Source organism: Aliidongia sp. (assembly GCF_035943795.1).
In the GTDB taxonomy this organism is placed as follows: Bacteria; Pseudomonadota; Alphaproteobacteria; order ATCC43930; family CGMCC-115725; genus Aliidongia.
Map to the genome: position 1 here is coordinate 1 of NZ_DASZBY010000103.1, position 53,610 is coordinate 53,610.

Consider the following 53,610-nt stretch of genomic DNA (forward strand, 5'->3'; position numbering starts at 1 on the left):
GTCGAATGCGGCGAACGTTGTTCGGCGGCTAGAATGTCAGGCGGAATGTGGCGCCGGCGCCACAGGGCACCGGTTCGACCGAGCCGCCGTGAGCGACCATGATCTGGCGCACGATCGACAGGCCGATGCCCGACCCGGACGGCTTGGTCGTGAAGAACGGCACGAAGATCCGCTCCGCCTCGGATGGCGGCAAGCCCGGACCATTGTCCTCGACCGTGATCGCGACCCGGCCGCGCGTGTCGAGGACGGCCGCAAGGGCGACACGCGGCGCATCCCGTCCCGCCACGGCCTCGAACGCGTTCTTGACCAGGTTGATCAGCGCCTGTTCCAGCAGATCGGGATCGACTTCGACCGCGAGGCTTGGCGGCTCGACCGCGAGCACGAATTCGACACCGGCACCGGCCGGCGCCGCCTGCATCAGCGCGCGCACGCGGCCGAACGCCTCGGCCAACCCGACCGAGCGGCGCACCGGCTGGGGCGGCTCGGCAAAACGGCGATAGCCGTCGACGAAACGCATCAGGCCGGCGCTGCGCCGCGCGATCGCCGCCATCGCCTCGGCCAGCTCGTCGAGCGCCGGGTTCGCCGCATCGGGCGCGGTCTCCCGGATCTCGACCACCAGCCCCTCGGCCATGCCGGCGAGCGAGGCGACGGGCGTCAGCGAATTCATCATTTCATGGGCCAGCACGCGGACCAGATCGGACCAAGCGCGCAGCTCGCTCTGGGCCAACTCACCCTCGATGCTGAGCAGCGACGCGATCGCCTGGGCCCGGCCACCTGCCACGGTCTGGGAGGTCGCGACCAGCAGACGGGCGACACCGCCCGGCAACGGCACGTGGACCATGCGCCGGCCCGGCGGGGCTGCGAGCGCCGCGGCGAAATCATGGGACAGCGTTTCGGCCTGGTCGATCCGGTCGAGCGCGACGCCGTCGAAAAAGCGCCGGGCCGCCCGGTTCAACAGGGTGATGCGCCCGTCCTCGGCCAGCGCCAGTAGCGGCACCGGCGCATGCTCGACCTCCGCATTGAGCCGTGCCATCGCCGTCTCGCGGACGGCATTGCGCGCGCCCAGCTTCTCGACCGCGCGGCCCAGCTTGATCCCGAGCGGCCCCAACCGGCGCGGCAGCACCGGCATGAGCTCCCCGGCCGCGATCGCCTCGATCACCCGGGTCAGGTCGCGGCCGACCGCGTCGGCGTGGTGCGCCAGTTCGACCACGGCGCAGACCAGCAGGGTCGCCACGATCACGCCGGTCGCATAGAACGCTGTTTCGGCCAGCAGCAGGCCCAGCAGCGCCGCGAGAGCGACCACGAGGGCAACCCGCAGGCCGAGGCCCAGCGAGTAACGGCTAAAGCCCATGCTTTTCCATCCGGCGATAGAGCGCCGCCCGCGTCAGGCCGAGCGCCGAGGCGGCCCGGCTGATGTTGCCGGTATGGTCGGCGAGCGCGCGCGCAATGGTCCGCCGCTCCAGCGCGTCGAGATCGTAGAGATCGGGGCCCGGTTGCTCGGCGGGGGCGCCGCTCGGCGGGCCGGCACTCACGGGTGCCACCACCGCCGGGAAATCCAGGGGCTCGAACCGGTCGCCGGTGGCGAGAATGGTCGCCCGCTCGATCGCATGCTTCAACTCGCGCACATTGCCGGGCCAGCGATAGGATTCGAGCAGGGCCAGCGCCTCGCCCGACAGCCGCCGGCGGGCGACATTGTATTTGCGCGCATAGATCGCGATGAAATGTTCGGCCAGCGCCGCCGTATCCTCGCGCCGGTCGCGCAGCGGCGGCAGGGTCAGCTCGACCGTATTGACCCGGTAGAGCAGATCCTGGCGGAACACCTGCTCGCGCTGCAGCTCGGCCGTCGGCACGTTGGTCGCCGACACGACGCGGATATCGACCGACACCGGCCTGTCGCCGCCGACCGGCACGACCTCCTGCCGCTCCAGCACGGTCAGCAGCTTGCGCTGCAGGTAGAGCGGCAGGTTGCCGATTTCGTCGAGGAACAGGGTGCCGCCGCTGGCCGCGACGATGCGGCCCGGCCGGTCGTCGCGTGCGTCGGTGAACGCGCCCTTGCGATGGCCGAACAGCTCGCTTTCGAACAGGTTTTCCGAGACCGCGCCCAGGTCGATCGACACGAACGGGCCGTTGGCGCGCGACGACAGGCGGTGGATCTCGCGCGCCACGAGTTCCTTGCCGGTGCCGCTTTCGCCCAGCACCAGCACGTTGGCGTTGGTCGGCGCCGCCCGGCCGATCACCTCGAACACCCGGCGCATCGAGGTGGCACCACCGACGATAGTGGCGCCGTCGATCGCCGGTGAAGCCGACAGGGCCTGATGGCGTAAGCGAAGATCATCGGCCTCGCGCCGCGAGCGGGCGAGGCTGACGCCGGCCATCACCGTCGCGACCAGCCGCTCGTTGGACCAGGGCTTCAGCACGAAGTCGCTGGCGCCGCGCTTCATCGCCTCGACCGCGACGGCGACGGCGCCGAACGCGGTCATCAGCACGACCGAGACGGCGGGATCGGCGGCCTTCAACCGTTCGAGCCAGGCGAAGCCGTCGGCCCCGTCGGTGCGTCCCTGGGTCAGGTTCATGTCGAGCAGGACCACGTCCCACCGCTCGCTCGAAAGACGCTCCGCCAGCCCTTCGGCAGCGCGGGCGATGTCGATGGTGCCGACGCTGCGGCGCAGCAGCAGGCGGGCGGCGGTGAGAATGTCCGGATCGTCGTCGACGACCAGGATCCGCGCATCGGCGAGGCTATTGGGATTGTCCGGCATGTCCGATTTCGTACACCTTCTGTCCGGTTTCGTACAAGTCCGGGATGCTGTCTTATACTCAACATATTGATATCGCTATATTCTGCGTTCTGGCGTGGGCCTTGCTGCTCCCCATCGCATGAAACATGCCGAGACCCCTCTCTCCCCCCTGCGTGTCGCCCCGGGCCCGACGGCCCCGGGCACCGTTCCGGGCATGGACCGCAAGCGTCCGCGCCGGCGCTGGACGCGCAACCGCCTGCTGGGCGTCGCCGCCATTCTGCTGCTGGCCGCGGGCGTCGGCTTCGCGATGGTGAACCAGGGCACGCGCAGCCTGCGGCTCGATCGGCAGAAACTGACGATCGGCACCGTGACCCAGGACGTGTTCCACGATTCGATCCCGGTGCGCGGCGAGGTCCAGGCGCTGGAATCGGTCGTGCTGGACACGACCGAAGCGGGCCGGGTCGAAGAGATCCTGGTCGAGGCCGGCCAGACCGTGACGGAAGGCCAGCCGCTCGTGCGGCTCAGCAATACGAACCTGCAGCTCGAAACCATCGCCCGCGAGACGCAGATCATCGAGCAGATCAACAACCAGCGGAACGTGCAACTCGAGTTCGAACAGGCCAAGACCAACGACGCCAACTCGGTCGCCGGCGCGGAATACAATATCGTCAACCTGTCGCGGCAGATCCGCCGCCAGTCGCCGCTGACTGCCCACGGCTTCACCGCTCAGGAGACGCTCGACAACCTGACCGACCAGCTGGAATACCAGAAGCGGCTGAAGGAGATCGCGATCGACGGCCAGAAGCGCGACGCGACGCTCTATGCCGACGTGTCCGGCCAGGCGAACGAGATCGCGGCCCACCTGGTCGACAACCTGTCGATCGCGAAGAAATTGCTCGACAGCCTCGTCGTGCGGGCGCCGGTCACGGGCCAGTTGACCGCGCTGGACGTCAGGCTGGGCGAGCAGAAGGACCGCGGCCAGCGGCTGGGCCAGATCGACCGGCAGACCGGCTTCAAGGTCGTGGTCCAGGTCGACGAGTTCTATCTCTCGCGGGTCCGCACCGGCCAATCCGTGTCGCTCACCCGCAATGGCCGCAAGATGCCGCTGGTCATTGCCAAGGTGTTCCCGCAAGTGAAGAACGGCCGGTTCGAGGTCTGGCTGAATTTCGCCGGTTCCGCGGGCCCTGGCGACCTGCGGCCGGGCGAGGCGCTGCAAGGCAGCCTGCAGCTGGGCGACGACCAGCCGGCGCTGATCCTGCCGATCGGGCCGTTCATGGAGACGACCGGCGGCGGTTGGGCCTTCGTGCTCGACGCCGACGGCACCACCGCATCGCGCCGCCCGATCAAGACCGGTCGCCGCAACGGCACCCAGATCGAACTGCTGGACGGGTTGAAGCCCGGCGAGAAAGTCATCCTGTCCGACTATGCCGACCTGGACCGGATCGACCAGATCCACATCCAATGACGACGCCCTTTCCGACAAAGGAATACCGGCCCATGCTGAAACTCGCCCAATTGTCGAAGACCTATCTCGCCGACGAGATCGAAACCACGGCGCTCCGCGAGATCTCGCTGGAGATCGGCCGGGGCGAATTCCTCGCCATCATGGGTCCGTCCGGCTGCGGCAAGTCGACCCTGCTCAACATCCTGGGCCTGCTCGACAGCCCGAGCGGCGGCGAATTCTGGTTCCTGGACCAGGAGGTCTCGCGCTGGCCCGAGCGCAAGCTGACCCTGCTGCGGCGCCAGACCATCGGCTTCGTGTTCCAGAGCTTCAACCTGATCGACGACCTGACCGTGGCGGAAAATGTCGAGCTGGCGCTGCTCTACCAGGGCGTGGCACCGGCCGAGCGCAAGCGGCGGGTCGCAGAATCGCTGGAGCGGGTCAACGTCGCCCACCGCGCCAGCCATCGGCCGAAGCAATTGTCCGGCGGCCAGCAGCAGCGCGTCGCCGTCGCCCGCGCCCTGGTCGGCCAGCCGAAGCTGATCCTGGCCGACGAGCCGACCGGCAACCTCGACACGGCGAACGGCGACCAGGTGATGGGCCTGCTGACCGAGGTGGCCGCCGCCGGCACCACGGTCATCATGGTCACCCATTCGCCGTCGCACGCGGCCTATGCCCAGCGCCAGGTCCACATGCTCGACGGCCAGATCGTGGCCGCCACTCTGCTCGCCGCCTGACGCCCGGAAGGATCGCCCCATGCTCGGCAACTACCTGTCGGCGGCCCTCGGCAACCTGCTGCGCAACCGGCTGCATGCCGCGATCAATCTGTTCGGGTTGGCGCTGGGCCTGGCGACGGCGATTCTGATCGGCCTCTATATCCGCGACGAGGTGACGTTCGAGCGGTTCCTGCCGGACTATGGCGACGTCTATCGGGTGCAATCGGTCGATACCGATACCGACGGCAAGCCCTGGATCTTTCCGAGCACGCCGCACGGTCTGGCCGCGACCTTGCGCGAGAGCTTCCCGGAATTCGCCCAAGTGACGCGCATCATGGCCGCCAAATACGGTGTCCGGCACGGCCAGGTCGAGGCGTCGGAGGCGATGCAGGCCGTCGACCCCAATTTCTTCCAGACCCTGGGTTACCCGCTGATCGAGGGCGACCAGGCAACGGCGCTGGCCACCCCGGACTCGATCGCACTGTCGCGGGCCATGGCGCTCAAGTATTTCGGCACCGAGGATTGCCTGGGTCAGACGCTGGAGCTGGACCGCAAGGAGACCGTGCGGGTCGGCGCCGTGTTCGAGGACGTGCCGTCCAACAGCCATCTTTACGGCACTAAGTTTCTGCTTTCCTCGCTGGCGCCGATCAGCACGCTCGCAAAGGCGGACCGGCTGCCGCCGATCCCGGTCGGCGAATATGATACCGACACCGACACCTATGTGCGCCTGCGGCCCGGTACCTCCCCTAGCGCCATCGCCGACCGGCTGTCGGCCTTCGTCGCCCGGCAATATCCGGCCCCGCGGCCCGACGACCGGCCGCGCAGCGGTTTCCTGGCACCGATCGCGTCCATCCATCTGCATGGACGGGAGCTGGGCGACTATACGGCGGCCAGCGACCTCGCGACGGTCTACGCCATCTCGGCGACCGGTATCCTGGTGCTGATCGTGGCCGGCATCAATTTCGTCAACCTGGTGACGGCGCGGGCCACGCGGCGCGCCCTCGAGGTCGGCGTGCGCAAGGCGGCAGGTGCCACGCGGCGCCAGTTGATCGGCCAGTTCATGGGTGAGTCGGTCGCCTATGCGCTCGCGGCGCTGTTGCTGGGCGTGGCCCTGGTCGAGTTGATCCTGCCCAGTTTCAACAGCTTCCTCGACCGCACCATCGTGTTCGCCTATTGGCGCGATCCGATTCTGCTGCTGGGCCTGCCGGCGCTCGCGCTCGGCATCGGGCTGCTCGCGGGATTCTACCCGGCGCTGGTGCTGTCGAGCTTCCGCCCGGCGGCGGTGCTGAAGGGCGCCATCGCCGCCCAGGGCTCGGGCATGCTGCGCCAAGTGCTGGTCGTGCTGCAGTACGCCATCTCGATCACCCTGCTGATCGCCACCTTCGTGATCTATCGCCAGACCAGCTTCGCGACCGAGGACAGCCTGCGGTTCGACAAGGACCTGATCGTCGCCATTTCGCTGGGCGGCATTCCGGGCGCGGTCAGCGCCGACGGCAGCCATTACCAGTTCGACGGCGCGACCGTCGATCGGATGCGCGAGCGGCTCGAAGCCGTGCCGGGCGTGAAGGCGGCGGCGGATTCCTGGGTCGTGCCGGATGCCCGGTCCAGTTCGGCCACGACCTGGCACGTCGTCGATCACCCCACGGCCAAACCGATCATGGCCGGGCGCGTGATGCAGGGCTTCGGCTTCTTCGGGCTCTACGGCATCAGGCCGATCGCCGGCCGCGACTTCGGCCGCGAGCATGGCGACGATGCGACGCCCGAGGATCCCAAGATCGAGGGCACGGCGATCATCAACATGTCCGCCGTCCGCACCTTCGGCTTCGCCTCGCCCGAGGCCGCGATCGGCCACGAACTGGACATGGATCTGGAAGGCAACGACCGGATCCAGGCCCGCCGGATCGTCGGCGTCGTGCCCGATTTCCCGTTGGGCACGATCCGCACCAAGATTCCGCCGAACGTGTTCCTGATCGAACCCGAATGGTCGACCTACCTGAACGTCAAGCTGACCGGCGATCATGTGCCGGAAGCGCTGGCCGCGATCGACCGGATCTGGCGCGAGATGGTGCCGACCCGGCCGATCGAGCGGCAATTCATCGACGACCGGATCGAGCATCTGTACCGCGACGTCACGCGCCAGGGCCAGGTGTTCGCCGGCTTCGCGCTGGTCGCCGTCCTGATCGCCTGCCTGGGCCTGTTCGGCCTCGCCGCCTTCACGGCCGAGCGGCGGACCAAGGAGATCGGTATCCGCAAGGCCATGGGGGCGTCGACCACCGACATCCTGAAGCTGCTGGTCTGGGAATTCGCGAAACCCGTGCTGCTGGCCAACGCCATCGCCTGGCCGCTGGCCTATGGCGTCATGAACCACTGGCTCGACGGCTTCGCCTATCGCATCAGCCTCGACCCCCTGGTCTTCGTCGGCGCCGGCCTGATCGCGCTCGCGATCGCCAGCGGCACGACGCTCTACCATGCCCTGCAAGTCGCCCGCAGCCGGCCGGTCCTGGCCTTGCGCTACGAATAGACGGAAAGCGCCGCCCATGTTCAGCAACTACCTATCCTCGGCCCTCGGCAACCTGCTGCGCAACCGGCTGCATGCCGCGATCAACCTGTTCGGGCTGGCGCTGGGGCTCGCCACGGCGATCCTGATCGGCCTCTATATCCGCGACGAGGTGACGTTCGAACGCTTCCTGCCGGACTATCAGCAGACCTATCGCCTGCATTCGATCGGCTCGGGCGTCAATCGGCAGCCGGAGACCTACCCGCGCACGCCGCACGAAATCGCGGCACCCCTGCGCGACGAATTTCCGGAGGTCGCCGGCACCGTGCGATTGATGAGGATGTCGGTCGGCCTGCGCCATGACGCCTTCGCGGCCAACGAAGACATCATGAGCGTCGACCCGAATTTCTTCTCGGTGCTCGGCTACAGGCTGCTGCGCGGCGATCCGGCGACGGCGCTCGCCCGGCCGGACGCGCTGGTGCTGACCCGGGCGATGGCGCTCAAATATTTCGGCACCGTGGAGTGCGTCGGCAAGGCGTTGGAGATCGACCAGAAGGAGACCGTCCGCGTCACCGGCGTGATGGACGATCTGCCGTCGAACACGCATCTCTACGGCTTGCAATTCCTGCTATCCGGCCTGGCGCCGTTCAGCGAGCTCTATCTCGCCGACCATCGGCCGCCGCCCGGACCCGGCAGCTTCAACAACGACGTCGCGACCTATGTCCGCCTGAAGCCCGGCGCCTCGGCCGCGGCCGTCGATGCGCGACTGCCAGACTTCATGGCACGAATGCTGCCGACGACCGATCCGGAAGACGCCATCCGCTCGGCTATCCTGGTGCCGATCGACGCCATCCATCTGCATGGCAAGGAATATGGCGACTATTCCACCAACAGCGACCTGCCGACGATCTACGCGATCACGGCGACCGGCGTGCTGGTGCTGCTGGTCGCCGGCATCAACTTCGTCAACCTGGTCACGGCACGCGCGACGCGGCGCGCGGTCGAGGTCGGTGTGCGCAAGGCGGCGGGTGCGACCCAGCGGCAGCTGATCGCGCAATTCATGGGCGAGTCCGTGGCCTATGGCCTGGTGGCATTGATCCTGGCCGTGGCGCTGGTCGAGCTCGTGCTGCCCAGCTTCAACGGCTTCCTCGACCGGACGATCGGCTTCGCCTATTGGCGCGAACCCGCCCTTCTGGCGATCCTCGTGGGGTCGGCGGTGCTGATCGGGCTTGCCGCCGGCATCTATCCGGCGCTGGTGCTGTCGAGCTTCCGGCCAGCCGTGGTGCTGAAGGGTGCCGCCTCCGCCCAGGGCGCAGGCACGCTGCGCCAGGTGCTGGTCGTGCTGCAATATGCCATCTCGATCACCCTGCTGATCGCGACCGCCGTCATCCGGCACCAGACTGAATTCGCGACCTCCGGCTCCCTGCATTTCGACAAGGATCTGATCGTCGCCGTCGAACTGGGCGGCGTTCCCAGCACGCGCGGCACCTATGGCCGCAAGATCTACGACCCCGCGACGGTAGACCTGATGGCCCGGCGGATCGAGGCCGTGCCCGGGGTGAAGGTCGTCGGCGGATCCTGGGTCATTCCCGATGCCCGCGGTAGCACCACGACCGATTGGACGCCGCTCGACCAGCCGAACGGCAAGCCGCTGCTGATCGGACGGGTCATGCTCGATTTCGGCTTCTTCGAATCCTACGGGATCCAGCCGGTCGCCGGCCGCCTGTTCGGCCGCGACTACGGCATCGACAAGGTGCCGGTCGTGCCGAAAGAGGAGGGCTCGGCGATCCTGAATGAGTCGGCGGTCCGCGCCTTCGGGTTCGCCTCGCCCCAGGCGGCGCTGGGCCACGAGATCAAGTCCGACATGGACGACAGCGACGCATCCCAGCCGCGCCGCATCGTCGGCGTCGTCCCGGATTTCCCGCTGAACTCGATCCGCACGCGCATCCTGCCGACCGTCTATCTGGTCGCGCCGGACTGGTCGAGCTATCTCAACGTCAAGCTGACCGGCGAGAACGTGCCGGCAGCACTCGCCGCGATCGACCGCATCTGGCAGGAAATGGTGCCGAGCCGGCCGATCCAGCGGCAATTCATCGACGCCCGGGTCGAGCGGCTCTACCGCGACGTCACGCGCCAGGGCCAGGTGTTCACCGGCTTCGCGCTCGTCGCCGTCCTGATCGCCTGCCTGGGCTTGTTCGGCCTCGCCGCCTTCACGGCGGAGCGGCGCACCAAGGAGATCGGCATCCGCAAAGCCATGGGCGCCTCGACCGGCGATATCCTGAAACTGCTGCTGTGGGAGTTCGCCAAACCCGTGCTGCTGGCCAACGCAATCGCCTGGCCGGTCGCCTATGTCGCCATGAGCCGCTGGCTCGACGGCTTCGCCTACCGCATCGACCTTGACCCGCTGGTCTTCCTGGGCGCGGGCGTCGTGGCCCTGGTCATCGCCAGCGCCACGACGCTCTATCACGCCCTGCAAGTCGCCCGCAGCCGGCCGGTCCTGGCCTTGCGCTACGAGTAATCAGTCGCCGTTCGGTACCATGCGGCCCAGCGGCCGACCGCCGAAGATGTGGAAATGGAGATGCGGCACCTCCTGGTGCCCATCCCGGCCGATGTTCGACAGGACCCGGTAACCCGGCGCCGCGAGGCCGGCCTCGCGTGCGATCTGCCCCGTGGCGCGCACGAAAGCGGCGATCTCCTCGGCCGAGGCCTTGGTCGAGAAATCGTCGAACGAGACGTAGGCGCCCTTCGGGATCACCAGGATATGGGTCGGCGTCTGCGGGTTGATGTCGTGGAAGGCCAGGACGTGATCGTCCTCGAACACCTTCTTGCAGGGGATCTCGCCGCGCAGGATGCGGGCGAAGATGTTCGTCGGATCATAGGACAAGGCTGCATCCTCTCGCTCTTCAGATCGATCCGCTGGCGGGCTCAGGCCGGCTTGCGCGATGCCTTCTCGGCGATGCCGCTGATCCCGTCGCGCCGCGCCAGTTCGGCCCAGACCTCGTTCGGCGTGATGCCGGCCTCGGCCCAACACACCATCAGGTGGTAGAGCAGGTCGGCGCTCTCGCCGATCAGTGCCGGCTTGTCGCCGCGCATCAGTTCGATCACCGCCTCGACCGCTTCTTCGCCCAGCTTCTGGGCGATCTTGGGCCGGCCGCGCTGAAACAGCTTGGCGGTGTAGGACACCGTCGGATCGCCCCCGCGTGACGCCTCGATCTTGGCGAACAGCCGGTCGAGCGGGCTGCTCATCGCACCGGAATTCCGGCCTCGGCCAACCGCGCCTTGGCTTCGGCGATGGTGTGGGTGCCGAAATGGAAGATCGAGGCGGCAAGCACCGCCGTCGCATGACCCTCGCGGATGCCGTCGACCAGATCGTCGAGCGAGCCGACGCCGCCGGAGGCGATGACCGGCACGGTGATGGCATCGGCGACCGCGCGGGTGAGATCCAGGTCGAAGCCGGATTTCGTACCGTCCCGGTCCATCGAGGTCAGCAGGATCTCGCCGGCGCCGTAATCGGCCATGCGCCGCGCCCAGTCAATGGCGTCGAGCCCCGTCTCGCGCCGGCCGCCGTGGGTGAAGATGCCCCATCGGCCGGGACCGGTCGCCTTGGCGTCGACCGCGACGACGATGCATTGGGAACCGAACTTCTCCGCCGCCTCGCGCACGAACTCGGGCCGGGCGACCGCGGCCGTGTTGATCGACACCTTGTCGGCGCCCGCCAACAATAACTTGCGGATATCCTCGACCTTGCGCACGCCGCCGCCGACGGTCAACGGCATGAAGCATTGCTCGGCGGTCCTGCGCACCACGTCATAGAGCGTGTCGCGCTCCTCGGCGCTGGCCGCAATGTCGAGGAAACACAGCTCGTCGGCACCGGCCGCATCGTAGATCCGCGCCTGCTCGACCGGATCGCCGGCATCGCGCAGGCCCACGAAATTGACGCCCTTGACCACGCGCCCGTCCTTGACGTCGAGGCAGGGGATGACCCGCATCTTGAGCATCAGACCGGCTCCGTCAGCAACCGAAGCGCCGCGGATGGGTCGAGCCGGCCGTCATAGAGCGCCCGGCCGCAGATGACGCCCTCGACCCCGGTCTTCTCGACTTCCTTCAGGCTCTTCAGATCGGCGAGCGAGGCGACGCCGCCCGATGCGATGACAGGCGTGGTCAGCGCGAAGGCAAGATCGGCCGTCGCCTCGATATTGACGCCGCCGAGCGCTCCGTCGCGATCGATGTCGGTGTAGACGATCGCCGCCACACCGGCATCCTCGAAGCGCAGCGCCAGATCGAGCGCGCGCACTTCCGAGGTCCGGGCCCAGCCTTCGACCGCGACCATGCCGTCGCGTGCGTCGATGCCGACCACGATCCGGTCGGGGTGTCGCTTGCACGCCTCGCGCACCAGTTCCGGATCGGTCAGCGCCACGGTGCCGAGAATGACCCGCTTCACGCCGCGATCGAGCCAGAACTCGATGGTGGACAGGTCGCGGATGCCGCCGCCGAGCTGGACGGGCAACGCCACCGCGGCCAGGATCGCCTCGACCGCGTCGCCATTGACCGGACGGCCGGCGAAGGCGCCGTTGAGATCGACCAAGTGCAGCCATTCGAACCCGGCATCGGCGAATTGCCGTGCCTGGTCGGCCGGTGCCGCCGCGAACACCGTCGCGGCCGCCATGTCGCCGCGCAACAGCCGCACGCAACGGCCATCCTTCAAATCGATCGCCGGGTAGAGGATCACGGCGCGTCTCCAGGGTTCGTGAGCGCGGCTTCGTTGTCGGCTTCGGCCGCGGGGTCCAGGAACTTGTGATAGTAGAAGCCGCGGATCATACGCCCTTCCACCTTGGCATAGTGGGGATGGATGCCCCAGCGCGTGTAGCCCAATCCTTCGTAGAGCTGGATTGCGGCGATCTGGGTCTCGCGGATGTCGAGATTGATCATGCCGACCGCATTGTCGCGCGCCGCCTGTTCGACCGCGAGAGTGACGAGCTTGGCCAGGCCATGGCCGCGGGCCCAGGGGGCGACGAAATGGTGCATGAGCTGGGCCGAGAAGGCCTGGGCCTCGTTGTTGCGTGTCGGACGGACCAGCTGGGCGGAGGCCGCGATCGTGCCGTCGAGCCGACCGACGAACAAATGCCGCTCCGGGACCAGCAGCACACCCTTCCAATAGGATTCGAAGACATGGCGCGGCGGCGGCTTGACCCAGCCGAACCCGCCGCCGGCCTCGATCGCCGAATCCGCGGCGTCGCTGAGATCGCTGAGGTCGGTCCGCTCGAAACGGGTCAGGCGCTCGACCGAGATCGTCGGCGTGTGGGCCTTGGCGACGCCCATTACGGCCGCCACTGCAGGAAATTGCCGATCAATTTCAACCCTACCGCCTGGCTCTTTTCCGGGTGAAACTGGGTCCCGACCATGTTGTCGCGCCCGACGACGGCGGCAACCGGACCGTTGTACTCGACCGTGGCCAGGATTTCCGCCGGATCGGAAGCCGCGAACTTGAAGCTATGGACGAAATAGATATGGTCGCCGGTCGCGACGCCGTTCAGCACCGGATGCGCCATGCGGACCTCGATGTCGTTCCAGCCCATGTGCGGGATCTTCAGCCCCGGCGCCGGCGGGATCGTCACCACGTCGCCCTTGAGCCAGCCGAGGCCCGTGCTGGTCTCGAACTCGAGGCCCCGCTCGGCCATCAGCTGCATGCCGACGCAGATGCCTATGAACGGCACCGCATCGCGGATCACCCGCTGCTGCAGCGCCTCGACCAGGCCGTCGACCCCGTCGAGCCCGCGCCGGCAGTCGGCGAAGGCGCCGACGCCGGGCAGCACGATCCGATCGGCATGCTTCAGGGCCGCGGCCTGGTTCGCGACCTCGATTGCCATGTCCAGGCCGGCCTCGATGGCGGCGCGTTCGAAGGCCTTGGCGGCCGAGCGCAGATTGCCCGAGCCGTAATCGATGATGACGCAACGTTGCATGGGACGGTGCCTGACTTAGAGCGTGCCGCCGAGCGTACCCTTGGTCGAGGGAACGGCTTCGGCCTGGCGCGGATCGATCTCGATGGCGCCGCGCAGCGCGCGGGCGAGGGCCTTGAAGCAGCTCTCGACGATATGGTGGTTGTTCTCGCCGTAGAGGTTTTCGACGTGGAGCGTCACGCCGGCGGCCTGGGCGAAGGCCTGGAACCATTCCTTGAACAGTTCGGTGTCCATGTCGCCCAGTTTGTCGCGGGTGAAATCCACCTTCCAGATCAGGTAGGGCCGGTTCGACAGGTCGATCGCGACCCGGGTCAAGGTTTCGTCCATCGGGATCAGCGCGTCGGCATAGCGCCGGATGCCGCGCCGGTCGCCCAGCGCCTGGTTCACCGCCTGGCCGATCGCGATGCCGCTATCCTCGGTCGTGTGGTGGAAATCGATGTGCAGGTCGCCTTCGACCGTGAGCTCGAGGTCGATCAGGCTGTGGCGCGACAGCTGTTCCAGCATATGGTCGAGAAAGCCGACCCCGGTCGAAACCTGGTAATGGCCGGTCCCGTCCAGGCGCACCGTCGCCTTGATCCGGGTTTCCTTGGTATTCCGCTCGACCGTCGCTTCGCGCACCGGGCCGCACTCCTTCGAAAAGGCCTTGCCGTTCCGGGTTTCTAGCAAGTTCCCGGTTCCTGCGGAAGACCACTCCCGTCGGGTCTGCCCAGCAGCGATCGCCGCGAGGACAGAAGCGTCCAAAATTTGTGTGTTCTTTATTTGTTCTTTTCTGATTTTTGCGATACGGTTGCCGCCACCATCTGAGGTAGCGATACCGAATGACAGATCTCCTTAAAAACATCCATAGGCTCCACTCGCGCAGCCACGCCCACGCAGGCCTCGTCGTCGATGAGGACGGCGTGGCGTTCGGTCCGGGCTGCACGCTCGTGCGCCGGCTGCCAGACGGCACCTATCGAGCCCTCGACGACGACGAGCTCGCGTTCATTCCGCACATGGCAAAGGCGGGGATCGACGCCCGGCGGCTTTCGCGCATCGCCGAGGCGCTCGAGGGCGGCAATATGATGCGGGCGCAGTTGCTGGGCCTGCAGTTGCCGCTGGCCGCACAAGCGCCGCCCGACGCGAGCTTGTCGAAGAGCGGCTTCGATGAGAAGGAGCCACGGAAGCCCGATGGCGAATGGACCATCGGCAGCGTGCTCTCGACCATGGCGGAAGGCATGGGTCTCGCGGAAACCGCAGCCGAGGGATCGGTCGCCGCCGCTGCCCGGGCAGCCCTCGCGGGCGTTGCGCGTGCTGCCACTGGAGTGGCCGGCGTGGCTGCCGGCCTCGTCTATCCGACGGCCGAGTGGAACACGTTCCAGGGCACCCTGCCTGATCGCCCCGACGTCGATTATCGTTACGACGAAGGTGAGCTGGCCCTCTACAAGACCCTGCCGAACGGCAGCAGGACACAGCTCTATCGCGGTCGGGCCGATCGAGATCAGTTGTACCGGAACGCGGCCGGGGACATCGTCGGCATCGATCTGGGTCGCGGCTTCCAGGTCGACATCGACCGGATCGAGGCGCCGGCCGGCAGCGTCGCGCAGGTAAAGGCACGGTCGATCAGCACGACCGATGATCCCCAGGTCTGTCCCGACCCGGGCCCGGACGTTCCGCACAGTGCGAGCCCCCGGGCTCTCGCCTATCAATGGCAGATCACGAACCTTCCACCGATGCTGGCCGTCGCCCTCAACGGGCAGATCTACGATGGCTGCAACGAGTTCACTGGCCACATGCTCGAGGCGAAAGGCCCAGGCTACGAGCGGCTGATGCGCTATAAGTTCATCTGGGACAGAATTCAGAAAACCTTCGACAACCTGGCGCGACGGCAGTCCGATGCCGCAGGCGGAAGACGAGTCGAATGGCACTTCGCCGAAGAAAAAGTGGCCGACGAGGTTCGCAAGCACTTCAGCGAGATCGGCCTCGACAATATCGATGTCGTCTACACACCCGCAATCATCGTCATCACACCCATCCGTGACTAGCGAGGAACCATGACTCTTGCATCGTCGCCAGGGAGCGACCGGATCGTCGTCGCCTGGCCGGGACGGTCCGAAGACGCCGCCACCTCGGCTGCCCGCATGGTGCGGGCGATCGGGAATTTCGGCCGCTGCGACCCCCGCCTCGATCGATGGCGGGAAATCGGCTTTACCCAACGCGAGGCAAGCGTGCCGTTCTCGACCCTGCCGCCGCAGCTGGGGCCGATGGTCCGCCGGTTCGAGGCGGCGCGTTGTCGCGACGCAAAGGGGCATCCGCTTTCCGCTCCTGTCTTCCAGGTGAACGCGCGAAACACGGCGTTCGGATCGCCGCTCGAACTGTCGGCATCGGTCGGCAATCCGGGCGACCCGCGGGCCGCCCTGCCGAATCGGCTCGACCTGCTCGTGCCTCGCTCGACCCAGGGCGACTCCGATGCGACATCCTTGCTGAAGCCGACCCTGCTCGCCCTGATCGACGCCTGGGCACCAGTCGTCGGGCGGATCGATCCACCCGGCCTGGCAGGGCTGCGCACCGGGCGCGATCGACCGCGTGTCGAGGTAGGCTGGATCACCTATCTGGCGTCGCCGCTCGCGCGGCTCATCGCACCGCCGGCCGGCGCGACGGTCGAGCCGGTCACTGGCGGGGGGGTGTTGCTCAGCCTGGGCGAGCATCCGTTCGACATGGAAGACGAAGCGGCACTCGCCCTATGGCGATCTGTGCAGGACAGCCTGGCGGTGCTGGAGGCAACGACGTGGCCGCCGGAAGACGATGCTGCAACCTCCAACCGGGAGACCGACCGATGACGAGCCTGATCCCGAACCTGACGCTTGCCCCCATCCTGCTCGATGTCGCCTGGCCGGCACGGCGGGAAGATGCCGATGCGATTGCCCAACGGGTCGCCCGCATGTTCGAGAACCTTTCACGCTGCGACGCGCGCGTGCGGCGCTGGTATGAGGTGGGTTCGACGCCGGCCGAGGCCGCGGTGCCGCTGCCGCTGGCTCCGTCCAGCCTCGCCCGCCGTCTTGCGGGGAGCCGTCTGCCCCCGACCGAGGAAGAGCCGGAGGCGGATCAGGGCTTCGATCTCGTGGCCTGGAACGGCGAACAGGAAGCGGCCCATGCCAGCCTCGTCATCCAGGCCGGTTCGGATCGAAGCGGTCTCGAATGGGGCAACGACATGACGAACCATGTCGGCATCTGCTTCGAGCCGGCCGAGCCCGCCAATGCCGCCCTGCTGACTGCCGAGGTGCTGAAGTCGGTGCTGCTCGCGCTGATCGATGCCTGGGAGCCCATGACCGGCAATGTCCGGCCGCTGAAGCTTATCGACAGTTGGGCGGGCGATCCGCCCATGATCGAGCAACTGCGCTGCCACGGCGGCTGGATAACCTATGTGGCGGCTCCGGAATGCGACGAGATCGCGCCGCCGCCCGGAGCCATCGTCGAACAGACCCCGGACGGCGGGTTGCTGATGCTGGCGACGCCGAACACCGTCGATGCCGCCGATCCGGCACAGCTCGAAGCGGCCCTTGCGATCCATCTGGCGCTCGAACCGCTGTGGCAGCCCATGGACCTGCCGGACTTCTGAGGCAAGGCGGCAGGCGCTTGACCTGCCGCCTTGCCTCGCCCACATGGGAAACCTTCGGTGCCGGCGCTCAACGGGAGGCCGGCCAAGGTGAAGTGGAATTTCCATGTCTGAACGTGACGCCACTTGGCACGGCACGACGATCCTGTGCGTGCGCAAGGGCGACAAGGTCGTGCTGGCCGGCGACGGCCAGGTCTCGATGGGCCAGACCATCGTCAAATCCAATGCCCGCAAGGTCCGTCGCCTTGGCGACGGTTCGGTCATCGCCGGCTTTGCGGGTGCTACGGCCGATGCCATGACCCTGTTCGAGCGGCTGGAGGCGAAGCTCGAGCAGTACCAGGGCCAATTGACCCGCGCTGCGGTCGAGCTGGCCAAGGACTGGCGCACCGACCGTTATCTGCGCCGCCTGGAAGCGATGATGGCGGTGGCCGACAAGTCGGCGTCCCTGATCCTGAGCGGCACCGGCGACGTGCTGGAGCCCGAGGACGGCCTGATCGGCATTGGCTCCGGCGGTTCGTTCGCCCTGTCGGCCGCCCGCGCGCTGATCGACATCGACGGCATCGACGCCGAGGCGGTCGCGCGCAAGTCCATGGCAATCGCCGCCGGGATCTGCGTCTACACCAACACCAAAATCACTCTCGAAAGCCTGTCGATATGACCGCCGCCTTCAGTCCCCGGGAAATCGTCTCGGAACTCGACCGCTATATCATCGGTCAGAACGATGCCAAGCGCGCAGTCGCGATCGCGCTTCGGAACCGCTGGCGCCGCCAGCAGCTGCCGGAAAACCTGCGCGAGGAAGTTCTGCCCAAGAACATCCTGATGATCGGCCCGACCGGTGTCGGCAAGACCGAGATCGCGCGCCGCCTGGCCAAGCTGGCCCAGGCGCCGTTCATCAAGGTCGAGGCGACCAAGTTCACCGAGGTGGGCTATGTCGGGCGCGACGTGGAGCAGATCGTGCGCGACCTGGTCGAGGCGTCGATCGGCCTGACCCGCGAGCGGCTGCGCAAGGAGGTGGTGGCCAAGGCCGACGTTGCGGCCGAGGAACGGGTGCTGGATGCGCTGGTCGGCCCGACCGCCGGCGCCGACACTCGCTCCAAGTTCCGCAAGATGCTGCGCGAGGGCCAGCTCGACGACAAGGAGATCGAGGTCCAGGTCGCCGACAATTCGGGCCAGACCTTCGAGATCCCGGGCATGCCCGGGGCCCAGATGGGCATGATCAACCTGGGCGAGATGCTGGGCAAGATGGGCGCCCCGCGGACCAAGCCGCGCAAGATGACCGTCGCCGAAAGCCACAAAGTGCTGATCGCCGAGGAAAGCGACAAGCTGCTGGACGGTGAAGCGGTGACCCGCGAGGCGATCCTGGCGGTCGAACAGAACGGCATCGTGTTCCTGGACGAGATCGACAAGATCTGCGCCCGCTCGGAGCGGGGCGGCGCCGACGTCAGCCGCGAAGGCGTGCAGCGCGACCTGCTGCCGCTGATCGAGGGCACGACGGTCGCGACCAAGCACGGCCCGGTCAAGACCGACCATATCCTGTTCATCGCGTCGGGCGCCTTTCAAGTCGCAAAGCCGTCGGACCTGCTGCCGGAGCTGCAGGGCCGCCTGCCGATCCGGGTCGAGCTGAAGCCGCTCAGCCAGGACGATTTCCGCCGCATCCTGACCGAGACCGAGGCGAGCCTGATCAAGCAATATGTCGCTCTGCTGGCGACCGAGGGCGTCACGCTCGGCTTCGAGCCGGACTCGATCGACGAGCTGGCCCGGCTCGCGGTCGAGATCAACACCACGATCGAAAACATCGGCGCGCGCCGGCTGCATACGGTGCTGGAGCGGCTGTTGGAGGAGATCAGCTTCGAGGCGACCGACATGCCGCCGGACAGCGTGGTGACGATCGACCGCGCCTATGTGCGGACCCATGTGGCGGAACTGGCCAAGAACGCCGACTTGTCGAAGTTCATCCTGTAGGGCTTCAAACCTCAAGATCGTGGTGGCCGGGCTCGACCCGGCCACCACGATCTTGAGGAATTTCCCCCGCCAGGATCGACCATTGCGCCGAATTCCACCAGCGGCCGCAGGCGAACAGGTGGTCGCGCAGCACGCCTTCCCGGGTCATCCCGAGCCTGGCCATGACCCGTTCGGACGCGTCATTGCCGATCTCGCAGCGGGCGATCAGTCGGTGCAGCCGCAGATCGACGAAGCCAAAGCGGATGAGCGCCCGGCCGATCTCGGTCGCAATGCCGCGTCCCTGGTCCGGGCCGGCGACGGCCCAGCCGATTTCGCCCTGGCCGTTCGCTGCATCGAGGATCTTGAAGATCCCCTCGCCGATCAACCGGCCGGACGATCGTTCGATCGCGGCCAGGAAGAATCGATCGCGCGGCGGCATGGCCTGGCGCAGCAACACGCGATCGACCAGCGCCTGGACCTCGGCCCGGTCCATCGGGTCGAGCGGCAAATGGCGGACATAGGCCGGATCGGCCATGTAGTCATGGAAGCCATCGACGTCTTCGGCGACGACGTCGCGCAGGGTCAATCGGTCGGTCTCGATCCGGATCGGGGTTATTTCTTCATCCCCGGCACCCATTTGCGCACCTTGGGCGCGGCCGTGATCTGCTGATTGGGGCCGTTCTTCGCGAAGGCGGAGATGAATTCCTCGAAACGCCGGCGGATCTCCGCCCGCTGTTCCTTGGTCATCTGGTTGATCGTCAAGTTGGACAGGTCCGCCTGGCGCAGGTCATCGCCCATGACGTCGTGCCTCCTCAAGAGCTTTCGTTCGGGCAAAACGATACGGCGCAGCCATTAACAATCGGTTAGCCATGCTCACGCGCGCCGGCGGCGCGGGGCCGTCGCCTTGACGGTATCCAGCAGCCGCGCGAGCGTCGGGTCATCCAGGTCGCCGATCCGATCGGCCAGCAGGTTGGCAAATTCGGTCGCGAGCGGGCTCATGCCGCCGGTATCGAGCGTCACCTTGGGGCGCGAGCGCTTCGCCAGCGCCTGCAGCTCGTCCGCATCGTCCCAGATGATGCCGAAATAGCCGCAGATCTGCCGCACCAGGCCGGGGGTCGGGCGGGCGCGCTTGCCATGTTCCAGCGCCGAGAGATAGGCCGCGGACAGTCCCAGGTCGGCCGCCATCCGCGTCAGGGTCAGATGGCGCTCTTCGCGCAGGGCGCGCAGACGGGCGCCGAACGGCGTCATTCGCGGTGCCGCCGGATCAGCACATAGAGCGCACCCGACCCGCCATCGCGTGGCTGGGCCGCGGTGAAGGCCAGCACCCGCGCCCGGTTCGGCGCCTCGTTCAACCAGCGCGGCGTCTGCGTTTTCAGGATCCCGGGTTCGGGATCCCACAGGCCGGCCTCGCGGGCGCGAGGCTTCAATCCCTTGCCGGTGATGATCAGCACGGCGCGCAGGCCGCGGTCATGGGCGTGGGTGATGAAGCGGTCGAGCGCGTGCCGCGCCTGGTCCTGGGTCATGCCGTGCAGATCGAGCCGCCCCTCGATCGGCAATTGCCCGCGCTTCAGCCGTTCCGACGTGCGCCGATCCAGGCCCGGCGTGCGGGCATAGGTCAGGGTGGGCAGTTCCAGCGGCGTCGGCAGCGGCCGCCGGCGCGGGACGGGCTCGTGTTTCGGCGCGGGCGCCGGCTTTTCCGCGACGGGCTCGACCGCGACCGGCTTCGGTTCGGGCGGCAGGGCGTGGCCCGGCAAGGGCTCGACGTCGCGCATGGCATGGCGCCATAGCGCACGATCCACGCCGTTCATGGCGCGGGGGCGTCGGGCAGCCACCGGGGCGCCTCAGGCCGTCTTGGCGTCCGGTCCTTCGACCAGGACGATGTGGAGGCGGCGGGGACCGTGGGCGCCGAGCTGGATGCGTTGCTCGATATCGCCGGTGCGCGACGGGCCGGTGATGAAATTGACCGTGCGCGGCATGGCGTTGCCGACCTGCTCGCCCCGCAGCCTGGCCCAGGCGGTCTCGTAGGGACCCACGACCTGGTCGGCGCGCAGCACGACGACATGGGTGTCCGGCATCAGGTTAAGCGTGGTCGGCCGGTCGGCACCCGAGGTCAGCATCAAGGTGCCGGTCTCGGCGATGGCGGCGAACGCGCCGGTCACGCTCACCTGGTCCAGATCCTCGGCACGGCCACGCCGGATGCGCAGCAGAGGCCGCTCGACCCAGGGATAGGCATCGAGCGCCGGGTCGGGCGCCATGGTGATCTCGGCCGGCAGGTTGTGGTTCGCCAGATAGTCGGCGACCGCGCCCGGCACGGCGGCCGCGTCGGAAACGCGGGTCACCGTCGTCTGCACTTCCTCGGCCATCTGCACGAACAGGTCCCGCAGGCCCGCGGCATCGAGCGCGGTCGTCCGCGCGGGGATCAGGCCCGGCGCGTGGTGTGCCAGCCGGTTGGCCGGCACCGTCGCCGCCGACTCGCCCAGAGGGCCGCGCTTCAGCGACTTGCGGATGCCGTCGAGGATCTGGCTGCGCGCATCCATCATGCGGCCTCCCGCTGGCGGGCTTTCCATTGTTCCATGAAGCTCTTGCCTTCCGGAGCCGGCAGGTCGCGCCCGCCGGTCCAGCCGCCGGCCAACGGCAGGCTGGTGAAGCGCCCGCTATCGCGCCCCAGCCAGCCCAGCAGCCTGGCCGCAAGATTGGCGCCGAACCGATAGAGCGCCGGCCGCCGGGCGAAGAACGCCCACAGCTTCAGGCCGGCACGGAACGGCGCTGGCGACAGGTTCTGCTCGAACTCGCGTTCGCGCCAATGGCGCATCATCTTGGGCAGCGGAATGCGCATCGGGCAGACGCTCTCGCATTTGCCGCAGAAGGTCGAGGCGTTGGGCAGGTTGCCCGCCTCCTCGACGCCGATCAGGCTGGGCGTCAGGACCGAGCCCATCGGACCCGGATAGACCCAGCCGTAGGCATGGCCGCCGACCGACTGGTAGACCGGGCAATGGTTGAGGCAAGCCGAGCAGCGGATGCAGCGCAGCATGTCCTGGAACTCGGTGCCCAGCATGGCGCTGCGGCCATTGTCGAGCAGGACGACGTGGAACTCGCCCGGCCCGTCCAGGTCGTCCGGCCGGCGCGGCCCGGTCGAGAAGGTCGTATAGGTCGAGAACTCCTGCCCCGTAGCCGAGCGGGCCAGCAGGCGCAGGATGCTGGTCGCGTCTTCCAGCGTCGGCACGACCTTTTCCAGGCTGGCCAGCACCACATGGATCTTAGGCAGGGTCTGGGTCAGATCGCCGTTGCCCTCGTTCGTCACGATGACGGTCGAGCCGGTCTCGGCGATGAGGAAATTGGCGCCCGTGATGCCGACGTCGGCCTCGAGGAAGCGCTGGCGCAGCACCGAACGGGCTTCGTCGGTCAACTCGCGCGGCTCGCTCAGCGACCGGCCTTCCGGCAGGTCGGTATGGGTCGCGCGGAACGCCGCCTCGACCTGTTCCTTCACCAGATGGATGGCAGGCGCGATGATGTGGCTGGGCGCTTCGTGGCGCAGCTGGATGATGTATTCGCCGAGATCGGTCTCGACCGGGACCAGGCCCTGGGATTCGAGGAAATCGTTGAGCGCGATCTCTTCGGAGATCATCGACTTGCCCTTGGTCACCGTCTTGGCATCGACCGAGCGGCAGATGCCGAGGATGATCTGGCGGGCCTCTTCCGGCGTGCGTGCCCAATGCACCTTGCCGCCGGCGCCCGTCACGTTGCGCTCGAACGTCTCCAGATAGAAATCCAGGTTTTCCAGGACGTGGTTCTTGATGTCCCGGCCCTGGTCGCGCAGCGCCTCGAACTCGGGCAGCCGGTCGATCGCGGCCAGGCGCTTGGCCGGGAAGCCGCTCTTCATGTTGCCGAGCGCGCGCTGGAGCGTCTCGTCGTCGAGCGCCTCGCGGACGTTCGCCTTGAAGGCATGGCTGGTTGGCTGCATCGGGCTTCTCCTACCGCGGGCCGCAGATGGGTGCGGCCTCGTCGGTCAGGCCGGCCAGCACCTCGGCGACATGGCGCACGGCAACTTGTCGCCCATCGCGGCTCAGCTTGCCGGCCATGTTCATCAGGCAGCCCATGTCGCCGGCGAGCAGCGTGTCGGCGCCGGTCGCGACGATGTCGGCCGCCTTGTCCCCGACCATGCGGTTCGAAATGTCGGGATATTTGATGCAAAAGGTGCCGCCGAAACCACAGCAGACCTCGGCGCCCGGCAGCTCTTTAAGGCTGAGGCCCTCGACCGATCTTAACAGAGTGCGCGGCTGCTGCTTCACGCCCAGTTCGCGCAGGCCGGAACAGGAATCATGGTAGGTCGCCACGCCGCTGTAGGCAGCCGAAACGCCGGTCACGCCCAGCACGTCGACCAGGAAGGAAATGAGTTCGTGGGTGCGGTTGCCCAGGTGCTGGGCGCGCAGGAACATCTCCGGCTCGTCCTCGAACAGGCGGGCATAATGCTCGTGGATCATGCCGGCACAGGAGCCGGACGGCGCCACGACATAATCATAGCCTTCGAAGGCCTCGATCACGGCGCGGGCGATGTCCTTGGTGTCGGCCTTGTCGCCGGAATTATAGGCCGGCTGGCCGCAACAGGTCTGCGTCGGCGGCACCTCGACCAGGCAACCGGCATCTTCGAGCAGCTTGACGGCGGCGAAGCCGACGGTAGGTCGAAACAGATCGACCAGGCAGGTGACGAACAACGCGACCCGTGGCTTCGACGGCGCCATCTGGACAAACCCCGGCGGTTAAAACCGGCCTGTACCCTGTGTCAGCACCGAGACAATTGCAATTGCGGATATGCTCCGACTTATGTCCTGGGACCCTGCCGTGCGGCGGCGCCGGTCGGCAGCAGCAGCCAGGACGAGCCCTTGCCCTTCATCAGGCCGGCATGGTTCGCGGCATCGGGCCCATAGCCGAAGAACAGGTCGGCGCGGACCGGCCCGCGGATGGCGCCGCCCACGTCCTGCGCCACGAACAGGCGCTGCAGGCGGCCCGACGGATCGACCGGATCGCTGGTATCGATCCACAGCGGCAGGCCCAGGGGCACGAAGCCGCGATCGACCGCGGCGCTGCGGCCCGGCGTCAGCGCCACGCCCTGGGCGCCCATCGGTCCGTCGCCCTTCAGTTCGCGGAAAAAGATGTAGGACGGGTTCTTGTCCATCAGCGCCACGCCGTCCGGCCCGTGATCGGCGATCCAGCGTCGCAGGAACGGCATGGTGATCTGGTCGGCCGGCACACCCTGGCCGGCCAGCACGCGCCCGATCGTCACGTAGGGCTGGCCGTTCTCGCCGTCGTAGCCGACGCGCAGCGCCGTGCCGTCGGGCAGGATGACCCGGCCGGAGCCCTGGACCGCGAGGAAGAACGCGTCGACCGCATCGTCGACCCAGGCGAGTTCCAGCCCGCGACCGGCCAGCGCGCCCGCCTCGATTTCGGCCCGGGTCGCATAGGGCACCAGCTTGCCGTTCGCCACCTTGCCGGCGATGCGCTCGCCCTTGAGCGAGGGGCGGAACTGGCCGAGGTCGACCGAGACGAGATCGGTCGGCCGGCGATAGAGCGGTACGGTGAAGCGATCGCCGCGGGTCAGCGAACCGCGCAGCTCGGCCTCGTAATATCCGGTGAACAGCCCCTCGGTCTGATCGTTGTCGGCTGCGCGGAACGGCACGAAATCGCGCTCGAACAACGCCCGGGCGGCTGCATGGTCGCCCGGTGCCACCTGGGCTGCGTCGGCACAGGGCGCGCGCCAGTCGCCGACCTGGCCCGCGATGCCGACGGCCTGATCGTCCGGTCCTTTGAGCAGGACAGCACAGGATTTCAACAGGGCGGGCAGGGCGGCCGAGGGATCGTCGCGGCTCCAGCCCGGCAGGTCGCCGAACGCGGCGCGTGTCAGCACCAGCTTGTCGGCCGGAGGTTTCGAGGCGGTACAGGCCGCCAGGGCGCCGGCGACCAGCCCTGCGGCCAGAAAACGCCGCCAGGTCACTCGTGCGGGCCGGTCGAAACCAGAATCCAGTTCGGGTCGGATGCCCGGACATTGCGCGAGAAGGTCCAGAAATCGGTGTGCTCGACCGCGCGATCCGCGTCGCCGTCGACGATCTTGCCGTCGGCGGTGCGCGTGGCCGAGATCTGGCTCGACACGAACTTGATCGTGACCGACGCGGTCCGGCCCTCTAGCTTGGCTTCGACCGGCTCCGGATCGCGCATGGTGACGACCCGGGTCTCGACGGTTTCCTTGGTGGCCAGGCGATGGCGGATCGCCTCGGCGAAGACGTCGTAGACCTCGTCGCTCAGCAATGGCCGCAACGTCGCGGTGTCGCCGTCGGCGTAGGATTTGACGATCAGGTCGAACGCATGGCGGGCGCCGTCGATGAAGCCGTCGATACGGAAATGCGGATCGGCGGCCGTGATCTGGGCCAGACCCGCTTCGAGTGGGTTCGACGGACGGGCCGGTGCGACCGGGCGCGACCGGTCGGGCAGGGCCACGACATTGTCGGTCGCAGCGGTGCGCGGGGCCACGCTGCCGCCGATCGGGCGGGGCGGCTCGGCCGGCGTGCGCTCGTTGCCGGTCCGGCGACCCAGCACGCTCCACAGGCGGAATACGAGAAAGGCCGCGACCATGGCGAATAAAATGATATCGATGACCTGATCGCCCATGGAAGCATCCCGGAAGACGGATTATGGGGCTGCTTTGCCCCGGTATCGAACCGGGGAAGGACCCGCCCTAAGGGACAGATAGGCGGAAGCTCGCGAAAGGACAAGCATCGGCATGGGTTTTCTCCCTTTCCTGCTGGCATTGCCGCTGATCGAAATCGCCGGTTTCGTGCTTCTGGGCCCTTACCTGGGTGTGGGCGGCACCCTGGCGGAGATCATTTTGACCGGCATGATCGGCATGGCCGTGGTCCGTCGGCAAGGCTTCGAGACGCTGGTCCGCCTGCGCGCGGCCGCCCAGGCGGGCGAGACGCCGCTGCCGGTCGCGGTCGACGGGGGCGCCCAGGTGCTGGCCGGCGTGCTGCTGACCGTGCCGGGCTTCTTCACCGACGCGATCGGCCTGCTGCTGCTGGTTCCTCCGCTGCGCCAGATCGCCGTCACCGGGGCGCTGCGCTGGCTCGCGCGGAGCGCCCGGGTGCCTGCGACCCAGCCCGGCGCGGGACGCACCGTGATCGAGACCGACTATGAAATCGTCGAGCGCGAGGTCCCGCCCGATCGGCGGATCGATCGCGAATAGCACCTCTGCCGCAGCGGCGACACGGGTTGAGCGGTTGAGCCGCAGGCCGGTTCCGTGCTAGCCCACCGGCTCCATTCTTTCCCGGAGCCCGAGTTCCATGTCCGATACCGCCGCCAACGGCCAGACCGGCGAGGCCCAGCAGACGGCCTCGCTCGTGATCAATGCGCAATATCTGCGCGACCTGTCTTTCGAGAACCCCCGCGCGCCCGAGAGCCTGTTGCAGCAGTCAGGCCCGCCGGAAGTGGGCATCGACGTCGACGTCAAGGCGCGCCAGATCGGCGAGGATTCGTTCGAAGTCGTCCTGGTGCTGAAGGTCGAGGCGCGCGTTTCAGGCGAAGTGGCCTTCCTGGTCGAGCTGGAATATGGCGGCGTCGTTACCATCAAGGGCGTGGCACAGGACGTCATGGCGGCGCTGGTGCTGATCGAGACGCCGCGCCTGCTGTTCCCGTTCGCCCGGGCGATCGTGGCCGATGCCACGCGGGAAGGCGGCTTCCCGCCGCTGCTGATCAACCCGATCGACTTCACCGAGCTGCAGCGCCGCAAGGCCGCCGAGGCCGAGGCGGCCCAAGCGGCGGAGACCGTCGGCAACGCCTGACGCCGGCCTTTCGGTTTGGAACGACGGCGCCGACCTTCTGGGGCCGGCGCCGTTTTCATGTCAGGGTCAATGCAGCCAGACCGGCTCCTTGAGCGTCGCAACCATGGCTTGGTGGGCCGCCAGCTCCTCGGCCGTCGCATGGTGCGGCCGGGCGACGCGCGGCTCGCGGCGCGCGATCACGGCGGCGGCATTGGCCGCACTGTTGTCGACCGCCAGGACCAGACCGGGCTGCAGCCCGCCCATCAGTTCCAGATAAACCCGGGCCAGCAGCTTGGTGTCGATCAGCGCCCCATGTTTCGAGCGCTCGCTGAGGTCGATGCCGAACCGCCGGCACAGCGCGTCGAGGCTGGCGGGCGAACCCGGGAATTTCGTGCGCGCCAGCCGCAGCGTATCCTGGACTGCGCAGGTCAGCTTCGGCCGGCCCGCCAGCACCAGCTCCGCATTCAGGAACCGCACGTCGAAATCGGCGTTGTGGGCGACCAGGCGGGAATCCTGCATGAATTCCAGGAAGATCTCGACCTGGTCCGGGAACTTGGGCTTGCCGGTCAGGAACTCGCGGGTCAGGCCGTGGACCGCCTCGGCCTCGGCCGGCATGTCCCGTTCCGGGTCGAAATACAGATGCAGTTCGCGCCCGGTCGGCATCAGGTTGATCAGTTCGACGCAGGCCAGCTCGACCATGCGATGACCTTCCGACGGTTCGAACCCGGTGGTTTCCGTATCGAGCACGATTTCGCGCATGGATGTCCTCAAGCCTGATGATGCGCCATGCTGATCGATGGCCCGCGGTGCCGCAAGTCGATCGAACGCAGGGCTGTGCGCAGGCGATCGAGACTGAAGCGCCGTCCCATCCCGGTCTGAATGACGAAGGAGCTGCGTCGGCGCTTTTCCCGATCCGGCATCTGCTTCCCCAGGATCGCGCGGAATTTCGCCTTGCTCATGCCGGGCCGGGCGAGCACGCGCTGCCGCTGCAGGAAGGCCGGGGCGGAGACGACCAGGACCGCGTCGCACTCCCGCTCGCCACCCGTCTCGTAGAGCAGCGGCACATCGAGCACGACCATCGGCCGGCGATGGCGCGCCTGGGCCGCGAGGAATCGTCGTTTCGCCGCCCGGACACGCGGATGCAGGATCGCTTCGAGCCGCTTCAGCGCCGCGGCATCGCCGAACACCCGTGTGCCCAGCCGCTGGCGATTGATGCCGCCGGCCGGATCCGCCACGTCGGGGAACGCCGCCAGCACCGGCTGGACCGCCGCACCGCCCGGCGCCAGTAGCCGATGGACCGCGGCATCGGCATCATGGACCGGCAGGCCCAGGCGGCGCAGGGCTGCAGCGGCCGTCGATTTCCCCATGCCGATCGAGCCCGTGAGCCCGATCACGATCACGGGGGCATGCTCCCGAGCACGGCCTGGCGCAACGCCTCGTCGACCACCGGCTCGATGCCGAACCAGGCGGCGAAGCCGGCGCGCGCCTGGTGCAGCAGCATGCCGAGCCCATCGACGGCGATATGGCCGCGCCGCCGGGCGTCGGTCAGCAGTGCGGTCTCGAGTGGGGCATAGACGATGTCGTTGACCACGCCGTCCGGCGGCAGGAGGTCGAGCGGCAGGTCGAGTGCCGGCCAGCCGACCATGCCGAGCTGGGTGGTGTTGACCACGAGGCTGCAGTCGGCCAGCCCTTCGGTCCGCCGCGTCCAGGGCCAGGCGACGAGTGGCCGGCCGAACTCGGCCGCGAGCGCTTCGGCCCGCGCATCGGTGCGGTTCGCGACGCGGATCTCGCCCACCCCCATATCGGCAAGCGTGCCGACGATGGCGCGGCCGGCACCGCCGGCGCCCAGCACCAGCACCGGCCGGTCGGCGGCACGCCAGTCCGGCGCGCAAGCTTCGAGATGACGGAGGAAGCCTTCGCCGTCCGTGTTGCGGCCCTCGAGCGTGCCGTCGGGTCGCACCACGATGGTGTTGACGGCGCCGAGCCGGGCGGCCGACCGATCGACGTGATCGACCAGGCGAAAAGCCGCCTCCTTATGGGGCACGGTGACGTTGCAACCGGCGAAACCCAGGGCGGGGAGAGCGCGCAACGCCTGTTCGAGCCGTTCGGGCTGGACCGCGAGCGGCACGTAGGCGCCGGCGATGTCGTGACGCTTCAGCCAATGGCCGTGCAATGCCGGCGAGCGGGAATGGCCGATCGGCCAGCCCATGACGCCACTCAGGCGAAAACTCATGTCGGCAAGGCGCCATGGCCGCGCAGGAAGCCCAGGAGCGGCAGGAGCGGCAGCCCGAGGATGGTGAAGAAATCGCCCTCGATCCGGTTGAACAGCTGCGCCCCCAGGCCTTCCAGCTGGTAGGCGCCGACGGACGACAGCACGACGGGTCCCTGGCGCTCCAGATAGCCAGCGAGGAACGCGTCGGAAAACGGTCGCATGGTCAGCCGCGCGGTATCGATCGTGTGCCAGATGCGCGAGCCGTTCAGGGCGACCACCGCCGCCGTGACCAGGCGATGGGTCTGGCCCCGCAAGGCCTGAAGATGAGCGCGGGCGTGGTCGAGATCGGCCGGCTTGTCGAACCAGATACCGTTCAGATCGAGCATCTGGTCGGCCCCGATGACGAGGGCGCCCGGATGGCGCTGCGAGACGCGGACCGCCTTCAGTTCGGCCAAAGCTTCGGCACAGGCCTCGACCGGCGCGCGCTCGGCCTGGAACGACGCCTTCATTTCCTGTTCGTCGACCGCGGGCACCTGAACCTCGACGGAAAGCCCGGCCTGCTGCAACAGGCTCAGCCGGATCTTGCTGGCGGAGGCGAGGATGATCGGCGTACTCATGCGTCCTGGCCCTGGCGTTTCGCCACCAGCTTCAGGATCGCCGCCGCGGTTTCCTCGATCGAGCGGCGGGTCACGTCGATGACCGGCCATTTCTGTTCCTGGCACAGGCGGCGGGCGGCCACGACCTCGGACTGGACCGCTTCCAGATCGACGTAATCGATCTCCGGATCGCTCTGCAGGCTATTCAGCCGGTTGCGGCGGAGGGCCACCAGCCGTTCGGGATCGTTGGTCAATCCCACGATCAGCGGCTTGTCGGCCTGGAACAGTTCGGGCGGCAACGGCACGCCCGGCACCAGCGGCACGTTGGCCGCCTTGATGCCGCGGTTCGCCAGATAGATGCACGTCGGCGTCTTGGACGAACGCGACACGCCGACCAGCACGACATCCGCCTGGTTCAGACCCCAGGGCGCCTGGCCATCGTCGTGGGTCATGGCGAAGGTCATGGCGTCGATCCGCGCGAAATATTCGTGGTTGAGCGCATGCTGCTGGCCGGGCAGCGCCCGCGCCCGGCGGCCGAGGAACGAGCCGAACACGCCGATGACCGGATCCAGCACGGGAATTGCCGGCATGCCGAGCGCGCGGCAGCGATCCTGTAGCGGCTGGCGCAGATGCTCGTTCACGAGCGTGTAGAGCACGACGCCCGGATTGGCCTCGATGCCGGCCACGACGCGCTCGACCTGGGACTTGGTGCGGACCATCGACCAGATATGCTCGATCGGGTCGGCATCCTCGAACTGCACCAGGCACGCGCGAGCCAAGGCGTGGACCGTATCGCCGGTCGAGTCCGACACGAGGTGGAGGTGGAAACGATTGACCGTCACAAAAGTTCCTTCGTTTTTGTGGAGAACTTGCAGGTTAGTGGGGATAACTCGCTCGTTTTTCCCAATCGGCGAATTCGATCCCCGTAGCCTTCGCTTCCATGCGTCGAATCATGCCTCGTCTGATAGATCGTGCCGACCGGTCCGCAAGGTGGGGATATCGCTCGCGACCGGCGTTTCATCCCCATGACTCTCAACATCCCCACGGATGGTTGGCGCCAGACCCAGCCTGCGTTCCATTCGCGATCGCGAGGAACTATCCACAGGCAGCGCCGCCTGTCGAGCGGTCTATGGCCCGCCTGTGGATGATTTCATGGCGAGCGGTAATCCCCGTTGCCCACAGGCATCCACCACAACTACCCCCTTATTTCATCAAAACCCTTCACTCTGATGTATGGCAAGGTGGACAAACGCCCCGACCGGAGCCGACAATCGCCCGATCATGCGAACAGAAGAAAAATTGCTGCCGCGCGCGCTCCGGGGCGCCCCCACCGATCGCCATCCCCTCTGGCTCATGCGCCAAGCCGGCCGCTATCTGCCGGAATATCGCGAGTTGCGCGCCAAGGCCGGCGGCTTTCTCGATCTGTGCTTCTCGCCCGAACTCGCGACCGAAGTGACCTTGCAGCCGATCCGGCGGTTCGGTTTCGATGCGGCGATCCTGTTCTCGGACATCCTGGTCGTTCCGTGGGGGTTGCAGCAGAAGGTTGGCTTCCAGGAGGGAGAGGGCCCGAAGCTCGATCCCATCCGGAATGCCGCCGGTCTCGCGGCACTGTCGTTCGACGGTATGACCCAGCGGCTGGCACCGGTCTACGAGACTGTGGGCCGGCTGAAGCAGGACCTTCCTCCCGAAACCACGCTGATCGGGTTCGCCGGCGCGCCCTGGACCGTGGCCACCTACATGATCGAGGGCGGCAGCAGCCGGACTTTCGAGGCGAGCCGACGGTTCGCCAGCGAGGACAAGGCGGGCTTCGAGACGCTGATCGATCTGCTGACGGAGGCGACCATCGCCCATCTGGACGCCCAGGTCCGCGCCGGCGCCGAAGTCGTGCAGCTGTTCGACAGCTGGGCCAGCGCGCTCGAGGGCGAGGCGTTCGAGCGCTGGGTCACGGCACCGGCGAAACGGATCGTCGAGGCGCTGAAGGAAAAGCATCCCAAGCTGCCGATCATCGGCTTCCCGCGCGGTTCCGGCGCCCATTACCTGGGTTATGCCAAGGTGACCGGCGTCGATGCCGTGTCGATCGACCAGGACATGCCCCTGGGCTTCGCCCGCGACGTGCTGCAGCCCGCTGTCGCCGTCCAGGGCAACCTCGACCCGCTGGTGCTGGTCGCGGGCGGCCAGGCGCTCGAAACCCGGGTGCGCGCCATCACCGATGCGCTGGGCCGCGGCCGGTTCGTGTTCAACCTGGGCCACGGCATCGTTCCGCAGACGCCGCTCGACCACGTGGCAAAGCTGGTCGAGCTGGTGCGATCGATCAAGCCCGGTCGGACCTGACCCGCTTCGTGCCGCAAGGGACTGGATCGGTGGCGCGATCGCCCCATCTGTTGGGGCGATCATGAAAACCGCCATCATCCTGTTCAACCTCGGCGGACCGGACGGACCCGGTGCGGTCAAGCCGTTCCTGTTCAACCTGTTCAGCGACCCCGCCATCATCGGCCTGCCCCAGCCGTTGCGTTGGTTGGTGGCCAAGCTGATCGCCGGTCGCCGCGCGCCCGTCGCGCGCACCATCTACGATCATATGGGCGGCCGGTCGCCGATCCTGCCCAATACCGAGGACCAGGCCCGCGCGCTCGAGGCAGCGCTCGGCCCCGAATTCAAATGCTTCATCGCCATGCGCTACTGGCGCCCGCGCGCACGGGACCAGGTTGCCGCCGTCAAGGCGTGGCAGCCGGATCGGATCCTGCTGCTGCCGCTCTATCCGCAATTCTCGACGACCACGACCGGCTCGTCGGTACGCGAATGGCAACGCGAAGCCCGGCGCGCCGGACTGGATGCACCGACGACGACGCTATGCTGCTATCCGGCGAACGAGGGTTTCGTCGAAGCGGTGGTCGACGGGGTCAGGGCCGGTCTGGCCCGGATGGACCGGGCGCGGCCGCGTGTGCTGTTCTCGGCGCATGGCCTGCCGAAGAAGATCGTCTCGGCGGGCGATCCCTATCAGGGGCAGGTGGAGCAAAGCGTCGCGGCCGTGCTGGCGAGGCTCGCCCTGCCGGACCTGGACTGGGTGATCTGCTATCAAAGCCGCGTCGGGCCGCTCGAATGGATCGGGCCCTCGACCGAGGCGGAGGTCATTCGGGCCGGGGCGGACGGCGTGCCGCTGCTGGTGGTGCCGATCGCCTTCGTGTCGGATCATTCGGAAACTTTGGTCGAGCTCGACATCGAATATCGCGAGCTGGCCCGTCAGAAGGGCGTTCCCGACTATGTCCGGGCGCCGACCGTCGGGGCGACGCCGAGCTTCATCGCCGGCCTGGTCGATGAGGTGCGTCGGGCGATGGCATCCGGCCGGCCGATCGTCTCGGGCGAGGGGCCGCGCCTCTGCCCTGGCGACCGGGTCGGCTGCCCGTGTGGCGAAACGAGGTAGGGCATGGATTTTCTAACGGGCGCATATCCCTGGATCAAGGCCCTGCACATCATCAGCGTGATCGCCTGGATGGCCTCGATGCTGTATCTGCCGCGTCTGTTCGTCTATCACGCCGCTGCCGAAATCGGGTCGGTGCAGTCCGAGACGTTCAAGGTGATGGAGCGCCGCCTGGCGCGCGGCATCATGTTGCCGGCGATGATCCTGACCCTGGTGTTCGGGGGCATGCTGCTGTCGACGCCGGGCATCGTCGATTGGCACCAGGGCTGGATCCACGGTAAGCTGTGCCTGGTTTTCCTGATGCTGGTCCTGCAGCATTTCTTCGGCGGCTGGCGGCGCGCATTTGCCGAGGATCGAAATCGGCACACCCAGCGTTTCTTTCGCATGGTGAACGAGGTGCCGACCATTCTGATGATCGGGATCGTGATCCTGGTGGTCGTGAAGCCGTTTTGAGCGGCGATATGCCCATCGAACGGGCAGAGGTCTCGATAACGCATTTGACTTGGACCGTCGGCTCGCCTAAATAAGCAAAGCAGCCGGGTCTCCGGCGTCTTCTTTCCCGAAATTATCTCGCGTGTCCGGTTGCATCCCGGCGGGTCCGCCCTGCCCCCTTGCACGGTTCATGTCATCTCGGGCTTTCCCATTCCTTCTTCCGTACTGCGACCACATCGATGAATCTCCAGGAACTCAAGCGCAAGACTCCGGCCGAGCTCCTCGCCTTTGCCGAGGAACTGCAGATCGAGAACGCCTCATCCCTGCGCAAGCAGGACATGATGTTCGCGATCTTGAAGCAACTCGCCGAGAATGACGTCGCGATCTTCGGTGATGGCGTGCTCGAGATCCTGCAAGACGGTTTCGGCTTCCTGCGCTCGCCCGAAGCGAACTACCTGCCCGGTCCGGACGATATCTATGTCAGCCCGAGCCAAGTCCGACGGTTCGGCCTGCGCACCGGCGACACGGTCGAGGGCCAGATCCGGGCGCCCAAGGATGGTGAGCGGTATTTCGCGCTGCTGAAGCTCAACTCGATCAATTTCGACGAGCCGGATCGGGTCCGCCACCGCATCAATTTCGACAATCTGACGCCGCTCTATCCGGACGAGAAGCTGCGCCTGGAAAACCAGGATCCGACGCGCAAGGACATGACGACGCGGGTGATCGACCTGATCGCCCCGCTCGGCAAGGGCCAGCGCGCGATCATCGTGGCGCCGCCACGTACCGGCAAGACCGTGATGTTGCAGAACATCGCCCACGCGATCTCGCACAATCATCCGGAAGTCTATCTGATCGTCCTGCTGATCGACGAGCGGCCGGAGGAAGTGACCGACATGGCCCGCTCGGTGAAGGGCGAAGTGGTCAGCTCCACGTTCGACGAGCCGGCCTCGCGCCACGTCTCGGTCGCCGAAATGGTTATCGAAAAGGCGAAGCGCCTGGTCGAGCACAAGCGCGACGTGGTGATCCTGCTGGACTCGATCACCCGCCTGGCGCGTGCTTACAATACCGTGGTGCCGTCGTCCGGCAAGGTGCTGACCGGCGGTGTCGATGCGAACGCGCTGCAGCGCCCGAAGCGCTTCTTCGGTGCGGCCCGCAACATCGAAGAGGGCGGTTCGCTCACCATCATCTCGACCGCGCTGATCGATACCGGCTCGCGTATGGACGAAGTGATCTTCGAAGAGTTCAAGGGTACCGGCAACTCGGAAATCGTGCTCGACCGCAAGGTCGCCGACAAGCGCACTTTCCCGTCGCTCGACATCACCAAGTCGGGCACGCGCAAGGAAGAGCTGCTGGTCGAAAAGGGCACCCTATCCAAGATGTGGGTGCTGCGTCGCGTGCTGATGCCGATGGGCGTGGTCGATGGCATGGAATTCCTGCTCGAAAAGCTCAAGCAATCGAAGAGCAATGCCGATTTCTTCGACGCGATGAATACTTGATATAAAAGAGTTTGGCCAAGGAAAACGGCGGCACATTCGATTGTGCCGCCGTTTTTACTTAGTCAGTGTTACGAGGCATCAGACCGTCAGGACGGTCGACCCGGTGGTCTTGCGCGCCTCCAGATCACGATGGGCCTGCGTCGCGTCTTTCAACGCGTAGGTCTGGTTGACCGAGATCTTGACCTTGCCGCTGGCGACCACGGCGAACAGGTCTTCCGCCGTCGTCTTCAGGTCGGCGGCGCTGGCGATGAAGGTCTGCAGGGTCGGGCGGGTGATGTAGAGCGAGCCCTTCTGGGCGAGCAGGCCCAGGTCGACCGGCGGCACCGGGCCAGACGCCTGACCGAACAAGGCCAGCAGACCGCGCGGCCGCAGGCAATCGAGCGATTGGGCGAACGTGTCCTTGCCGATCGAATCATAGACGACCGGCAGCTTCCTGCCCTCGGTGATTTCGACCACGCGCTTTTGAAAATCCTCGCGGGTGTAGATGATCGGATGATGGCAGCCGTTCGCCTTGGCCAATTCGGCCTTTTCGTCGCTCGAGACCGTGCCGATCACCGTGGCGCCGAGCGCGTTGGCCCATTGGCACAGGATCAGCCCGACGCCGCCGGCCGCAGCATGGATCAGGATCGTGTCGCCGGCCTTGACCGGATAGACCTCGCGGATCAGATAACGGACCGTCATGCCCTGCAGCATCATGGCCGCAGCCTGGTGATCGGAAATGCCGGCCGGAATCTTGACGACGCGGTCGGCAGCGATCAGCCGTTCCTCGGCATAGCCACCGAGCGGGCCGGCATAGGCCACCCGGTCACCCGTCTGCAGGCTGGTGACGCCCGGGCCGATCGCCTCGACCACGCCCGCACCCTCCATGCCCGGGATCAGGGGTAGGGGTTGCGGGTAGAGGCCGGTGCGGTGGTAGACGTCGATATAGTTGAGACCGATGGCAGTATGGCGCAGCCGGATCTGGCCGGCACCAGGCGAACCGACCTCGATCTCGTCCCACTGCAGGACTTCCGGACCGCCGGGCTTGTGGATGCGGATGGCGTGGGTCATGGCTGTATATCCTGCTGTCAGGAGAGATGGCGTTTGAAGAACTCGTGGGTGAGCCCGTTGGCAATGAGCGCCTCGTCCGCATCGTAATGCGCCCCGCCAACACGTGCGAACGCGTGGTTGTTCGACGGAAAATCGTGGATCGTGATGTGCGGGTGCGCGTCGAGCGCCGCATGGACCTTGGCTTGTGCCGCCGGCGGCGTGAACTCGTCCCGGCCGGCGATGTGCAACATCAAGGGCTTACGGATCTGGCTCGCTTCGCTCAGCATATCCTGCAGACCGACGCCGTAGTAGCCGACGGCACAGTCAACGTCGGTCCGGGCCGCCATCAGGTAGGCGAGCTTGCCGCCCAGGCAATAGCCGACGGCACCGACCTTGCCGGTCACCGCCGAATGGGCGCGCAAGGCCGCGAGTGTGGCGCGGAGATCGCGCACGCCATGTTCCACGTGAAACGTTTTGAACAGATCGAACGCCCGGGCCCATTCGGCTTCGGTCTTGTCGCTGATGTCGATGCCGGGCTCGATCCGCCAGAACAGGTCGGGGCAGGCGACGACGTAGCCCTGGGTGGCGAGCCCGTCGGCCAGATCGCGCATGACCTCGTTGATGCCGAAGATTTCCTGGATCAGGACGATGCCGGGGCCATGCCCGCCGGGCGGTAGAGCCAAGTAGGCGTTCATCAGGCCGTCGCCGGTATCGATCGTAATGGTGCTCATCGAAAGCCTCTGTGACAGGTGCGGGAGTCAGATCCGGGCGAGCGCCTGGCGAAGGGCGCCGGCGTCGACCAGGGGTAGGGAACAGGTGGTACCGATACAAACGTAAGCCGTTGCGACATTCCCGAGGGCAGTTTTGCCTCTGGCCGGATGGCCGGAAGGCAACCCGTCCGCCGCACCGACGATCTGGGTGACCCGGTTCGGCAGGCTTACCGTGTTGAGCGCGTCCAGCAAGGCCCTGGTATCCGCACCATCACGCGATCCCAAGATTGTGATCTGGATGGGGCGGAGCGCGAAATCAATACCGTTCAGATAGGTGCCGAGGGGGTAGAAATTCCGCTCTATCTCGCCGGCGAACGCGCCGATCTGCGTTTCGAGCGCGGCGCGATCGCCGGCGCGGCCGGTGAGGGCCCATAACCGGGCGAAGACATGGACCAGCGATCCATTGCCGGCCGGCACCGCATTGTCACCGACGCTCTTGGTGCGGGTAATCAGCGCTTCCGTGTCGTCCGCCGTGAAGAAGTAGCCGCCGGCGGGGTCGCGGAAATGCCGCTCAAGCACAGCTATCCAACGATCGACCTGGTCGAGGAATGCGGTCTCGCCGGTTGCCTCGTGGAGGGCCAGGCCGGCCCGGGCCATGTCGGCATAGTCGTCGAGCGTGCCTGGATGATATCGACCGCCCCGCCAGGAATGATGAAGCCGATCACCGTCAGCCGTCATGCGCCCGGTGACGAATTTCCAGGCTTCGAGGGCGGCGGCGAGCCAATCCGGCCGTCCGAAGGCCTGGCTGGCTTCGGCCAGGGCCGCGATCATCATGCCGTTCCAATCGGCCAGAACCTTGTCGTCCAAGCCCGGCCGTACGCGCTGCTCGCGGACGTCGAACAGGGCGGCCCGGCAACGGGCGAGGGTGGCCTCGATTTCCGGATGGGCAAGCTCAGGCCGACCGCGCCGGTTGAGGATGGTCTTGCCTTCCCAATTCCCGGCGGCAGTCACGTCGTAGTGCGCCTTGAACAGGGCCGCGTCGGCGCCGAGCACCTGGTCAACCTCGGCTTCGGACCAGACCGTGAACTTGCCTTCTTCATGCTCCGCGTCGGCATCGATGGTCGAAGAAAAGCCGCCATCCGGCGCACGCATCTCGCGCAGGACCCAGCCGATCGTCTCGTCGATGCGGGCGGCATAGAGCGGCGACCGGGTTTCCTGCCACACCAGCACCAGCAGGCTGACCAGCTGAGCATTGTCGTACAGCATTTTTTCGAAATGCGGCGCCAGCCATTGCTCGTCGGTCGAATAGCGGGCGAAGCCACCGCCGATATGATCGTAGATGCCGCCCTGGCACATGGCATCGAGCGTCAGCAGTACCCGGTCGCGGCAGAGGTCCAGCCCGGACCGCTTCCAGCCGCGCCACAGCAGTTCGAGGTTGGAGGGGTTAGGGAATTTGGGGGCCTGGCCGAAGCCGCCGTGGATCGGATCGACGCTCTTGGCCAGTCGCTCGGCGATCTGGTCCAGCAGCTCCGGCGCGATCTCGCCCTCGGCGGCCTTGGCTTGGGATTGCTGGGCGAGGCCCTTGGCCAGCGCCGCCACATTGCCGGCGATCTTGTCCGGCTCCCTCTGGTAATGCGCCGCGACGCCGCGCAACACCTCGGGAAAACCGGGGCGCCCCCACCGCTGGGTCGGGGGAAAATAGGTCCCGCCCCAGAACGGCTCACCCTTGGGCGTCAGGAACATGGTCAGGGGCCAGCCGCCCTGCTCACCCATCAAGGCCAGGGCCTGCTGATAGATCGCGTCGATGTCCGGCCGTTCCTCCCGATCGACCTTGACCGGTATATAGAGCTCGTTCATCAGCGCCGCGATGCCGGGATTCCCGAAGCTCTCCGACGCCATGACATGGCACCAGTGGCAGGCCGCGTAGCCCACCGACAGCAGGATGGGTTTGCCGGACGACTGGGATTCGGCGAGGGCCGCGGCACCCCAGGCCCGCCAATGCACCGGGTTGTCCTTGTGCTGCAGCAGGTAGGGGCTGGTCTCGGCGGCAAGCTGGTTGGACGCCATGGCACCTCGAAGGGGCGGAAATGCCGCCATTGTTCCAAGCGCGTCATCCTATTAGGTTTTCCCGTATCAGGCCAAGACCGGCTTGCGCGTTCAGGAGCGACGATGGATACGGCCGAGCGACCCTATTTCGAAACCCACGTATTCTGTTGCACCAATGTCCGGCCGCCCGGGCACAAGCGCGGGTGCTGCGCCGAGGGCGGTTCGGAAAAGCTGAGGGACTACATGAAGGCGCGCGTCAAGGAGCTGGGACTGCCCAGCACCCGCGTCAACAGCGCCGGCTGCCTCGATCGCTGCGAGCTGGGGCCGGTCATGGTGATCTATCCGGAAGGCATCTGGTATGGCTACCGGACGCGGGACGACATAGATGAAATCCTCGAAACGCACCTGGTCGGCGGCGGACGGGTCGAGCGGTTGCGCCTGACGCCCGACCAGATCCCTCCGAAAGGCTGAGGTCGATGACCGCCAGTCGGACGATCTTCGCGCCGGCGACCGCCCGGGGGCGCGCCGGCGTGGCAGTGGTCCGTGTGTCCGGTCCGATGGCGGGCCTGAGCCTCGACATGATCTCCGGTGGGATTCCGGCCCCGCGGACGGCCCGTCTCGCCGCGCTGATGGATCCCGTGACCGGCGAGACGATCGACCGGGGACTGGTCCTGTGGTTTCCAGGTCCGGCAAGCTTCACTGGCGAGGATGTGGCGGAGTTTCACGTGCATGGCGGGCCGGCCGTGGTCGCTGCCTTGTTGGCTGCGCTCGGGGAGATCGAGGCTTGCCGCATGGCCGAGCCGGGCGAATTCACCCGTCGGGCCTTTCTCAACGGCAAGCTGGATCTGACCCAGGCAGAGGGGTTGGGCGACCTGATCGCGGCCGAGACCGCGGCACAGCGGCGCCAGGCACTGGGCCAGATGGACGGCGGGTTCGCCCGGATCGCCGAGGATTGGGCGCGACAGCTGACCCGCACCCTGGCCCATGTCGAGGCGGCGATCGACTTCCCGGACGACGATCTGCCCGACGATCTGCTGGGACCGGCGCGGATGATGGCCGAGCGCCTGGAGCGGGAGATCCGGGAGCGCTTGGCCGACGGGCGGCGCGGTGAAATCCTGCGCGACGGGCTGTCCGTGGCGCTGGTCGGTCCGCCCAATTCCGGCAAGTCGAGCCTGATGAACGCGCTGGCCGGGCGCGACGCCGCGATCGTCTCTGCCCAGGCCGGTACGACCCGCGACGTGATCGAGGTCCATCTCGACCTGGGCGGCTATCCGGTCATCCTGGCTGACACCGCCGGCATCCGCGACGGCGCCGATCCGATCGAGGCCGAGGGCATCCGACGGGCGCGGGCGCGGGCCGAGGCGGCGGATCTGCGCCTGCTCGTGCTGGACGCCGGCGCGCCGGACAGTCTCGAGGAGTTTTCCGCGTTGCGCGGCGCGGCGACCCTGGTGGTTTGGAACAAGGTCGATCTCAATCCCGAGGTGGGCGACGGCCTGGCGATCTCCGCCGCGACCGGGCAGGGACTGGGGCAGCTGATCGAGGCGCTGGCGGCGCGTGCCGAAACATTGCTCGCCGGTGACGCACCGATCGTGACCCGCCAACGCCATCGCGCGGCCCTGGAAGAATGTGCGGACTGTCTTGCCCGTGCCATCGCCGGCCACGACCCGGCGCTGGTCGGCGAAGATCTCCGCCTGGCCGTCAGGGCGCTTGGCCGCATCACCGGCCGGGTCGATGTCGAAGACCTGCTCGATGTGATCTTCAGGGATTTCTGCATCGGCAAGTAGCGGCTTTGACGAATCGAGCCCGCTCGGCGTAATGTCCGGCCGCCATGAATACACTGAATAAATTCGACGTCGTCATCGTGGGCGGCGGTCATGCCGGCTGCGAAGCCGCGGCTGCTTCGGCACGTCTCGGCGCCCGCACCGCGCTCGTCACCCACCAGCGTGCCACGATCGGCGAAATGTCCTGCAATCCAGCGATCGGCGGGCTGGGCAAGGGCCATATCGTACGCGAGATCGATGCGCTCGACGGCGTGATGGGCCGGGCGATCGACCGGGCCGGCATCCAGTTCCGCATGCTCAACCGGTCCAAGGGGCCGGCGGTGCGCGGTCCCCGGGCCCAGGCCGATCGCAAGCTGTACCGCCAGGCCATGACGGCGCTGCTGGCCGAATACGACATGTTGACGGTGATCGAGGGCGCCGTCGAGGATCTGCGTCTCGATCCCGCGGGGCGCGTGGCCGGCGTGGTGCTGGGCGATGGCCGGGAAATCGCGACCGGGCGCGTCGTGCTGACGACGGGGACATTTCTGCGCGGGCTCATCCATATCGGGCTGAAGCAGATCCCGGCGGGTCGGGTCGGCGAGGCGCCGTCGCTGGGCCTCAGCCAGACCCTGAGCCGGGCCGGTTTCGCGCTCGGCCGGCTCAAGACCGGTACGCCGGCGCGGCTCGACGGCCGCACGATTGCCTGGAGCGAGTTGGAGGCACAGCCGGGCGATGATCCACCGGAACCGTTCTCGTTCCTGACGGAGAAGATTACTACACCGCAGATCGCCTGCCACATCACCGGCACGACCGAGGCAACCCACGCGATCATCCGCGCCAACCTGCACCAGGCGCCGATCTATTCCGGTCAGATCGAGGGCACCGGCCCGCGCTACTGCCCTTCGATCGAGGACAAGGTCGTGCGGTTCAGCGCCCGCGACCGGCACCAGATCTTCCTGGAGCCGGAAGGATTGGACGACGACACCGTCTACCCGAACGGCATCTCGACCTCGCTGCCGGAAGACGTGCAACGCGCGATGCTGAAGACCATTCCCGGGCTCGAACGGGCGGCGATGATCCGTCCTGGCTACGCCATCGAATATGATTTCGTCGATCCCCGGGAATTGGCGGCGACTCTGGAAACGCGGCGAATTCCCGGCCTATACCTGGCCGGCCAGATCAACGGCACGACCGGCTATGAAGAGGCGGCGGGGCAGGGATTGGTTGCCGGGTTGAATGCGGCATTGGCCGCGGGGGCATCTGCCGCCTTCACGCTCGACCGCGCCGATGCCTTCATCGGCGTCATGATCGACGACCTGATCGGACGAGGGACGAGCGAGCCCTATCGCATGTTCACGTCCCGCGCCGAATATCGATTGCTGCAACGGGCGGACAACGCGGATCGCCGTCTGACCGATCTGGGCCTGGCCATCGGCTGCGTCGGCTCCGAGCGCCGGGAACATTGGACGGCGAAGAAGCTGGCCCTAGCCGCGGCACGCAACCTGGTCGATGGTTCGGCCATGACACCGCCGGCGTTGAAGCGCCACGGGATCATGGTCAATGAGGATGGCCAGATCCGCTCCGTCGCCCAATTGCTCGGGCATCCGGGCCTGGATCTCGAGCGCCTTGCCACGGCATGGCCGGCGCTGGCAGCGCTCCGGCCGGACGTCGCGGAGCAGATCGAGATCGACTGTCGGTATGCCGCCTATATCACCCGACAGGAAGCGGATATCGCGGCCTTCCGTCGCGACGAGACGCTCGAGCTCTCAGCGGATCTCGATTACGCTGACGTAGGCAGCCTGTCGAACGAGGTGCGCCAGAAGCTTGCCGCCGCGCGGCCGGCGACGCTGGGCGCGGCCGGCCGCATCCCCGGCGTCACGCCAGCGGCCCTAATGGCATTGCTGAAATATGTGCGGCGCGGCAAGCTGCGGCTCTCGGCGTAAAGATGGTCGGTCTAAACGACGCTAACGGTGTTTCACGTGAAACAACGCCAATCATGTCTACGCCCCAATGAGCGCCCCGCTGACCGAGGCCGAGTTCACTGCGCTTGTTAGTGTTTCACGTGAAACACGCGACCGCCTGGCGGCCTATGTCGCTGTGCTCGTCAAGTGGAACGCGAAAATCAATCTTGTCGGACCGGCAACGCTGTCGGACGTCTGGCGCCGGCATATCCTCGATTCGGCGCAAATTCACCTGGCGGTCGCGAACACCGGCGTGCTGGTCGACCTCGGCAGTGGGGCGGGGCTCCCCGGCCTGATCCTGGCGATCATGGGCGGGCCGCAGGTTCATCTCGTGGAATCCGACGCGCGCAAATGCGCCTTTCTGCATGAGGCGGCCCGGGTAACCGGAACCGCCGTGACGATCCACAACAAGCGTATCGACGCGGTTCCTTCTCTTCAGGCCGATATCGTCACGGCGCGGGCGCTTGCGCCGCTCGCCCAATTGCTGGACCATGCCATTCGCTTCCTGAAACCTGCAGGCAAGTGCGTATTTCTCAAAGGCGCGCGTCAGGCCGATGAATTGACCGAAGCCCGCAAATGCTGGCACATGAGGGTTACGGAGCGGCCAAGCCTGTCCGATCCTTCTGGCGTGATCCTTGAAGTGGAGTCTCCGGTCCGTGAGCGTTAAGAGCGAGGTGATCGGTATCGCCGGTGCCGGCAAGACCACCGCCAAGACCCCGCGCGTTTTCGCGGTGGTCAATCAAAAGGGCGGGGTCGGGAAGACGACGACCGCGATCAATCTGGCGACCGCTCTTGCGGCAGCGGAAAAGCGCGTGCTGCTGATCGACCTCGACCCGCAAGGCAATGCGTCGACCGGCCTGGGCATCACCCAGAAACAGCGTGTCATCACGACCTACGAAGTGTTGATGGGCATGGACGAGATCGGCGGCGCGCTGGTCTCGACCTCGGTGCCGGGGCTACAGCTGGTGCCGGCCTCAGTCGAGCTGGCCGGCGCCGAGATTGAGCTGGTGTCCGGCGCGCGCCGGGAATACCGCCTGAAAGATGCGATCGACCAACTCAAGGTCGTCTATGACTATGTCCTGGTCGATTGTCCGCCGTCGCTCGGGCTCCTGACCTTGAACGGGATGGTCGCGGCCAATGCCGTGCTGGTGCCGCTGCAGTGCGAGTTCTACGCCCTCGAAGGACTGAGCCATCTGGTACGCACCATCGACCGGGTCAAGAAGTCGCTCAATCCGGGCCTGGATCTGCAGGGCGTCGTGCTGACGATGTTCGACAAGCGCAACAACCTGTGCGATCTGGTCGCGTCCGACGTGCGCGGGTATTTCGGCGAGAAGGTCTACAACACGACCATTCCCCGTAACGTCCGCATTTCCGAGGCCCCCAGCCACGGCAAGCCGGTGCTGCTCTATGACTGGCGCTGTGCCGGGTCGCAGGCCTATATCCACCTGGCCAGCGAAGTGTTGTATCGCGAGCAGGACTACGCCCATTGAGCGAGATTGAAACGAGGTCCCGCGCCATGGCGGAAGAGGGTAAGCCGCGCAAACTGGGCCGCGGCCTGTCGGCATTGTTCGGCGAGGAAAGCGAGTCCGATGCGGAGGCGGCGCGCAAGCCGTCGCGCACCATCGCGATCGGCCAGATCCATCCCGGCCGCTATCAGCCGCGCCGGGTGTTCGACGACGAGAAGCTGGCCGGCCTGGTCGACTCGATCCGCGACAAGGGCATCCTGTCGCCGCTGCTGGTCCGGGTCCATCCGACGATCCAGAACGCCTATGAACTGATCGCCGGCGAGCGGCGCTGGCGCGCGGCGCAGAAGGCGCAGCTGCACGACGTGCCGGTCATCGTCCGCGACCTCAGCGACCGCGAGACGCTGGAGATCGCGCTCGTCGAGAATCTGCAGCGCGAGGATCTGAACGCGCTGGAAGAGGCCGAGGCCTATGCGCGCCTGTCGCAAGAATTCGGCCATACCCAGGAGGAGCTGGCGAAGGCGGTCGGCAAGAGCCGCAGCCATGTCGCCAACACGCTCCGCCTGCTGGGCCTGGGCGAGAAGGTGAGGGGGCTGCTGGCCGAGGGCAAACTCAGCGCCGGCCATGCCCGCGCGCTGATCGGTGTCGAGCGGGCGGACATGCTGGCCGACGAGATCGTCGAGCACGGCCTGAACGTGCGACAGGTCGAAGCGCTGGTGCAAAAGGGGCGCAAGCTGTCGTCGGGCCGGCCCCGCGCCGAGGCCGCACCCGATGCCGACACCCTGGCGCTGGAACGCGAACTGACCGGCTCGCTCGGCCTGGCGGTCAAGATCAAGACCCAGGGTTCGGGCGGTGAGGTCGTCATTCAGTACCGCACGCTGGACCAGCTGGATCATCTGTTGAAGCGGCTGCGGTAATGGCGCAAGAAGCCTGCTGGTGAAATATGAAACTCGCGCTTTCCCTGGCTGTCTTGTTCGTCGTTTTCCTGTTCGGCGCCGTTGCCGGATACTATTATTATTCTCTCTCGCACATGGGCATCGTAGGTCCAGCAGCCGCTAAAGCACATAACCCGCCCGGTGCGGAAACTTCGCTACCGGCACCGGTGCAGTAACGGATACGAAGGCGATACCCCGCCGTCAGCTCGCTCTGACCGTCGCCAGGAACTGGCTGACCTGGCGCTTCAGCGCTTCGGATTGTTCCGTAAGACCCTGAGCCGCGTCCAGCACGCGGCCGGCGGCGCCGCCGACCCGTTCGGACGTCTCGGTCACGGCACCGACGCCTTCGGACACCGACGAGGTATGGCGTGCCGCATCCTGCACGTTGGCGGAAATGTCCCGGGTGGCACCGCTCTGCTGGTCGATCGCGGCGGCGATGGCGCCGCCGATCTCGTTCATCTCGCGGATCGTTTCGGCGATGTCGCGGATCGAGCTCACCACTTCGGCGGTCGAGCTCTGGATCGCCTCGACCTGCTGCCGGATGTCGTCGGTTGCCTGGGCGGTCTGGTTGGCCAGGCTCTTGACCTCCGATGCCACGACGGCGAAGCCCTTGCCGGCTTCCCCGGCGCGCGCCGCCTCGATCGTCGCATTCAACGCCAGCAGGTTGGTCTGGCTGGCGATCGCCTGGATCAGTCCCACGACCTCGCCGATGCGCTGGGCGGCCCCGGCGAGGGCGCCGACCCGCTCGTCGGTCAAGGCCGTGGTGCTGACGGCCTTGCTGGCGATGGTGGCGCTCTGGCCGACCTGCCGGCCGATCTCCGCGATCGAGGCCGAGAGTTCCTCCGCGGCGGCGGCAACCGTCTGGACGTTGCCCTCGGCCTCCGATGCGCCCGACGCGATGCTGCGGGCCTCGTTGCTGGCGGCCTGGGCGCTGCTCGACAGGCTTTGCGCCTCGCGCTGCATCTCGCCGGCGGCGCGACCGACCGCATCGACGATGCCGCCGACCGTCGCCTCGAACGCACCGGCGAGCTTCAGGGTCTCCGCGCGGCGATGCTCGGCCGCCAGGCGCTCGTTCTCCTGCTGGGTAACCTGCAGCCGTTCGATCTCGAGCGCGTGCTCTTTGAAGATCTGCACGGCGGCCGCCATCCGGCCAATTTCGTCGCCGCGCGCGGCTTCGTCGATCGTGACGCTTAGGTCGCCCGCGGCCAGCGCACCCATCTTCCGTTCGAGCCGGTTGATCGAATTGGAAATATCGCGCGAGATGACGATGGCGGCGGCACAGAGGGCCGCCAGCAGAACCAGCGCCGCGAGGCCGATCTCGGTCATCATGGCGATGAAGTCGGCCTCGATGTCGTCGGTATAGACGCCGGAGCCGACGAAGATGTTCCAGGGAGCAAAGCGCTTGACGAAGGTCAGTTTGGGTAAGGGCTGCCCACCGCTCGCCCGGGGATACACATAGGTGGTGAAGCCTTCGTCCGCCTTGCTGAGCGTATCCACGAAATTGCCGACGATCGGCTTTCCGGTCGAATCCTTGACCCCCATGCGGTTGGTCCCGACCTGTGCCGGGTTGCCGCCATGGGCGAGGCTGAGCCCGTCCATCTGATAGGCGAAAACATATTCCTTGGTCGGCCGATAGCGCATGGCCTCGATGGTCTGGCGCAGGGATGCGACCGCCGCCTCGCGGGTCAGGTGACCGGCCTGGACCTCGGTGTCGAGCCTCTGGGCAACGCCGATGGCGGTCTCGACGATCGACCGCAGCTCGCCCTTGCGATCCTCGATCATCCGCTCCCGCGTATCATAGGCGCCGATCGCGACCAGGATTGCCGCGACGAGGACTGCCAACCCCGTGAGAAGGATCAGTTTCTTCCGAATCGTCAAGCGATCGAGCCAAGTCATGAGGTATTTCCGCCCTGCATTTTCCCGCATATGAAATGGTCATATGCCGCGCGCCAAGGGGGCACGCCGGAAGATACTATTGCGGCAGACAAGCTTAATTCGACGTAAAGCAATTCCGCACGCGCCGATCACATGGATGAGGCAACCACGCCGCCAGGTCGCTCAGCGCCGGATCGGACCGATGCGCGATAGATGGATCAGCAGATGCCGGCACAGGGTTTCGTCGGGATAGCCGGTCCGTTTCAGATCGAGTTCGGCCTGGGTCAGGCGCTTCAACAGCCGCTCGCAGCGCTCCTGCGGCCATTGCTCGGTCTGGCGTCGGAAGCGATCGGTGTATTTGAAGAAGATCGGCGGCCGCAGACTGCGCACTGCCAGGTCGAGCGGCTGGCCGCCGGCGACCTGCGCCGCGCAGAAATGCAGGCGCTGGGCATGGCGCATCACGGCCCGGACGATCGAGACCGGCGCCTGGCCTTCGAGGAACAGGCGGGTGAGGGCGCGGTCGATCGGTGCGGTGCGGCCGTCGAGCGCGTCGTAGATCACGTCCTCCAGCTCGAGCGCGCTCGAATCCCCGACCGAGGCGATGGCATCGGACAGCTCGATCCGGCCGCCGGCGCCGGCGTACAGCACCAGCTTTTCGATCTCCTGCCGGCTGATGCCGCGGTCGCTGCCCAGGTTGCCGATCAGGTATTCGACCGCATCGTCGTCGATCGCGATGCGCTGGGCCTGCAGCGTGTCGCGGATCAGACCCGCGACCTCGCGCGGGCCATCCGCATAGCACGCAATGGCCGCAGCTTTGTCGGCGGCCTCGCACAGCTTGCGCAGCGACGAGGATTTGCCGAGATCGCCGGCTTCTAGCACCAGCAGCGCGTCGCCGCGCCCGGCTTCCAGCACATGTTTCAGCGAGGCCGAGACGCCGTCCGTCGCATCGCGCACCCGGACGACCCGGCGGCCGCCCATCAGGCTCATGGCAGCGGCCTCGTCGGCCAGCAGGGCAGGGTCCTGCCGGATCTTGTCGGCGGTCAGCAGCGCCATGCGGAACGGATCGTCGACGCCATCGCCCAGCACGGAGCGCGCAAGCGCGTCGGCGCGCTCCCGGACCAGCCCTTCGTCGGGGCCGAACACGAGGGCGACGGTGACGGCACCATCCGGCCGCTTCAGGAAATTGGCGAGTTGGACACCGGTGAATTTCATGAAAGCCGGCCCGTCATCCGGTCATCCGCGTCGCGCGCCTCACGGCTTGCTGGCGACCTGCCGCAAGTAGAGGGCGACCCGTTCGTGGATCTGGTCGCCGACGTCGCGCACCGCCCGCAATTCCTCGGTCTGCTCGCCGATCGTATTGGCATATTGATTGTCGAGTACGTCGAGGCCGTTGTCGGAACGGACGGTGCCGGTGACGGCCGGCTTGCCGTCGGCGAGGCCGCGCAGCACGTAGCTGGCGCTGATGCGGACGGTGGTGTGGCTGGCCGTTCCGTCGGACCGCAGCGCCGAATCATATTCCTGCTTGGTGAGCGCCACTTCCAGCCGATAGCGGGCGGGAACGCCGGTCGACGTCGGGTTGAAGCCGTCGCGCAGCTGGTTGGTCAGCACCTGGCCCAGGCGGTCGTGGATCTGATCGACCTGCACCGACGCCAGGGCGGGATCGAGGCCATTGCGGTCGTGGGCCGCATACAGCGGATGGAAGCCGCAGCCGGCGAGGCCCAGCATCATGAGGCCCGTGCCGGCGGCGGCGAGGAGGCGGTTACGCCACGACATTGATCACCCTGTTCGGGACGACGACGACCTTGCGGACCGGTTTGCCTTCGAGCGCCCTTTGTACCTCGGGCAGCGCCAGGGCGGCAACCCGCGCCACCTCCTGGTCCACGTCGCGCGGCTGGTCGATCGTGCCGCGCAGCTTGCCGTTGACCTGCACCGCCAGCTTGACCGTATCGTCCCGGACCAGGGCCGGCAGTGCCGTGGGCCAGGGCTGGTCGATCAGCAGCGCCTCGTGGCCCATGACGCGCCACAGCTCTTCGGCCAGATGCGGCATCATCGGGCCGATCAGGACGGTTAGGGTCTCCAGCGCCTCGCGCAGCACGGCGCCGTCGATCGTGGCGACGACGCCTTCCAGATGGTTCGACAGCTCGCGCAGGCGGGCGACGCCGCGATTGAAGCGGAACTGCTCCAGATCTTCGGTCACCGCCGCGATGGTCTTGTGGACCAGGCGGCGGGTTTCGCCCGCATCATCGATGGATGTGCCGATCGGCGCCAGCCGGTCGCGATGCTCGTAGATCAGCCGGAACAAGCGGTTGACGTAGCGCCACGTACCCTCGACGCCGGCCTCGGTCCATTCCAGGTCGCGCTCGGGCGGGCTGTCGGACAGCAGGAACAGGCGCGCGGTGTCGGCGCCGTAGCTGGAGACGATCTCGTCGAGCCCGACCAGGTTCTTCTTGGACTTGGACATCTTTTCCAGGCGCCCGACGACGACCGGCTCGCCGTTCGAGGTCGCGATGCCGTTCTCGCCGATCGTCACTTGCTCCGGATAGAGCCAGTTGCCGGCCGTGTCCTGGTAGGTCTGGTGACAGACCATGCCCTGGGTGAACAGGCCTGCGAAGGGTTCGGCCAGGTCCAGATAGCCGCAGGCCCTGAGCGCGCGCACGAAGAAGCGGGAATAGAGCAGATGCAGGATCGCGTGCTCGATGCCGCCGATATACTGGTCGACCGGCAGCCAGTAATCGACGTCGGCGCGTTCGAACGCCTGGTCGGACCGGGGCGAGCAGTACCGCGCGAAATACCAGGAGGATTCGAAGAACGTGTCGAACGTGTCGGTCTCGCGCGTCGCCTTCCCGCCGCAGGTGGGGCAGGCGACATGCTTCCAGGTCGGATGCCGGTCCAGCGGATTGCCCGGCTGGTCGAAGCTGACGTCGTCCGGCAGCTTGACCGGCAGGTCCTTCGCCGGCACGGGCACGATGCCGCAGGTCTCGCAATGGATCACCGGGATCGGACAGCCCCAATAGCGCTGCCGCGACACGCCCCAGTCGCGCAGGCGATACTGGATCGTGCCCTTGCCCGCATCCATCTGCTCCAGACGGTCGATGACCGCCCGCTTGGCTTCAGGCACGGCCAACCCGTCGAGGAATTCGGAATTGACGATGATGCCGTCGGTCGCCACGAACGCCTCGGTGCCGACGTCGGGCGCCGGGCCGTCGGCCGGGCGAACGACGACAAGGACCGGCAGCCCGTATTTGCGGGCGAAATCCAGATCGCGCTGATCATGGGCCGGGCAGCCGAAGATGGCGCCGGTGCCATATTCCATCAGCACGAAATTCGCGATGTAGACCGGCAGGGTGACGCCGGGCAGGAACGGATGGGCGACCGACACCCGGGTTTTCAGGCCCAGCTTCTCGGCCGTCTCGATCGCGGCCTCGGACGTGCCCATGCGGTTGCATTCGGCGTTGAACGCCGCGATCGCAGGATCTTCCGCCGCCAGCTTCTGGGCGATCGGGTGGTTGGCGGAGATGGCGCAGAACGAGGCACCGAACAAGGTGTCGGGCCGGGTTGTGAAGATCTCCAGCCGGTCGCCGGCGAACCCGTCGCCTTCGAGCGCGAAAAACACGCGCGCGCCTTCCGACCGGCCGATCCAGTTCGACTGCATGACCCGGACCCGATCGGGCCAGCGATCCAGCGTCTCGATCCCGGCCAGCAGCTCGTCGGCGAAATCGGTGATCTTCAGGAACCACTGCGACAGCAGCCGCTTTTCCACGAGCGCGTTCGACCGCCAGCCGCGGCCGTCGATGACCTGCTCGTTGGCCAGCACGGTATGCTCGACCGGATCCCAGTTGACCCAGGATTCCTTGCGGTAGGCCAGGCCATTCGCCAGGAAATCCAGGAACATCTTCTGTTCGTGCCGGTAATATTCCGGATGGCAGGTCGCGATCTCGCGGTCCCAATCATAGGCGAGCCCGATCAGCTTCAGCTGGGCGCCCATGGTCGCGATGTTCTCGTAGGTCCATTTGCCGGGATGGATGCCGCCGGCGATCGCCGCATTCTCGGCCGGCAGGCCGAAGGCGTCCCACCCCATCGGATGCAGCACGTTGAAGCCGCGCGCGCGTTTGAACCGGCTGACCACGTCGCCCATGGTGTAATTGCGCACGTGGCCGACGTGGAGCTTGCCCGACGGATACGGGAACATCTCCAGCACGTAGTATTTCGGACGGCTTGGATCGGTCTTCGCGGCGAAACTGCCGCGCTCGCGCCAGACCGACTGCCAATGGGCCTCGGCCTCATGAAAATTATACCGATCCATCCCAACCACCTTAACGGACGACGGCCGGTCCGCGGATCATCCCGGATGATCCGGAGGGACGAAGGCCGCCAGGCCCGACCACCGCCTTTGATCCAAAACGCAGGGCAGCCGCTCAATATATAGAGGCGGCCGCCCCATCCGCTACGACGACTGCTGCGCCGTATTCACCCGCAGCTGGCGGGCGCGGGTAAGGATCGCGTTCTCGAGATCGGTTGCCGTCTTCGGGTCGACCGTCGCATCGACCCAGCGCCCGTCCGGCGCATGGCTCTGGCGGAACACCGTCGCCTTGATCCCGTCGGCGCGCAGCTGCCGGTCCAGGATGTAGACGTTCAGCTTGAAACGATCGTTCGGCGTCTCCGGCGGCGTATACCAGTCGGTGATGATGACGCCGCCGAACGGATCGGCCGACGTGAGCGGCATGAACGACACCGTGTCGAGCGAGGCGCGCCACAGATAGGTATTGACGCCGATGCCCTGGGCGCCCTGGGCATCCTTCTTGGATCCACCGCCGAACAGGCCGATCAAGCCGTTGCTGCCGAACACCGAATTGTCCGGCTGCGTCTCGTCGACATAGCGCGGATCGTTCGGCCGATAGGCGGAATCGCTTGGCGAGACGTCGCCGCAGCCGGCGAGAAACGTGACCGACGCAATGCCGAAGGCGAGTGTGGTGGCGCGAAAACGGTTGACCATGGGACTCCTCGAACGTCCCACCGCGTCCGGCGGCACGGGCGGCCGACACGGGATCATCAGGGGGACTGCAGATCTTACGCGCACGGTTCCTAGCATGTTCCGACGCGGCTTCAAAGCGGCGCAAGCGCGCCGACAGCGCCATTGGCGGGTCCGATCCCTCGGACCGGATTGTGGTGTCCGGGCAACAGTATTTGGAAATGCCCGCGCGGAATCGTCGTCTTTCTTGACCCCGCGATAGCATTCCGTACTTTCCTGCTTGGGATTGCGAAAGAATCGACCGCGGCTCGCATGGGGACCCGCCGCGGCCACCGGGATCAAACGATCGATCACGGTGCGCGATAGTAGGAACTTCCTGGAGGGGAATCATGAAGAAGCTATTGTTGGGGACTTCCGCGCTCGTCGCGGCTGGTCTTTTCTCGAACGCGGCGCTCGCCCAGACGGCGACGACGGATCAGCCGATCACGATGAAGTTCGGCGGCCAGTACTACGCTGGTTTCGGCGCGACCATTCAGAACGACGACAATCCGGGTGAAGCTGGCTACAAGCGCGAGCCGACTGCCGCGCAGGATTACTTCCTGATCCGGTTCCTGGGTTCGACGACGTTCTCGAACGGCATCACGGCTGGTATCTGGACTCGCTTGAACGCGTTCAGCGCTCCTTTCGGCGGCGTGAACACGACCACGGGCTTCCAGAGCTCGAACAACACCGTGATCAAGGACTCGTACGTCTACCTCAAGAACGCGGCCACCTGGGGTGAGTTCCGCATTGGTGACGACAGCGACGTCCGCCGCAACGACGCGGTCGGCAACAACGCCGGTGTGACGGGTGACGGCAACATCGGTGCGAACTCGGGTGCCATCTACTTCTCGGGCTCGCCGGTCTACAACTTCACGACCCTGAACCTCGATGGCCGTGGCACGAAGCTCGTGTACTACAGCCCTGTCATCGCCGGCTTCCATGTCGCCTTCGACTATACCCCGGACAAGGCTGGCGGTCACACCTACGGCCCGGGCAACGGCGGTGACCAGAATGGTCCGACCGACAACATCACCAACGGCCTGTTCCCGAGCTACCTGAACTCCGCGACCGCCTATAACTACTGGTCGGTTGCGGGCGGTTGGACCGGTACGGTCGGCCCCGTCAAAATCGCCTACACCCTCGGCTACTCGACGGCGAGCCGCAAGGCAGCGATCTCGACCAAGACCGCGCTCGGCAATCTGACGGTTGGTTCGAACAGCGACACGACGAACGCCAACCCGCAGGTCTATAATACGGGTCTGCAGGTCAATTATGGCCCGTGGGAGCTGGGCTTCAACTACGAGCAAGCGATGGCCCTCCCCGGCGGCGCGGCCGGCACGTTCTCTGGTGCTGGTCAGGCTACCGCGTTCAACGCGGCTGGCGTGCCGACGGCATTCACCGTCCGTTCGAACGAGATGATCAGCAAGCAGAGCGACTTGAACCTCTCGTACACCGTCGGCGCGATCCGCATGGGTGCGGAATGGTCTCGCGGTTCGTTCGAAGGCATCACCGGCGACGCCGATGTGAAGCGTGCGGCGAACAACGACGTGTTCCAGGTCGGCGCCACCTATACGGTCGGACCGGGCATCAACCTCGCTGGCCTGATCCAGGAAACCCTCTACGATCCGAACGGCGCCTATGTTCCGGCCGGTCCGAGCTTCGTCAAGGGTGCGGGCGGCGTCTCGGCGAACAACAACGTCTACGCCAAGAGCTTCAATGCGACGGCGGTCATCATGGAAACCTCGTTCCGCTTCTAATCGGAACATCGTATCCAGCGACTTGGGGGAGAGCGGTTCGCCGCTCTCCCCTTTTTATTTCCAGCAGGCGCGGAGTTCGTCGGCACCCATGGGCGGCATCATCTGGCTCGCATCCTTTCCCAAATCCGGGAACACCTGGATGCGCTCGTTCCTGCACAATCTCCTGCGCAATCCGACCGAATCCTACGACATCAACACGCTGACGGATTTCACCTACGGCGAGGCGCA

Annotated in this window: 53 protein-coding genes; 22 read left to right on the forward strand and 31 right to left on the reverse strand. The window is 66.7% G+C overall.

Features of this window, described 5'->3' with window-relative positions; translation table 11 throughout:
- Positions 1–28 precede the first annotated feature (28 nt).
- Positions 29–1,351, reverse strand: a complete 1,323-nt coding sequence (locus tag VGV37_RS20060; protein ID WP_326881525.1) for a sensor histidine kinase — start codon at positions 1,349–1,351, stop codon at positions 29–31.
- Complete coding sequence (locus tag VGV37_RS20065) at positions 1,341–2,756, reverse strand: sigma-54 dependent transcriptional regulator (protein ID WP_326881526.1); 1,416 nt, start codon at positions 2,754–2,756, stop codon at positions 1,341–1,343. The genes VGV37_RS20060 and VGV37_RS20065 overlap by 11 nt, the downstream gene beginning before the upstream one ends.
- Positions 2,757–2,949: 193 nt before the next feature.
- On the opposite strand from VGV37_RS20065, the gene VGV37_RS20070 reads away from it, so the two are divergent.
- Genes VGV37_RS20070 through VGV37_RS20085 form a run of 4 tightly spaced genes read left to right on the forward strand, consistent with a single transcriptional unit; the run spans position 2,950 to position 9,907 of the window.
- Positions 2,950–4,200 carry an efflux RND transporter periplasmic adaptor subunit gene (locus VGV37_RS20070; protein WP_326881527.1) on the forward strand — a complete coding sequence of 417 codons (1,251 nt, stop codon included), beginning with the start codon at positions 2,950–2,952 and terminating at the stop codon, positions 4,198–4,200.
- Between the two features lie 32 nt (positions 4,201–4,232).
- On the forward strand, positions 4,233–4,913 hold the full coding sequence (locus tag VGV37_RS20075; protein ID WP_326881528.1) for an ABC transporter ATP-binding protein: 681 nt from the start codon (positions 4,233–4,235) through the stop codon (positions 4,911–4,913).
- A gap of 19 nt (positions 4,914–4,932) precedes the next feature.
- Positions 4,933–7,413 (forward strand): ABC transporter permease, encoded by a 2,481-nt coding sequence (locus tag VGV37_RS20080; protein ID WP_326881529.1) that lies wholly within the window; start codon positions 4,933–4,935, stop codon positions 7,411–7,413.
- Positions 7,414–7,429: 16 nt separating this feature from the next.
- Positions 7,430–9,907, forward strand: coding sequence for an FtsX-like permease family protein (locus VGV37_RS20085; protein WP_326881530.1), 2,478 nt, complete (start codon positions 7,430–7,432; stop codon positions 9,905–9,907).
- Here the strand turns inward: VGV37_RS20085 and VGV37_RS20090 are convergent, their stop codons facing one another.
- Genes VGV37_RS20090 through hisB form a run of 7 tightly spaced genes read right to left on the reverse strand, consistent with a single transcriptional unit; the run spans position 9,908 to position 13,964 of the window.
- On the reverse strand, positions 9,908–10,273 hold the full coding sequence (locus tag VGV37_RS20090) for a histidine triad nucleotide-binding protein (RefSeq protein WP_326881531.1): 366 nt from the start codon (positions 10,271–10,273) through the stop codon (positions 9,908–9,910). It abuts the gene before it with no gap.
- A gap of 41 nt (positions 10,274–10,314) precedes the next feature.
- Positions 10,315–10,635 (reverse strand): phosphoribosyl-ATP diphosphatase, encoded by a 321-nt coding sequence (locus VGV37_RS20095; RefSeq protein WP_326881532.1) that lies wholly within the window; start codon positions 10,633–10,635, stop codon positions 10,315–10,317.
- Positions 10,632–11,387, reverse strand: coding sequence for an imidazole glycerol phosphate synthase subunit HisF (hisF, locus tag VGV37_RS20100; RefSeq protein ID WP_326881533.1), 756 nt, complete (start codon positions 11,385–11,387; stop codon positions 10,632–10,634). The genes VGV37_RS20095 and hisF overlap by 4 nt, the downstream gene beginning before the upstream one ends.
- A complete protein-coding gene (gene hisA / locus VGV37_RS20105; protein ID WP_326881534.1) occupies positions 11,387–12,118 on the reverse strand; it encodes a 1-(5-phosphoribosyl)-5-[(5-phosphoribosylamino)methylideneamino]imidazole-4-carboxamide isomerase in 732 nt (243 codons plus the stop codon). Before hisA ends, hisF begins: the two co-directional genes overlap by 1 nt.
- Positions 12,115–12,708 (reverse strand): GNAT family N-acetyltransferase, encoded by a 594-nt coding sequence (locus VGV37_RS20110; RefSeq protein ID WP_326881535.1) that lies wholly within the window; start codon positions 12,706–12,708, stop codon positions 12,115–12,117. The genes hisA and VGV37_RS20110 overlap by 4 nt, the downstream gene beginning before the upstream one ends.
- Entirely contained in the window at positions 12,708–13,349 is a 642-nt protein-coding gene (hisH, locus tag VGV37_RS20115) for an imidazole glycerol phosphate synthase subunit HisH (RefSeq protein ID WP_326881536.1), read from the reverse strand. Before hisH ends, VGV37_RS20110 begins: the two co-directional genes overlap by 1 nt.
- A 15-nt stretch (positions 13,350–13,364) precedes the next feature.
- Positions 13,365–13,964 carry an imidazoleglycerol-phosphate dehydratase HisB gene (gene hisB / locus VGV37_RS20120; RefSeq protein ID WP_326881537.1) on the reverse strand — a complete coding sequence of 200 codons (600 nt, stop codon included), beginning with the start codon at positions 13,962–13,964 and terminating at the stop codon, positions 13,365–13,367.
- Positions 13,965–14,164: 200 nt separating this feature from the next.
- On the opposite strand from hisB, the gene VGV37_RS20125 reads away from it, so the two are divergent.
- The 5 genes from VGV37_RS20125 to hslU all read left to right on the forward strand — a co-directional run bounded on the left by VGV37_RS20125 (position 14,165) and on the right by hslU (position 18,900).
- The gene (locus VGV37_RS20125; RefSeq protein WP_326881538.1) at positions 14,165–15,367 is read left to right on the forward strand and encodes a Tox-REase-5 domain-containing protein; all 1,203 of its coding nucleotides are present in this window, start codon (positions 14,165–14,167) and stop codon (positions 15,365–15,367) included.
- Positions 15,368–15,376: 9 nt separating this feature from the next.
- Positions 15,377–16,162, forward strand: a complete 786-nt coding sequence (locus VGV37_RS20130) for an Imm52 family immunity protein (RefSeq protein WP_326881539.1) — start codon at positions 15,377–15,379, stop codon at positions 16,160–16,162.
- Complete coding sequence (locus VGV37_RS20135) at positions 16,159–16,941, forward strand: Imm52 family immunity protein (RefSeq protein WP_326881540.1); 783 nt, start codon at positions 16,159–16,161, stop codon at positions 16,939–16,941. Before VGV37_RS20130 ends, VGV37_RS20135 begins: the two co-directional genes overlap by 4 nt.
- Positions 16,942–17,044: 103 nt before the next feature.
- Positions 17,045–17,596: an ATP-dependent protease subunit HslV gene (hslV, locus tag VGV37_RS20140; RefSeq protein WP_326881541.1), complete on the forward strand. Its 552-nt coding sequence runs from the start codon at positions 17,045–17,047 to the stop codon at positions 17,594–17,596.
- Positions 17,593–18,900 (forward strand): ATP-dependent protease ATPase subunit HslU, encoded by a 1,308-nt coding sequence (hslU, locus tag VGV37_RS20145; RefSeq protein WP_326881542.1) that lies wholly within the window; start codon positions 17,593–17,595, stop codon positions 18,898–18,900. Before hslV ends, hslU begins: the two co-directional genes overlap by 4 nt.
- Before the next feature lie 4 nt (positions 18,901–18,904).
- Here hslU and VGV37_RS20150 read toward each other — a convergent pair whose 3' ends face one another.
- The 9 genes from VGV37_RS20150 to VGV37_RS20190 all read right to left on the reverse strand — a co-directional run bounded on the left by VGV37_RS20150 (position 18,905) and on the right by VGV37_RS20190 (position 25,539).
- A complete protein-coding gene (locus VGV37_RS20150; protein WP_326881543.1) occupies positions 18,905–19,516 on the reverse strand; it encodes a GNAT family protein in 612 nt (203 codons plus the stop codon).
- Positions 19,492–19,677, reverse strand: a complete 186-nt coding sequence (locus tag VGV37_RS20155) for a hypothetical protein (RefSeq protein ID WP_326881544.1) — start codon at positions 19,675–19,677, stop codon at positions 19,492–19,494. The genes VGV37_RS20150 and VGV37_RS20155 overlap by 25 nt, the downstream gene beginning before the upstream one ends.
- 75 nt (positions 19,678–19,752) lie before the next feature.
- On the reverse strand, positions 19,753–20,127 hold the full coding sequence (locus VGV37_RS20160; protein WP_326881545.1) for a helix-turn-helix transcriptional regulator: 375 nt from the start codon (positions 20,125–20,127) through the stop codon (positions 19,753–19,755).
- On the reverse strand, positions 20,124–20,711 hold the full coding sequence (locus VGV37_RS20165; RefSeq protein ID WP_326881546.1) for a Smr/MutS family protein: 588 nt from the start codon (positions 20,709–20,711) through the stop codon (positions 20,124–20,126). The genes VGV37_RS20160 and VGV37_RS20165 overlap by 4 nt, the downstream gene beginning before the upstream one ends.
- 9 nt (positions 20,712–20,720) lie before the next feature.
- A complete protein-coding gene (locus tag VGV37_RS20170; RefSeq protein ID WP_326881547.1) occupies positions 20,721–21,419 on the reverse strand; it encodes a lactate utilization protein in 699 nt (232 codons plus the stop codon).
- The gene (locus VGV37_RS20175; RefSeq protein ID WP_326881548.1) at positions 21,416–22,840 is read right to left on the reverse strand and encodes a LutB/LldF family L-lactate oxidation iron-sulfur protein; all 1,425 of its coding nucleotides are present in this window, start codon (positions 22,838–22,840) and stop codon (positions 21,416–21,418) included. Before VGV37_RS20175 ends, VGV37_RS20170 begins: the two co-directional genes overlap by 4 nt.
- A gap of 10 nt (positions 22,841–22,850) precedes the next feature.
- Positions 22,851–23,618 carry a (Fe-S)-binding protein gene (locus tag VGV37_RS20180; protein ID WP_326881549.1) on the reverse strand — a complete coding sequence of 256 codons (768 nt, stop codon included), beginning with the start codon at positions 23,616–23,618 and terminating at the stop codon, positions 22,851–22,853.
- A gap of 80 nt (positions 23,619–23,698) precedes the next feature.
- On the reverse strand, positions 23,699–24,868 hold the full coding sequence (locus tag VGV37_RS20185) for a murein transglycosylase A (protein ID WP_326881550.1): 1,170 nt from the start codon (positions 24,866–24,868) through the stop codon (positions 23,699–23,701).
- The gene (locus tag VGV37_RS20190) at positions 24,865–25,539 is read right to left on the reverse strand and encodes a Tim44/TimA family putative adaptor protein (protein ID WP_326881551.1); all 675 of its coding nucleotides are present in this window, start codon (positions 25,537–25,539) and stop codon (positions 24,865–24,867) included. The genes VGV37_RS20185 and VGV37_RS20190 overlap by 4 nt, the downstream gene beginning before the upstream one ends.
- Positions 25,540–25,651: 112 nt before the next feature.
- Between VGV37_RS20190 and VGV37_RS20195 the strand changes: the two genes are divergently transcribed.
- Together VGV37_RS20195 and secB are read left to right on the forward strand one after the other, a co-directional pair.
- Complete coding sequence (locus VGV37_RS20195; protein WP_326881552.1) at positions 25,652–26,110, forward strand: FxsA family protein; 459 nt, start codon at positions 25,652–25,654, stop codon at positions 26,108–26,110.
- A gap of 97 nt (positions 26,111–26,207) precedes the next feature.
- Positions 26,208–26,705, forward strand: coding sequence for a protein-export chaperone SecB (gene secB, locus VGV37_RS20200; protein WP_326881553.1), 498 nt, complete (start codon positions 26,208–26,210; stop codon positions 26,703–26,705).
- 66 nt (positions 26,706–26,771) lie between these two features.
- Here the strand turns inward: secB and dnaQ are convergent, their stop codons facing one another.
- From dnaQ to VGV37_RS20225, 5 genes are read right to left on the reverse strand one after another with little or no spacing between them, the layout of a single operon-like run.
- On the reverse strand, positions 26,772–27,443 hold the full coding sequence (gene dnaQ, locus VGV37_RS20205) for a DNA polymerase III subunit epsilon (protein WP_326881554.1): 672 nt from the start codon (positions 27,441–27,443) through the stop codon (positions 26,772–26,774).
- Between the two features lie 8 nt (positions 27,444–27,451).
- Positions 27,452–28,084, reverse strand: a complete 633-nt coding sequence (coaE, locus tag VGV37_RS20210; protein ID WP_326881555.1) for a dephospho-CoA kinase — start codon at positions 28,082–28,084, stop codon at positions 27,452–27,454.
- The gene (locus VGV37_RS20215) at positions 28,081–28,917 is read right to left on the reverse strand and encodes a shikimate dehydrogenase (protein WP_326881556.1); all 837 of its coding nucleotides are present in this window, start codon (positions 28,915–28,917) and stop codon (positions 28,081–28,083) included. The genes coaE and VGV37_RS20215 overlap by 4 nt, the downstream gene beginning before the upstream one ends.
- On the reverse strand, positions 28,914–29,513 hold the full coding sequence (locus VGV37_RS20220) for a Maf family protein (protein ID WP_326881557.1): 600 nt from the start codon (positions 29,511–29,513) through the stop codon (positions 28,914–28,916). The genes VGV37_RS20215 and VGV37_RS20220 overlap by 4 nt, the downstream gene beginning before the upstream one ends.
- Positions 29,510–30,334: a pyruvate, water dikinase regulatory protein gene (locus VGV37_RS20225; protein WP_326881558.1), complete on the reverse strand. Its 825-nt coding sequence runs from the start codon at positions 30,332–30,334 to the stop codon at positions 29,510–29,512. The genes VGV37_RS20220 and VGV37_RS20225 overlap by 4 nt, the downstream gene beginning before the upstream one ends.
- 439 nt (positions 30,335–30,773) lie before the next feature.
- Between VGV37_RS20225 and hemE the strand changes: the two genes are divergently transcribed.
- The 4 genes from hemE (at position 30,774) to rho (ending at position 34,835) form a co-directional block, all read left to right on the forward strand.
- Entirely contained in the window at positions 30,774–31,823 is a 1,050-nt protein-coding gene (gene hemE / locus VGV37_RS20230; protein WP_326881559.1) for a uroporphyrinogen decarboxylase, read from the forward strand.
- Between the two features lie 61 nt (positions 31,824–31,884).
- A complete protein-coding gene (hemH, locus tag VGV37_RS20235; protein ID WP_326881560.1) occupies positions 31,885–32,910 on the forward strand; it encodes a ferrochelatase in 1,026 nt (341 codons plus the stop codon).
- A gap of 3 nt (positions 32,911–32,913) precedes the next feature.
- Positions 32,914–33,360, forward strand: a complete 447-nt coding sequence (gene hemJ, locus VGV37_RS20240) for a protoporphyrinogen oxidase HemJ (protein WP_326881561.1) — start codon at positions 32,914–32,916, stop codon at positions 33,358–33,360.
- A 218-nt stretch (positions 33,361–33,578) separates the two neighbouring features.
- The gene (gene rho / locus VGV37_RS20245) at positions 33,579–34,835 is read left to right on the forward strand and encodes a transcription termination factor Rho (RefSeq protein ID WP_326881562.1); all 1,257 of its coding nucleotides are present in this window, start codon (positions 33,579–33,581) and stop codon (positions 34,833–34,835) included.
- A gap of 78 nt (positions 34,836–34,913) precedes the next feature.
- Here the strand turns inward: rho and VGV37_RS20250 are convergent, their stop codons facing one another.
- From VGV37_RS20250 to VGV37_RS20260, 3 genes are read right to left on the reverse strand one after another with little or no spacing between them, the layout of a single operon-like run.
- Complete coding sequence (locus VGV37_RS20250) at positions 34,914–35,885, reverse strand: quinone oxidoreductase (protein ID WP_326881563.1); 972 nt, start codon at positions 35,883–35,885, stop codon at positions 34,914–34,916.
- A 17-nt stretch (positions 35,886–35,902) separates the two neighbouring features.
- Positions 35,903–36,595: a dienelactone hydrolase family protein gene (locus VGV37_RS20255; protein WP_326881564.1), complete on the reverse strand. Its 693-nt coding sequence runs from the start codon at positions 36,593–36,595 to the stop codon at positions 35,903–35,905.
- A gap of 27 nt (positions 36,596–36,622) precedes the next feature.
- Positions 36,623–38,641 (reverse strand): thioredoxin domain-containing protein, encoded by a 2,019-nt coding sequence (locus VGV37_RS20260; RefSeq protein ID WP_326881565.1) that lies wholly within the window; start codon positions 38,639–38,641, stop codon positions 36,623–36,625.
- A gap of 102 nt (positions 38,642–38,743) precedes the next feature.
- Between VGV37_RS20260 and VGV37_RS20265 the strand changes: the two genes are divergently transcribed.
- From VGV37_RS20265 to VGV37_RS20290, 6 genes are all read left to right on the forward strand, one after another.
- Positions 38,744–39,091, forward strand: coding sequence for a (2Fe-2S) ferredoxin domain-containing protein (locus VGV37_RS20265; RefSeq protein ID WP_326881566.1), 348 nt, complete (start codon positions 38,744–38,746; stop codon positions 39,089–39,091).
- Between the two features lie 5 nt (positions 39,092–39,096).
- On the forward strand, positions 39,097–40,404 hold the full coding sequence (gene mnmE / locus VGV37_RS20270; RefSeq protein WP_326881567.1) for a tRNA uridine-5-carboxymethylaminomethyl(34) synthesis GTPase MnmE: 1,308 nt from the start codon (positions 39,097–39,099) through the stop codon (positions 40,402–40,404).
- Between the two features lie 44 nt (positions 40,405–40,448).
- Positions 40,449–42,323 (forward strand): tRNA uridine-5-carboxymethylaminomethyl(34) synthesis enzyme MnmG, encoded by a 1,875-nt coding sequence (mnmG, locus tag VGV37_RS20275; RefSeq protein ID WP_326881568.1) that lies wholly within the window; start codon positions 40,449–40,451, stop codon positions 42,321–42,323.
- A gap of 79 nt (positions 42,324–42,402) precedes the next feature.
- Entirely contained in the window at positions 42,403–43,008 is a 606-nt protein-coding gene (gene rsmG, locus VGV37_RS20280; protein WP_326881576.1) for a 16S rRNA (guanine(527)-N(7))-methyltransferase RsmG, read from the forward strand.
- Positions 43,009–43,024: 16 nt separating this feature from the next.
- Entirely contained in the window at positions 43,025–43,831 is an 807-nt protein-coding gene (locus VGV37_RS20285; protein ID WP_326881577.1) for a ParA family protein, read from the forward strand.
- Positions 43,832–43,857: 26 nt separating this feature from the next.
- Entirely contained in the window at positions 43,858–44,721 is an 864-nt protein-coding gene (locus VGV37_RS20290; RefSeq protein WP_326881569.1) for a ParB/RepB/Spo0J family partition protein, read from the forward strand.
- Positions 44,722–44,940: 219 nt separating this feature from the next.
- On the opposite strand, the gene VGV37_RS20295 is transcribed toward VGV37_RS20290, so the two are convergent.
- From VGV37_RS20295 to VGV37_RS20315, 5 genes are all read right to left on the reverse strand, one after another.
- Positions 44,941–46,635 carry a methyl-accepting chemotaxis protein gene (locus tag VGV37_RS20295; RefSeq protein ID WP_326881570.1) on the reverse strand — a complete coding sequence of 565 codons (1,695 nt, stop codon included), beginning with the start codon at positions 46,633–46,635 and terminating at the stop codon, positions 44,941–44,943.
- A gap of 162 nt (positions 46,636–46,797) precedes the next feature.
- Positions 46,798–47,826, reverse strand: a complete 1,029-nt coding sequence (gene holA / locus VGV37_RS20300; RefSeq protein WP_326881571.1) for a DNA polymerase III subunit delta — start codon at positions 47,824–47,826, stop codon at positions 46,798–46,800.
- 39 nt (positions 47,827–47,865) lie between these two features.
- Positions 47,866–48,387 (reverse strand): LPS assembly lipoprotein LptE, encoded by a 522-nt coding sequence (gene lptE / locus VGV37_RS20305; RefSeq protein ID WP_326881572.1) that lies wholly within the window; start codon positions 48,385–48,387, stop codon positions 47,866–47,868.
- Complete coding sequence (leuS, locus tag VGV37_RS20310; protein WP_326881573.1) at positions 48,374–50,917, reverse strand: leucine--tRNA ligase; 2,544 nt, start codon at positions 50,915–50,917, stop codon at positions 48,374–48,376. The genes lptE and leuS overlap by 14 nt, the downstream gene beginning before the upstream one ends.
- Before the next feature lie 141 nt (positions 50,918–51,058).
- Positions 51,059–51,607 (reverse strand): DUF3576 domain-containing protein, encoded by a 549-nt coding sequence (locus VGV37_RS20315; protein ID WP_326881574.1) that lies wholly within the window; start codon positions 51,605–51,607, stop codon positions 51,059–51,061.
- Between the two features lie 365 nt (positions 51,608–51,972).
- Between VGV37_RS20315 and VGV37_RS20320 the strand changes: the two genes are divergently transcribed.
- Positions 51,973–53,382, forward strand: a complete 1,410-nt coding sequence (locus tag VGV37_RS20320; protein ID WP_326881575.1) for a hypothetical protein — start codon at positions 51,973–51,975, stop codon at positions 53,380–53,382.
- Positions 53,383–53,610: the final 228 nt, after the last annotated feature.

Coding starts and splice junctions, on each gene's coding strand:
- VGV37_RS20150 (WP_326881543.1), bottom strand. CDS start 19,516: ATGGGTGCCGGGGATGAAGAAATAACCCCGATCCGGATCGAGACCGAC.
- hslV (WP_326881541.1), top strand. CDS start 17,045: ATGTCTGAACGTGACGCCACTTGGCACGGCACGACGATCCTGTGCGTG.
- leuS (WP_326881573.1), bottom strand. CDS start 50,917: ATGGATCGGTATAATTTTCATGAGGCCGAGGCCCATTGGCAGTCGGTC.
- VGV37_RS20060 (WP_326881525.1), bottom strand. CDS start 1,351: ATGGGCTTTAGCCGTTACTCGCTGGGCCTCGGCCTGCGGGTTGCCCTC.
- hslU (WP_326881542.1), top strand. CDS start 17,593: ATGACCGCCGCCTTCAGTCCCCGGGAAATCGTCTCGGAACTCGACCGC.
- VGV37_RS20175 (WP_326881548.1), bottom strand. CDS start 22,840: ATGCAGCCAACCAGCCATGCCTTCAAGGCGAACGTCCGCGAGGCGCTC.
- mnmG (WP_326881568.1), top strand. CDS start 40,449: ATGAATACACTGAATAAATTCGACGTCGTCATCGTGGGCGGCGGTCAT.
- VGV37_RS20180 (WP_326881549.1), bottom strand. CDS start 23,618: ATGGCGCCGTCGAAGCCACGGGTCGCGTTGTTCGTCACCTGCCTGGTC.
- VGV37_RS20250 (WP_326881563.1), bottom strand. CDS start 35,885: ATGACCCACGCCATCCGCATCCACAAGCCCGGCGGTCCGGAAGTCCTG.
- VGV37_RS20170 (WP_326881547.1), bottom strand. CDS start 21,419: ATGATGGATGCGCGCAGCCAGATCCTCGACGGCATCCGCAAGTCGCTG.
- VGV37_RS20110 (WP_326881535.1), bottom strand. CDS start 12,708: ATGGGCGTCGCCAAGGCCCACACGCCGACGATCTCGGTCGAGCGCCTG.
- rho (WP_326881562.1), top strand. CDS start 33,579: ATGAATCTCCAGGAACTCAAGCGCAAGACTCCGGCCGAGCTCCTCGCC.
- VGV37_RS20220 (WP_326881557.1), bottom strand. CDS start 29,513: ATGAGTACGCCGATCATCCTCGCCTCCGCCAGCAAGATCCGGCTGAGC.
- VGV37_RS20160 (WP_326881545.1), bottom strand. CDS start 20,127: ATGACGCCGTTCGGCGCCCGTCTGCGCGCCCTGCGCGAAGAGCGCCAT.
- secB (WP_326881553.1), top strand. CDS start 26,208: ATGTCCGATACCGCCGCCAACGGCCAGACCGGCGAGGCCCAGCAGACG.
- VGV37_RS20155 (WP_326881544.1), bottom strand. CDS start 19,677: ATGGGCGATGACCTGCGCCAGGCGGACCTGTCCAACTTGACGATCAAC.
- VGV37_RS20075 (WP_326881528.1), top strand. CDS start 4,233: ATGCTGAAACTCGCCCAATTGTCGAAGACCTATCTCGCCGACGAGATC.
- mnmE (WP_326881567.1), top strand. CDS start 39,097: ATGACCGCCAGTCGGACGATCTTCGCGCCGGCGACCGCCCGGGGGCGC.
- VGV37_RS20065 (WP_326881526.1), bottom strand. CDS start 2,756: ATGCCGGACAATCCCAATAGCCTCGCCGATGCGCGGATCCTGGTCGTC.
- VGV37_RS20080 (WP_326881529.1), top strand. CDS start 4,933: ATGCTCGGCAACTACCTGTCGGCGGCCCTCGGCAACCTGCTGCGCAAC.
- VGV37_RS20085 (WP_326881530.1), top strand. CDS start 7,430: ATGTTCAGCAACTACCTATCCTCGGCCCTCGGCAACCTGCTGCGCAAC.
- VGV37_RS20125 (WP_326881538.1), top strand. CDS start 14,165: ATGACAGATCTCCTTAAAAACATCCATAGGCTCCACTCGCGCAGCCAC.
- dnaQ (WP_326881554.1), bottom strand. CDS start 27,443: ATGCGCGAAATCGTGCTCGATACGGAAACCACCGGGTTCGAACCGTCG.
- VGV37_RS20315 (WP_326881574.1), bottom strand. CDS start 51,607: ATGGTCAACCGTTTTCGCGCCACCACACTCGCCTTCGGCATTGCGTCG.
- VGV37_RS20130 (WP_326881539.1), top strand. CDS start 15,377: ATGACTCTTGCATCGTCGCCAGGGAGCGACCGGATCGTCGTCGCCTGG.
- hemH (WP_326881560.1), top strand. CDS start 31,885: ATGAAAACCGCCATCATCCTGTTCAACCTCGGCGGACCGGACGGACCC.
- hisH (WP_326881536.1), bottom strand. CDS start 13,349: ATGCAACGTTGCGTCATCATCGATTACGGCTCGGGCAATCTGCGCTCG.
- VGV37_RS20215 (WP_326881556.1), bottom strand. CDS start 28,917: ATGAGTTTTCGCCTGAGTGGCGTCATGGGCTGGCCGATCGGCCATTCC.
- VGV37_RS20195 (WP_326881552.1), top strand. CDS start 25,652: ATGGGTTTTCTCCCTTTCCTGCTGGCATTGCCGCTGATCGAAATCGCC.
- VGV37_RS20095 (WP_326881532.1), bottom strand. CDS start 10,635: ATGAGCAGCCCGCTCGACCGGCTGTTCGCCAAGATCGAGGCGTCACGC.
- VGV37_RS20295 (WP_326881570.1), bottom strand. CDS start 46,635: ATGACTTGGCTCGATCGCTTGACGATTCGGAAGAAACTGATCCTTCTC.
- VGV37_RS20260 (WP_326881565.1), bottom strand. CDS start 38,641: ATGGCGTCCAACCAGCTTGCCGCCGAGACCAGCCCCTACCTGCTGCAG.
- VGV37_RS20290 (WP_326881569.1), top strand. CDS start 43,858: ATGGCGGAAGAGGGTAAGCCGCGCAAACTGGGCCGCGGCCTGTCGGCA.
- lptE (WP_326881572.1), bottom strand. CDS start 48,387: ATGTCGTGGCGTAACCGCCTCCTCGCCGCCGCCGGCACGGGCCTCATG.
- hemJ (WP_326881561.1), top strand. CDS start 32,914: ATGGATTTTCTAACGGGCGCATATCCCTGGATCAAGGCCCTGCACATC.
- hisF (WP_326881533.1), bottom strand. CDS start 11,387: ATGCTCAAGATGCGGGTCATCCCCTGCCTCGACGTCAAGGACGGGCGC.
- VGV37_RS20255 (WP_326881564.1), bottom strand. CDS start 36,595: ATGAGCACCATTACGATCGATACCGGCGACGGCCTGATGAACGCCTAC.
- VGV37_RS20135 (WP_326881540.1), top strand. CDS start 16,159: ATGACGAGCCTGATCCCGAACCTGACGCTTGCCCCCATCCTGCTCGAT.
- VGV37_RS20320 (WP_326881575.1), top strand. CDS start 51,973: ATGAAGAAGCTATTGTTGGGGACTTCCGCGCTCGTCGCGGCTGGTCTT.
- hemE (WP_326881559.1), top strand. CDS start 30,774: ATGCGAACAGAAGAAAAATTGCTGCCGCGCGCGCTCCGGGGCGCCCCC.
- VGV37_RS20190 (WP_326881551.1), bottom strand. CDS start 25,539: ATGGGCGATCAGGTCATCGATATCATTTTATTCGCCATGGTCGCGGCC.
- holA (WP_326881571.1), bottom strand. CDS start 47,826: ATGAAATTCACCGGTGTCCAACTCGCCAATTTCCTGAAGCGGCCGGAT.
- VGV37_RS20265 (WP_326881566.1), top strand. CDS start 38,744: ATGGATACGGCCGAGCGACCCTATTTCGAAACCCACGTATTCTGTTGC.
- VGV37_RS20070 (WP_326881527.1), top strand. CDS start 2,950: ATGGACCGCAAGCGTCCGCGCCGGCGCTGGACGCGCAACCGCCTGCTG.